Here is a 57,671-nt window from a genome sequence, read left to right as displayed (position 1 = left end):
TAAGTTTTAGTCTTTATGTTCATCCGAAAAGTTCCCTGAATGCTTCTTCCACTTTTCTTACAGGAACAAGTTCAATCTTTATTTTCTTTTTGTCCAGTCCTTGCAGATTATGTTTTGGCACCAGCATACGTGTGAAACCAAGTTTCTCGGCCTCGCTTATCCTTTGTTCAATTCTGTTCACAGGGCGTATCTCACCGCTCAGTCCCACTTCGCCTGCCATACATACTCCCGATTCTATTTCGGTGTCCATATTGCTTGACAGAATGGCACTTATCACAGCCAGGTCGATAGCAGGGTCGTTCACCTTCAGTCCACCGGCAATGTTCAAGAATACATCCTTTTGGGCCAGTTTGAACCCTACACGTTTCTCCAGTACGGCAAGCAGCATGTTCATTCTTCGGATGTCGAACCCTGTTGCCGAGCGTTGAGGTGTTCCGTATGCCGCTGTACTTACCAGAGCCTGTACTTCTATGAGGAATGGACGGATACCTTCAGTTGCACAGGCTATGGAAATTCCGCTCATTCCTTCATGATCCTGTGTGAGCAGCAGTTCAGAAGGATTGCTTACCTGACGCAGACCGTCCTGACGCATCTCGTATATACCCAGTTCGGCGGTACTTCCGAAACGGTTTTTTATGCTTCGCAGTATTCGGTACATATAGTGCTGGTCGCCTTCGAACTGAAGTACAGTATCAACGATATGTTCCAATACCTTAGGCCCGGCAATGCTTCCTTCCTTGTTGATATGACCAATCAGTATGACCGGACTTCCCGTTTCCTTTGCAAATCGCAGTATTGCTGCCGAGCATTCTCTCACCTGTACTATACTTCCGGGCGATGAGTCGAGATTCTCTGTAGAAATAGTCTGTATGGAGTCAATAATAACCAAGTCCGGAGAAGTACTCTTTATATTGGCAAAAATCTGTTCCAGCGAGGTCTCGCATGCTATGAGCAGTTCGCTCTCTCCGTTATGCTTTATTCTGTCCGCGCGCAGCTTGAGTTGTCGCGCACTTTCCTCGCCTGAGATATACAGTATTCTTTTGTTGGTCAGATGTAGTACTGTTTGCAGAACTAGTGTTGACTTGCCTATACCCGGTTCGCCGCCAAGCAGTGTGAGCGAACCTTGCACCAGTCCGCCACCGAGCACTCTGTTCAGCTCGTCGTCCATAAGGTCAATTCTCTGTTCATCCGATGAAACAATTTCCTTAAGATATTGTGGCTTTGAACGAATGGATTCAATACCGTGGGCGGCATGCTTTGCCACAGGTGTTTCCTTTCTCACCACTTCTTCCGAAAAAGTGTTCCACTGTCCGCATGAAGGACATTTGCCAATCCATTTTGGTGACTCCTGTCCGCAGTTTGTGCATACGAATACTGTTTTGTCTTTTGCCATTGTTGAGCTTGATAATGTATAATATGCAAAAGTAATGAAAGGTGAGCGTAGAGACAAATGAAAAACACAGTTTTTCAATTTATAATATTCATTGGTTTATGTATAGGCTATATATGTTTTTGTTAATGACAATTTGACAAAATGATAATTGGTTAAGCTGAGAGTCTGAATTTTGCAGACGATTTATTGTTTGATGGTAATAAATGATTTCTGGGAAGTTGTGATAATGGTAAAAAGTTATATAATCGTATATGTGGATTTTTATATGTCGCATATTATGGGTATATGCTTTAAATATGTTTTATATACGTTTTTGTTTTTGCATTATTGATATTTTAATTTACGCTGTTTTTATTTCCCAAATAGAGAAAAAACGTTGCTTTTTTCAATGTTTTTAGCCGGATCCAAGCGCTTTATAAAAATGACAGGTCATCTTGAAAGATATTCTTTGTCGTTTTAATTGGAATTCTTTGTTGTTTTATTGAAGTACTTCGTCTAGGTAATTGTTAATTCTAAACGAGTATTTAACATCTTGAACTGTTTAACTATTGTTTCTGTTGGTTATATAATGGGTTTGATTAACTGTTGCTTTCTAGATGGCAATAAATAATAAATATAGTTGTTATTGATTTCGTTATTTATTGTGATAAAAAGAATTTATATTGCTAAAATATTGCTCAATATGTTAGATTGGTTAGTGCTTGAATTTTATCTCCTTTCTGTTCAAATACTGCACATAAAACCGGTCCTTTGACTTTTATGAATTCTTTTTCCGCTATTTCCCATTATTATAATGTGGGATTATTTTCATTTGTTTCTACTGTATAATTATTTATTTTATATGAAGTTCTAAAATATCACCTTTGTTAATATCTTGAAAGTTAAATAGTTATCTCTGTATATGCCTCGTTTTTTTTATAAATGGAGTCTCTTTCCGAGTATTTTTATTTCATTTTATTTATTTATTTGAAAAAATATTTTTATATTTGTGATGTTAGCATTAAATCTTTATTGAACCGAAAAAACTAAACTGCTTTATTTTAGAATATATAGCAACATTGTTTTATTTTTAAATTTAATACTATGCAGAAGCGATTTTCTCTTTCTGTAGTGACATTCCTGGTAGGGATGTTTCTAACTTCGTTGTATGCACAGGCTCAAATCGTTCAGGGTACTGTGACAGACAAGGAAATGAATGAACCATTAATTGGTGTAAATGTACTTATAAAGGGTACAACGACTGGTACTGTTACCGATTTCTCCGGTAATTATTCTATTGAAGCTTCTCCTGATGACATTCTTGTTTTTTCATATGTAAGTATGAAAAGTGTTGAAGAAACAGTTGGTAATCGTAAGATAATTAATGTAGTGATGGAATCTGATGCCCAGAGTTTGGGTGAAGTGGTGGTGACTGCTATGGGTATTCAGCGTCAATCGGAAACACTGACCTATTCGGCTCAGACTGTAGGAGGTAAGGATGTAAATGATGTGAAGAGTGTCAATATGATTAACGCACTGCAAGGAAAGAGTGCAGGTTTACAGATTACTCCTAACTCTACAGGTGCCGGTGGTTCTTCTAAAATCCAGTTCAGAGGAAGTAAATCTATCAGCGGTAGTAACCAGCCGCTTATCGTTGTTGACGGTGTTCCGGTGATGACTACTGTTTCTTCTGATCAGGTTGACAGCAACTGGGGTGGACAGCGAGACGGTGGTGACGTGATGTCAACAATTAATCCTGATGATATTGCTTCAATCACCTTGCTGAAAGGTGCTTCTGCAGCTGCCTTGTACGGAGCTGTGGCTGCTAACGGTGCTATCATGATTACAACCAAGTCTGCTCAGTCTGGTAAGGTGTCTGTAAATGTTTCCAGCAATACTACTATGGAAACTCCGATGCTTTTGCCTGAATTCCAAAACAATTATGGTATGAGCGACAGCGGTACTTACAGCTGGGGTAACAAACTGGATTCTCCTGCTCCAAATTATCTGAAGAAATTTTACCGTACAGGTTTCACTACCAACAATTCTATATCTCTTGCCGGTGGTAATGAAAACATACAGTCTTATTTCTCATATGGAAATGTATATTCTCAGGGTATAACTCCTACGAATGATTATCGTAGCCACAACTTGAGCTCTAAGGTTGGCTTTAATGTACTGAAAAATATTCATGTAGATTTCAATGCTAAATTTGTAAATCAGTATATCAAGAACCAGGCTGCTGCAGGTTATCTGTTCAATCCTTTGACTGGAGCTTATTTGTTCCCAAGAGGTGAGGACTGGGACGGATATAAGGAAAACTTTGAAGTGTTTGATCCTGAAAGAGGTATTAATGTGCAAAACTGGACAAACGTTAAACAGGAACAGTTCAGTAATCCATATTGGGTATTGAACCGTCAGGCTTCTATCGTTGATCGTAACAGATATGAATTTGGTGGTAGCGTTAAATGGGATATTACACCAGATTTTAATATACAGGGACGTATGCGTTACGAACGTGGTGAAGAACATTGGACTAATAATCTTTACGCATCAAGTAGCGGTGATAAATATACAATGGGACGTTTTAAGGATAACAGATACTTTAGTGACCAGCTTTACGGTGATGTCCTTTTGAACTATAATCATACATTCAATGACTTTATGTTGTCTGTAACTGCAGGTTCAAGTTTCACAAAGAGCAAGACATCGCATGTGGATATGTTGGCTGAAGGTGAAAAATTTATTTCTCCTGAAGAAGGAGGAAATGTATATTATCCTAATATTTTTGCTCCAAACAACTATTATAAGAATCTTTTCGTTCTTGGTAATGAAGACTTCTGGAATACAGAGAAACGATTGAATGCTGTATTTGCTACAGCTCAGGTGGGATGGAGAGACGGATTGTTCCTGGATCTTTCTGCACGTAACGACTGGTCATCTGCACTTGCTTATACAGAAAGTTGCTCATTCTTCTATCCTTCTGTAGGTGCCAGCTTGCTTTTGGACAGATTTGTAGATATGGGTAAGAATGTTAATCTGTTAAAGTTACGCGGAAGCTACTCTATAGTAGGTAATGACGTTCCTGTTTATGTAACAAATCTTCTTTATCACTTCGTAAAAGACGGTAATGGTGCTATCGGTGCTCCTGAAAATGCTCCTTTCCGTACTTTGAAACCTGAAAAGACACATTCTATGGAATTTGGTTTTGAAGGTACATTCTTCCAGAACCGTTTGACAATGGCTATTACTTACTATAAGACTAATACCAAAAACCAGTTCTTCTCTGTATCTGCTCCTTATCAGTCAGGATTGAGAAACCGCTATGTAAATGCCGGTGACGTTCAGAACCAGGGATTTGAATTTACAGCAGGCTGGTATCAGCAGTTTAATGACAATTTCAGCTGGAGTACTGATTTCAATATCTCGTATAATGAGAATATCATAAAGGAACTTGTTGATGAACTTCCTAATGGTTTGACTCTTACAGACTTTGGTGGTGCCAAGATTATCCTGAAAGAGGGTGGACAGTATGGGGATTTGTATGTTCGTCATATCATGCGTGATGAAAACGGCAAGCCTATAATGAATGAAGGAAAACCTGTTATTAGCGGTGACGGCCCTAACGAACTTGAATATGCTGGAAATATGAATTCGAAGGTATTTGCAGGATGGACTAATACTTTCTATTACAAAGATTTCTCTCTTTCATTCTTGATTGATGCACGTTTTGGCGGTAAGGTATTGTCAATGACTGAGGCTACACTTGACGGATGGGGCGTTTCCAAACGTACAGGTGATGCACGTGATGCAGGAAAGGTGGTTGTTGACGGAGTGGAATTTGATCCAAAAGCATGGTACACTACAACAGGTTGCTCAAACTTCAATACTCCTTATGCCAATGAGAATTATGTATATGATGCAACTAATGTACGTCTGCGTGAATTGAGCTTCGGATATACTTTCCGCAATCTGTTTGGAGCAGGAAAGAATCTTACAGCAGCGGTTATCGGACGTAACTTGTTCTTCTTCTATAAGGATGCGCCTATGGATCCGGATATTTCTGCAGGTACTGGCAATGGTATCCAAGGAGTGGATATGTTTGGTTTGCCTACTTCACGCAGTTTCGGTTTGAACCTTAAACTTAACTTCTAATATATGTCAACTATGAAACGTAAACAAATATTGAAATGCGCTTTGATTATGGCGCTTCCTATATTGGGAGGGAATATGATTACCTCTTGTATAGATGATTTTGAAAGAATTAATACCAGTAATGTTCAGGTTGATCCAAATGATTTGCCGGCATCGGCTCAGTGGTTGGAACCTATGACTTATTGTTATCCTCCACAGCAGAATATGTTCCAGTTTTGGACAAACCTTACTATTGACCTATATAGTGGTTATTTCATGACTCCTAACGGTGGATTCACTAATGGTGACTTGGGTGAAAACCGTGGTCATAGCGGTGGTATGCATGAAAACTTCTATCTTCATATATTCAATAATACCAGACGTATTATTGCAGCATGTAAGGCTGACGGAGAAAATGGTCTTGCTGCTGTTATGAGTATAGTTCAGGCTTATGGAACACTGATGACTACAGATGCATATGGTCCTTTGGCTTATACTTCAATCCTTGAAGCTGATGAATATACCACATCGTATTATTTCGATAGTCAGCAGCAGCTTTATAAAATAATGTTGACCGATTTGGGAGAAGCTATCACTGCTATTGAATCGATGACAGAAAATGAAAAGGCGAAATTGAAGAGTGCCGATGTATGGTGTAATGGCGATACAGAAATGTGGTTAAAAATAGCTAACACCATGAGATTGCGTATGGCTCTGCGTCTGTCAAAACGTGTGGATGAAATGAATCAGGTAGGAATAGACGTAAAACAGATAGCTACAGATGCTGCAAAGAATACTCTGGCTAATGGTGGTAAGGATATTCTTATTAGTAAAGGTCTTGATAATAATATGTGGCTGATGTTTAACTGGGGTGACTGCGGATTTAACGCTAATCTCGTAACTTTAATGACTGGAATGAAGGATCCACGTCAGCCATTATATATGACAAAGAATATTGATGATGTCTTACGCGAAGGTTATTCAAAAAAGAAAGATGAAAATAACGTAGTTACATATTGGAAAGATGATAAACAGGTTGATAAGTCAGAAGCAGTTGCTGTTGAAGCAAATAAGGAGTATTTAGGAATACGATTTGCCAGCGGTTTGCCTAACAAACCTAATAACTGGGCTTCTTTCTCTTCATGGGTTGATTACAAGAATGAAGTTGGTATATTTAAAGCACCTCTTCCTATATTTAAACAGGCAGAATCTTACTTCCTGCTTGCTGAAGCGAAACTTCGTTGGAATATAGGTAATGAAAGCGTACAGCAGTTATATGAAGACGGTATCCGTAAATCAATGGAAAACGAGCTTAAGTATCGTGGTAATTATGCGGGAATCAAACAGTATGCTGATAATGCTGTAGAAGACTATATTGCAGGAACATCAACCCAGATAGATTATAATGATCCGATTAGGCCTGAATTGAGTGTGGAAGCATTGAATAAGTTGGGTGTAAAATGGGATGAAGGAGCAACTCAGGAAGAAAAACTTGAAAGAATCATAACTCAAAAGTATTTTGCACTGTTCCCATTATCAACAGAAGCTTGGGCTGAACAGCGTAGAACCGGATATCCTAGATTGTTCCCTGCTTTTGTAAACGAAAGTAATGGAGCTATTGACTCAACTGAAGGTATTCGTCGTGTTATATATGCAGAAAATGAATATAATACCAATGCAGCTGAACTTGAGAAATCAGGAATAAAACTCTTGAATGATGAAAATACAAGTAAATTAGGATTCTCCGGTGATAAAGGTGGTACTCATGTTTGGTGGGATAATGCGAACAAAGGTAATTTCTGATAATATTTGTATTTGATATTTAATTATGTGCCCGGCCTGTTGGAAAGAAGCAGGTCGGGCATTTATATTGTTCTTGAAATGTTTTTATTTGCATTACACTTTTATAATACCGATATTTATAATGTTATTGTAGAATTTTTTTACTATAATTGCATTTGATAGCTTTAATTCTTTGTATATAAAAATATGAAATGTAGAATAACAACATTAGTAGAAAACTGTGTTTATGGTCGTAAGCTGCAGGCTGAACATGGCTTGTCATTATATGTTGAGGCGGGAGGTAACGTAGTACTTTTTGATACAGGTGCGTCTGATTTATTTATACGTAATGCACGTTTGTTGCATTGCGATTTGCAGCGTGTTGATTACCTTGTATTGTCGCACGGACATAGTGACCATTCTGGAGGTCTTGAAGCGTTTCTTGAAATAAACAAGAAAGCGAAAGTACTCTGTAAACGTGAGGCTCTGAATCCTAAGTTTAAGGGAAATCGCGAAAATGGTATCAGAAATGCTGTACGTATGGATATGTCGCGTTTTATATTTGTGGATAAAACTACGGAGATACTTCCAGGAATATGGATATTTCCTGATTTGCCTGTAATCAATGAAGATGATACCCATTTTGAACAGTTTATTGTAAAGCGTGACGGAGAGTTGATACCTGACCGCTTCGAAGATGAGTTGGCTTTAGTGTTGAAAGGAGAAGAAAGTATGATATTGCTTAGTGCATGTTCACATCGTGGGATAACCAATATTTTACGCAGTGTGTCTTCGTTTTTTAATGAAAACCATTTAAAAATGATTATAGGTGGTTTCCATATACATAATGCTTCGTCAGATAAGGATGATGTAATAGTAAATGGATTGAAAAACTCATTGCCGGACGAACTGGGTGTATGTCATTGTTCGGGAGTTGATAAGTATGCTTTGTTTTATTCTTTGTGGGGAAATAAAGTGTTCTATAATCACACAGGTTGTATAAAAGAGGTGGAATTATAGTTCTTGGATTTAAGTGATTTATTTCTAATCAAAATCTTTTTACTATCTTCGCTGGCCAAAGGAATAAACAATTCATTATATAAATTATGAAAAAGAAACTTCTAAATTTATCGGCATCAATGTTAGGAATTGCAGTAGTAGCTTCTACATTGTCGTGCAGCAATCAGAAACAACAGGAGTCTCCTATGAAAGCAAAAGTGGAGGAGTATGCACCTGTAGAGTTGAAATCGGATCTGGTTAACGGACTTAGCGAAAATGAAAAAGAGCTGGTGAAGATATTCTTCAAGGTTGGAAAAATTACTGACGACCTTTTCTGGAAACAGACATTCGGTGACAAAGCACAGCTTGATACTATAGCTGACAGCTATACCAAAGAATTTGCCATGATTCATTATGGTGCATGGGATCGTTTGGATAATAACAAACCTTTCATTGCCGGATATGGCGAAAAGCTTGATGTATGCAATTACTATCCTCATGATATAACAGCTGAGGAATTTGATGCTTTCGAAGATGAAAACAAAGACTCATGGTACACAGTGATAAGAAGGAATGAAGACGGTTCGCTAAAGAGCGTATGGTATCATGATGAGTATGCCGAAGAGATAGGACAGATTTGTGCTCTGTTGGAAAAGGCTGTAACCCTAGCAGAAGATCCGGGACTGAAGGCTTATCTGGAAAAACGTATTGAAGCTTTCAAGACTGATGATTATCTTGAAAGTGACCTTGCATGGATGGATATGAAGGAAAGCAAGATTGATTTTGTTACAGGACCTATAGAAAGCTATGATGACAAGTTCCGTGAAACAAAAACTTCATACGAATCGTTTATACTTCTGAAAGACGAGGCAAGGAGCAAGGATCTTGCAAAATTCGTTTCTATGCTTCCGGCACTTCAGAAAGAGTTGCCTTGCGCTCCTGAATACAAGACTTTCGTGCCAGGAACTTCGTCTGACCTTAATGTATATGATGCGGTTTATTATGCCGGCGACTGTAATGCCGGAAGCAAGACAATCGCAATCAATCTTCCTAACGATGACAGGGTGCACGCTCTGAAAGGAACCCGTCGTCTTCAGCTGAGAAATGCTATGAAAGCGAAGTTTGAAAAGATTCTTATGCCAATCGGTGAACTTATACTTACTCCGGAACAACAGAAATATCTTAATTTCGATGCTTTCTTCTGGAATGTGACTTTCCATGAAGTGGCACACGGATTGGGAGTAAAGCAAACAATTAACGGAAAGGGTAGTGTGGATGCCGTGATGGGTACAGAAAAAACATCGTGGGAAGAAGCCAAGGCTGATATTCTAGGTCTGTTCATGGTGGCCAAACTTGTTGAAATGGGAGAAATTACCAATATTACAACAGAAGATGCTATTGCTACATATATTGCCGGTATCTTACGTTCTGTAAGATTTGGCGCTGCTTCATCACATGGTAAGGCAAATATGATGTGTTTCAACTATATGGAAAAAGCCGGTGCCTTTTCGCGTGATGAAAAAGGACAATATGTGATAGATTTTGCAAAGGCCAAGGATGCCATGAACTCTTGGGCTGCCCTTATCCTGAAGACTCAGGGAGACGGTGATATTGAGTTTGCAACTAAGTTTAGAACAGAAAACGGCGGTATAACTCCGGCTCTTCAGGCTGATCTTGATAAAATTAACGGCGCAGGAATTCCTCGTGATATTAGATTTATACAGGGAGAGGATATCCTTTTTGGTTCTGCTGAATAATAAAAATACTAAGTAATATGATAAAGGAAGGTGTACAAATAGATTGATACATCTTCCTTTATTTGTTTATAAACGATTGTAATGTGTCTGTTTTGTCACAAAAAAAACAAGTTTGACTGCAAAAAAATCCTTTTTTGTGTTTGATTGTAGAAAAATGTTCTTATATTTGCCAACGATAAAACTTTTAACAAACATTTCAATCTAAATGACTGCACATTATAACAATATCACAACTTATGGAATGGGGCGTACGTTCGTCACATTATGTGGTACTGGGATGACCCCTCGGGGTTGAGTATATATATAATGTGTTTCTACGTGATACACGCTTACGGACGTAAGCATTTTCTTCTTTTTTATTCAAGTTTTAATCATTTTATTTTTTGTACTGCTTTGGCGTACAATGAAACGTATTCAATAATCTCAAAGGTATGAAAGTGTTGAAATTCGGCGGAACATCTGTAGGTTCTGTCAATAGCATGGTAAGTGTAAAAAAGATTGTCGAAGCTATAGATGATAAAGTAATAGTTGTGGTATCAGCATTGGGAGGTATAACCGACAAGCTGATAAAGACTTCAAAAATGGCATCGGAGGGCGATTCGGCATATGAAAAGGAAATGAAGGAAATAGTGAACCGTCATATTGAAATGGTTTATACTGTTATTCCTGCAGGAAAAGACAGAGAAGTTCTCCTTGACAGAGTAAATGAACTGTTGAGCGAACTTAAAGATATATTCCAGGGTATTTTCCTTATTCGCGACTTGTCGCCAAAAACTTCGGCCACAATAGTCAGCTATGGTGAGCGTTTGTCATCCATAATAGTTGCTACTCTGATAGAGGGTGCCGTATGGTTTGATTCACGTACATTTATCAAGACAGAGAAAAAGCATAACAAACATATTCTTGATTCAGAGCTTACAAATACTTTGGTAAGGGAAGCTTTTGTTGAACTTCCTAAAGTCTCACTTGTTCCGGGATTTATTTCTACAGATAAGAATACAGGTGAAGTTACTAACCTGGGACGCGGTGGCTCGGATTATACAGCTGCCATTATCGCTGCTGCGCTTGATGCCGATATTCTGGAAATATGGACAGATGTTGACGGATTCATGACTGCCGACCCACGTGTAATCAGTACGGCATATCCTATAAATGAGCTGAGTTATGTTGAGGCAATGGAGCTTTGTAACTTCGGTGCTAAGGTGGTTTATCCTCCTACAATATATCCTGTATGCCATAAAAACATTCCGGTTCTTATCAAGAATACTTTCAATCCTGAAGCCCCGGGAACTATCATCAAACAGGACTCTGACCATTCATCCAAACCTATCAAGGGTATTTCGTCAATCAATGATACTTGTCTTATCACAATGACAGGTCTTGGTATGGTGGGCGTGATTGGTGTTAACCACCGTATATTCAAGACTTTGGCCGAAAACGGTATCAGTGTGTTCCTTGTGTCACAGGCATCGTCTGAAAACTCTACTTCAATTGGTGTACGAAATGAGGATGCTGCATTGGCTTGCGAAGTACTTAATGCCGAGTTTGCAAAGGAAATAGAAATGGGTGAGATTTCGCCTATGATGGCAGAAGGCAATCTGGCGACAGTTGCTATTGTCGGTGAGAACATGAAACATACTCCGGGTATTGCCGGTAAGCTGTTCGGTACTCTTGGACGTAACGGTATCAACGTGATAGCTTGTGCTCAGGGTGCTTCGGAAACCAATATATCTTTTGTTGTAGAGGCTGAGTCATTGCGTAAGACGCTTAACGTAATCCATGATTCTTTTTTCTTGTCTGAGTACCAGGTACTGAATCTTTTCATATGCGGTATTGGTACGGTAGGAAACAGTCTGATTGAGCAGATTCACAGTCAGCAGGAAAAACTGATGAAGGAACGTGGTTTGCGTCTGAGAGTAGTAGGTATAGCAAACGGACATCAGGCATATTTCACACGTCGAGGAATTGATCTGGAGAATTACCGTAAGGAACTTGAAGAAAAAGGTATCCCTTCGTCTCCACAGGTACTTCACGATGAGATTATCGGCATGAATATATTTAACTCCGTGTTTGTCGATTGTACTGCAAGTCCAGTGATAGCCGGTCTTTATAAGGATTTCCTGAGTCATAATATTTCGGTTGTAGCTGCTAATAAGATTGCGGCATCTTCGGAATATGAAATATATGAAGAACTGAAACAGATAGCACGTCAGCGTGGAGTTAAATTCCTGTTTGAAACGAATGTAGGTGCCGGTCTTCCGGTAATCAATACCATCAATGACCTTATCAACAGCGGTGACAAGATTTTGAGAATTGAGGCAGTTGTGAGTGGTACATTGAATTTTATTTTCAATAAGCTGAGCAGTGATGTTCCTTTGAGCGAGACTATACGTCTGGCCAAGGAAGGCGGATACTCTGAACCGGACCCAAGAATAGACCTTAGCGGAAAGGATGTTATCAGAAAACTTGTCATTCTTGCCCGCGAAGCGGGATACAGACTCAATCAGGAAGATGTGGAGAAGAACCTTTTCATACCTGATGAATTCTTTGAAGGTACTATTGATGATTTCTGGAAGAACATCAGCAAGCTTGATGCCGATTTTGAGGCTAAACGAAAAGAACTTGAGGCTAACAACAAGAGATGGAGATTTGTTGCCAAACTTGAAAACGGAAAGGGTAGTGTTTCTCTTCAGGAGGTTGGTGCTAATCATCCTTTCTATAACCTTGAGGGAACGAACAATATAATACTTATTACTACTGAACGATATAATGAATATCCTATGCTCATTCAGGGATATGGTGCCGGAGCAAGTGTTACGGCAGCGGGTGTATTTGCCGACATCATGAGTATAGCGAATATATAAATACAACTAACAGATATGAAACACATTATAATTCTGGGCGACGGTATGGCGGACTGGCCAGTACCTGCCCTTGGGGATAAGACTTTATTGCAATACGCAAAGACTCCATATATGGATAAGCTTGCAGCTATGGGACGTACAGGTATGCTGAAGACAGTAGCCGACGGTTTTCATCCAGGCAGCGAGGTTGCAAACATGTCGGTAATGGGATATGACTTGCCTACGGTGTATGAGGGACGCGGAGTGCTTGAAGCTGCAAGCATCGGTGTTGACCTTGAGCCGGGAGATATGGCTATGCGTTGCAATATTATATGTGTTGAAGGAGAAACTCTTAAAAATCATTCGGCAGGACATATCACGACGGAAGAGGCTGACGAACTTATTAAATTCCTTGAAGAACGACTTGGTACTGACAGGATACATTTCTATACAGGGGTTCAGTACCGTCATCTGTTGGTAATAAAAGGCGGTAACAAGCATCTTCATTGCGTTCCGCCTCATGACATTCCTCTGCAGCCGTTCCGCCCTAATATGATTAAGGCTGAATGTCCGGAGGCTCAGGAAACAGCAGATTTGCTGAATGCACTTATTCTTAAATCTCAGGAACTGCTGGCATCGCATCCGGTAAATCTGAAACGAATGGCTGAAGGCAAGGATCCTGCCAACAGTATATGGCCATGGAGTCCTGGCTACAGACCTAAGATGGAACCATTGTCGCAGAAGTACCCTCAGATAAAGAAGGGCTCTGTGATAACTGCTGTAGATCTAATCCGTGGTATCGGACGTTATGCCGGATTGAGATGTATAGACGTGGAAGGTGCTACAGGACTTTATAATACAAATTATGAAGGAAAGGCAGAAGCTGCTATTGAAGCCCTGAAAACGGATGACTTCGTTTATCTGCATATTGAGGCAAGCGACGAAGCCGGACATGAAGGTGATGTGAATTTAAAACTTCAGACCATAGAAAACCTGGATAAACGTGCGGTAGGTCCGATATATGAGGCTGTAAAAGACTGGGATGAGCCTGTCGCTATTGCCGTACTTCCTGACCATCCTACACCATGCGAACATCGCACTCATACAAATGAGCCTGTTCCTTTCCTGATTTATTATCCGGGAATTGAGCTTGACAGCGTACAGACATACGATGAGATTTCATGCAAATCCGGAGTGTATGGCACAATGGAAAGGGATGAGTTTATGAATGAATTTATGAAATAATATTTTAGGTAACGAGTTGACTTGTTGACAAGTTAATAGATAGGTTTTTCCCATATTATTATAACCTTGTCAACTTGTAACTGTTGCCTTGTCAACTATAACAAGAAACTTATGAAATATTACAGTACAAACAAACAAGCTTCGGACGCATCGCTTGAAGAAGCTGTGGTAAAAGGTCTGGCATCGGACAAAGGTCTGTATATGCCTTACGAGATAAAGCCTTTGCCAAAATCATTCTTTGACGAGATAGAAAACCTTTCATTTCAGGAAATAGCCTACCGTGTGGCTGACGCTTTCTTCGGTGAGGATGTTCCTGCAGAGACTTTGAAACACATTGTCTATGATACACTGAACTTTGATGTCCCTGCCGTAAAGGTTAAAGACAATATTTATTCACTGGAGCTTTTCCATGGCCCTACTTTGGCATTCAAGGATGTTGGCGGACGTTTCATGGCACGACTTTTGGGATATTTCATCCGTAAGGAAGGCAAGAAGGAGGTGAACGTGCTTGTTGCTACATCTGGTGATACAGGTAGTGCTGTTGCAAACGGTTTCCTTGGAGTAGAAGGTATTCATGTTTATGTACTTTACCCAAAAGGTAAAGTGAGTGAAATTCAGGAAAAACAGTTCACTACCCTCGGAAAGAACATTACGGCAATAGAGGTGGACGGCACATTCGATGACTGTCAGGCTTTGGTGAAGAACGCATTCATGGATAAGGAACTGAATGCTCACATGCAGCTCACTTCTGCCAACTCCATCAATGTGGCACGTTTCCTTCCACAGTCATTCTATTATTTCTATGCATACGCACAGATGAAGAAACAGGGATTGGCTGACAATCTGGTTGTTTGTGTACCAAGCGGTAACTTCGGTAACATTACAGCCGGACTGTTCGGAAAGAAGATGGGATTGCCTATCAAACGCTTCATAGCAGCTAACAACCGTAATGACATCTTCTATCAATATCTGAAGACTGGTGAGTATAATCCACGTCCATCTATAGCTACTATAGCAAATGCAATGGATGTTGGCGACCCAAGTAACTTTGCCCGTATAATTGATTTGTATGGAGGAAGTCACGATGCAATTGCAGCGGAAATATCTGGTGAAACTTATACCGATGAACAAATTAGCGAGACTGTTCAGAAGGTATATGAAGAAACCGGTTATCTGCTCGACCCTCACGGAGCATGTGGATATCGTGCATTGGCAGAAGAATTGCAGCCGGGTGAAACAGGTGTATTCCTTGAAACTGCTCATCCAGCTAAATTCCTTCAGACTGTTCAGAACATTATAGGTGCTGATGTAAAGATTCCTGAGAAGCTTCAGGAGTTCATGCGCGGAAAGAAACTCAGTGTGCCTATGAGCAAGGATTTTGTTTCTTTCAAGGAGTATTTGATGAAGCAGTAATAATTGAATTGTAAATAATTTTGTAAGGTTGTTTAAGATTTTTTTCTTAGGCAACCTTTTTTAATGTGTCTGTTTGTTTGTAACTTGCATTCCGTTTTGAAATATATCTATCATGAATAGAGTAAGTTTAATAGTATTTGGTTTATTTTTATCAGGAACATTTATGACATCTTGTACACAAAAAGCAGAAAAAGAAGTAGTAAAAACAACTCCGGAAGTAATGGCTTCTACGGATGATGTATTTGCCGGAGTTAATCTGACAGTGAGTGAAGGCAAGCGTCTTATAGCCAAAGGAATAATGGCAATACCTTCGGTGAAAGAAAAACTTGAAAAAGGGATGATTATTGTCACTAAAGGAACTACAAATACTTATATAGCCGAGGAATTGTTGAATAAGAGTATTGAACATGGTAGTTTCGTTATAGGTCATTTTGCTCCCGAAGGTCAGTCTCCGGTGAATGCAGATAAGAGTCAGATGCAGGAAGTGGTTATAAAGGATGGAAAGGTGTTGGATGTAACATATGACGAGGCTTTGAAAATGCTTGAACCCGGTGACATTGTGATGAAAGGAGGCAACCTTCTGAACTATTCCATGAAGCAGGCAGCTGTTTGTATAGGTGCTCCCAATGGTGGTACTACATATAAAATTCTTCCTTACGTAGGCGAAGGTAAGGCAGAACTTATAATTCCGATAGGTCTGGAGAAAGAGACCACGGCAAATCTTCAGATACTCGAGAATACATTGAATGCCGGTAACGAAAGACTAAATTCCGTTCCAAGGCTTTATATGTTCAGGACAGGTACGGTGTTTACTGAGATAGAAGCAATACGCCAGTTTGCCGATGTGAAGGTATTTCCATACGGTGTAGGAGGAATATCAGGAAGAGAAGGTGGGGTGTCATTGGTAATATCGGGTAGCGAAACGGAAGTCAATAAAGTATTGGAACTTGTAAAAACTATTCAAGGTGAACGTTCTTTTTAAAGTCTTTATTGTAAAAATATATAATATTGAAAGTTTTTATCCTGTAGTATAAGTTATTTGCTGTATTATTTTATAATTTTGTCTTGTATAACTTAATAACTTAATTAAATCTATTATGAAAAAATTCTTGATAGTAGGAGGGATGGTTCTTCCTGCTTTTGTTCAGTCGGCAGAAAAGCCTAATATTATTTATATTATGACCGACCAGCAGACGGCAACAGCCATGAGTTGTATGGGAAACAAAGACTTGCATACCCCCAACATGGACCGTTTGGCAGAGGCAGGAGTAATGTTTCGCAATGCTTATTGTTCTACACCTCTAAGCGGACCTTCAAGGGCATCTATGTTTACAGGACATTTTGCCCATGAGATAGGTATGCCTAGTAATGGTAATCCTATGCCGGAAAATCTGAAGAGCCGAAGTCTTGGTGTACTTATGAGCAATGCCGGATATGATTGTGTTTATGCCGGAAAATGGCATGTACATACGGCTTCTATTCCTGATATGGAATTTGGGTTCAGAAACATACACGACCATAATGATTTCGGTCTGGCAGAATCGTGCATAAATTATCTTGACTCAAAGCATAAATCACCTTTTTTCCTTGTAGCTTCGTTTGATAATCCTCATAATATATGCGAATTTGCACGTCAGCAAAATCTTCCTTATGCGGATACTCCTCAGGCTGACATTGCCGAGTGTCCGGGTTTGCCGTTGAATTATGAACCTAACCCGTATGATGCCGATGTGATAAGGTATGAGAAGAGCTTGAATTATAGTGCTTATCCCACTTCAAACTATACTCCTGATGATTGGCGCAGATACAGAAATGCGTATTTCAGACTTGTGGAGCATGTGGATGCGGAGATAGGCAAGCTGGTTGATGCCATAGACCGTAACGGATTATGGCAAAATACGGTTATCATTTTTACCAGCGATCATGGCGACGGAATGGGAGCACATCAGTGGAATCAGAAGTCGGCTCTTTATGAAGAGGTGATCAATGTTCCTATGATAGTAGTTCTTCCGGGAAAAAAGAATGCCGGAAAGGAATTGCCTCAATTGGTAAACAATGGTGTGGATTTCTTTGCGTCAGTATGCGACTGGGCTGAAGTGAAAATGCCTGAAGGATTGCCTGGACGTTCTTATAGGAAACTGGTTGAAAATTGTGATATAAATGCCGGACATCAGGATTTCGTAGTTACCGAAACTATGTTTGATAAAGGTGGGAACACCCGTGGTTGGGCTTTGAGAACAAAAGATTTCAAATATGTGATTTATGATAAAGGACATTATCGCGAACAGTTGTTTGATATGAACACAGACCGTGGTGAAATGAGAAATCTTGCTATAGAGAAAAGATATGAAACGGAGCTTAAGCGGCACAGGGCTTTGCTTGATGAATGGATGAAACTGCATAAAACGAAGCAGATACGTGCTGGCTTGAATATTATTCCTGGATTTTAATTAATAACTAAATGTAATTTATATGAGAGTATTTTTTTATTGATAGGATTGCTTATTCAGATAGGAGCTTTTGCCCAGTCTGAAAAATATTATGGTGAATTTCAGAAACTGGCTTCTAAGGATATGAAGTTGGTATTTGAAGACTCTTTCAAAAAGGATTGGCAGAAGCAATGGTTTAAGGACGGTGATATAGCCAAAGCGGTACACCGCAACGGTGGACTTGAAGTCTATGCCGGTGATGAGGCTTATAATGATGCGCATCACACTGTTTTGTGGACAAAGAAAGAGTTTGAAGGTTATATTATGATAGAATACGATTTTACAAGATTGGATTCATCAAAGTATTATTTTGTTAATATCCTTTATATTCAGGCAACAGGTTCCGGTGAAGGTGAGTATGCCGAGGATATTTCGAAATGGAACAATTTGAGAAAAGTTCCGGCCATGAGCACATATTTCAGGAATATGAATACCTATCACATCAGTTATGCCGTGACCGGTGTACCATCGGAGAATAAAGACGAGTATATCAGAGGACGTAGATATATGCCTGGAAATAATCTTAACGGTACGGATCTGAAACCGGAATATTACAATACTGGTTTGTTCAAGATAGGAGTGACTTATCATATCAAGGTGATAAAATATGGCGATCAGCTGTATATGAATGTCACTGGTGACGGAAAGAATGAGACTTTCTATTTTGACGGTTCCTCAGCTCCGGCTATAACGAAAGGTAGGATAGGGCTCAGACAGATGTTTACCCGTAATTCGAGATATGCCAATTTCAAAGTGTACAGTATAAAATAAAGAGAGAAAAGATTTTTTTACTTGTATCTCAAAACGCCTTGCCATTTCAATCGGAATAGCAGGGCGTTTTTGGTAATACTTGATTTGCTTGTCAGATACGTGATATAGTGTCCTTAAATTTTATTTCTTTGATTTGTCTGTAATAAACTTTTCAGTGCGGAAAGTTATATAATATGCAGTGCATACTAATATTCCGGTAAGTATCCATGATGCCGGATATACCATCATTAAAACATCATATCCTCTCCATATTGGGGATGTTCCATATACCCAGACAATACGTAACAGACATGTACCGAAAACAGTCAGTACGGCAGGAGTCATGGATTTTCCCATACCACGCAATGAAGAACCGGCTATTTCGTAACTGCTTGCAATAAACTGTGTTGCAAGAACAATATGCATGCGAATGCCACCGTAATGGTGTACCATAGGCATATTGGAAAAGAAACTTAGGAAAAACTCATCCTGCCATGCAAAAAGCCAATTGAATGCAGCGGAAAAGGCCAGGCTGGAGCACATGCAAATCCAGAAAATCCTGCGTACCCTGTCTATTTTTCCGGCTCCGTAGTTCTGGGCTATAAAACTGATGGCAGCTCCGTTAAAGCCCTGGATTATGAAATAGCAGTAATATTCAAAATTGAGTGCTGCGGAAGAACCGGCTATGGCATCAGCTCCATAACTGTTTATGGATGATTGTACCACTACATTTGATATGGAAAATATCATACCTTGTATTCCTGCCGGTATTCCTATTCTTAGCATACGGCTTAATTCTACATTATGGATTTTCATTTTATCGAAATGTAGTCTGTATGGCTCTTTTTCTTTACGTAACAGTCTTATAATCAAGGTTGCGCTTACAGCATTGGCTATTCCTGTAGCAACTGCTACACCTGCTACTCCCATTTGGAAGTATATTACAAACAATAGGTTTAATATGGTATTTACTATGCCGGCTGCAATTAGAATATACAGAGGACGGCGGGTGTCTCCCATACTACGCAGTATGGCGGCTCCAAAGTTATATGCCATTATAAAAGGCATACCTAAAAAGTATATACGCAGGTAGTTTACGGCTTGGTCTAACACTTCCGGTGGAGTCCCCATCCATGTCAGTATGGGCCTTGCTGCTACTTGTCCTAGCAGCAACAAGAAAAAACCGCTGATGACAGCTACACATTCTACTGTACTTATAGCCTTGCGTATGCTGTTCTCGTCATTCTGTCCTATGTGGTTTGAGATTATAGCACAAGCACCCATAGAAACACCCATAAACAGGTTTATAAGCAATCCTATGACAGGTGCATTACTTCCTACGGCGGCAAGTGCGTCGCTTCCAACGAAGTGTCCTACTACAGCAACGTCAACCGAATTGAAAAGTTCCTGTAACAAACTGCTGGCTGCCAATGGCAGGGCAAACAGCAGTATTTTCTTGAACAACGGACCGTTAAGCATATCTATTTCGTTGCTTCCGGTACGTTTATTGCTGATACTGTTATCCATTTTTTATTTACCTCAATCAAAAAACTCGGCAAAGTTAGTGTAAAATTGGATACGTAATGTCTTTTGTTACAGAATTTATAAGTTAATGGTCTTTATATCCTTTTCCGCATTCTGGTCTTTACCTTTCTGTGGAAATTCATGGCCTTATGTACAGGATGGCGGAATGTTTCCTCACGGTCGCGCCAGAGTCTGTAACTCATTATTATAATCAGGAATATGGTTCCCTGTATGCACACCCATCCGAACAGTTCTTTCAGACTGGTCAGTGTGGTTTGGGTTTTTATCAGGTTATAGAGGGTATTCATTGGAATCCCTTCAGTCCATGCGCGTACCTGATCCATATTTCGGCTTATTGTGGCTATATTGTCCTGTTCAAGATACCTCATTGCTCTGTTCAGAAGGGCGGTTCCCAGCGGTGTAGCAATACTTGTTCGTATGAAACTCAGTACACACAATGCCTGGAAGAAGTGTTTGAACGGAACACTTACCGCTATATATATAGTGAGCGATATATACAGCATACCATAACCTATACCGCGTATGAAATTAGGAAAGTAGAGACTTTCAATGTTCAGGTTGGGATGAATGAGGAAATACATGTAGTACTGGTATGCCGTAAGCAGACAGAAGCCTATGAAAATAAGCATCTTGAATCCTTTGTGCTGTATCACACGACGGTAAAACACTATACCTGAACCGCACAGAATACCGGCAAAAGCATACCAGTTCAGAGATATGGAGTTAAGAGTATCGTATTTCAGAATTGAACTCATGAAGAGAGTCTGCAATACTGTAGATGTTGTGAGGTATATACACAGTACGAGGAAAAGCAACAGTATGATAGGAAACTTGGGGTATGTAAATACATCAGGTTCCACGTATGGTCGTTTCAGTGTCTGCATACGATTGAAGTTCAGCAATACGCATATCACTGCAATTACGGTACAGGCACGAATTTCAGGACTGTCGAACCAGTCGTAGTACTCGCCATATATGCAGATGAATACTACAGAGAACAGAAATACAACCCACAGGGCTGCCCCGATCCAGTCGATGTTATACAGAGGTACAACCTTGCCCGGACGGAAATGTCTTGTGAAAAGGAATACACATAGCCATACCACACTGACCATAGCTATCACAAACCAGTGCATGTAGCGCCAGTTTGCCCAGTCGGTGATATGAGTAGCCACAAGTCCGGACAGCTGTATGCTTTCGAGCACTATTATGTATATCACCGGATAGAAAGTCGAGAAATCCCCGGCAGGGGTAATGGTGAGTCGCATGTTCGAGAAACACTCGAATGTTCCCCACATACGGAAGAAACCCGAAATGAAACATACCACAATCATCAGAGCAATGTTGCTTGTATGCATGGTGATAAGGTTGCACGCTATCAATACAGGGCATACGGTTAGAAGTATGCTGCGGGTGGTGAACCTGAATTTCAGTCGGAAAAGGATAGGGAAGATTATGGTCATTCCTATGAATGAGGCATAACCTGCCATGGATACATCTTCCTTGATATATCCCAGTTCGCTGGACATCTGCATAGCAGTGGGTAGGAACACACCACCATTGAACTGAAAAGCCAGTGCGAAAAAGAATGAGAAGAAGACGCATAGCGGGGTTGGCAGATTTTCTTTATAGTATGCTATGCGTGGTCGTTTAACAGCAGCCATAACATCTTGCTAAATTAGTTTTCTACTGTACATTCTACGTTCATTCCCGCACGGAGGCGTTCCAGATTTTCTTTTTTGTTTTCCGATGTGAATTCTATTCTTATCGGTATTCTTTGTTCTACTTTTACGAAGTTTCCTGCAGAGTTGTCTTGAGGGATTATAGAATATGCCGAACCTGTGGCATCTGAAATAGAAGAAATCCTTCCTTCGAATCTTACTCCCGGAATGGCATCGACGCTGATTTTTACTTTCTGTCCGATGTGCATGTTTGTGGTCTGTGTTTCTTTATAGTTTGCTATAACCCATTTTTCAGTACCGTCAACCAGTGTCACGAGAGTTTGTCCCTGCTGCACAAGCTCACCTTCGTGGATTTCCTTACGTCCTGTCACGCCGTCTGTAGTGGCAAGTATCACTGTATATGACAGGTTCAGTTTTGCAAGTTCGAGTGCAGCTTCGGCTAGTTTTATTGCAGCTTCGTTCTGTTCCAGACGTTGTGTCTGTTCCTGTTTTACGAGCGATGTTGACTGTTTCTGTCTGATGAGCTGCTCATATCTTGCTTTTGTAGCGGCATAATCTGTTCTTACTCGGTCGAACTGCTGTGGTGTTACAGCTTCTTCCTTCACAAGTTCCTGATAACGCTTGTAGTCTGTTTCTGCGTTTTCCAGACGTATGCGTTGTTCGTCAATAGCAGCATCTGTAACAAGTATATTGTTCTGAGTGGTGTTGATGGTGGTGTACATGGCATTCTTTCCTACCAGTGCATTGTGATAGTCGGCTTCGGCCTGAGCTACTTTCAGTCTGTATTCTATATCTTCTATCACTACCAGAGTATCACCTTTTTTAACTTTCTGATATTCTTCGAAATATATCTTCTTGATAAATCCCTGCACACGTGTATTTACCGGAGTAAGGTGCTGTTTCACCTGGGCGTTGTCTGTATATTCATCGTTGCTTATTCTCAGAAATCTGCCGCATACCCATGCTATGCCGGCTACAAGTATTATTAGAATGAAGAAATTAGGTATTGCTTTTTTTCTGTTGCTCATGTTTGTCTATATTTATGTTGTTTCTAATTGTGGAAAATGATTATAGTGTACCGGTAATTTTCTTTAGCAGTAAATACTGGTAGATGATGTTAATGCGGTCGTTGGCAAGCTGAAGCTCAGTGTCAAGCTGAGTGTTGCCTGCATCCAGCATATCGGTAATCAGTGACAGCCCGTTAAGGTATCTCTGGCGGACAATATTGTAGTTTTCGTGGGCGAGCTGTACACTTTTCAGACGTGTCTGCATTCTTGTGTATGCCTCGTCAAGTCCTATACATGCCTCATGTACTGAGTTCTGTAACTCTTCTTCGGCATATTCCTTTTCAATTATCATCTTTTGCCTGTTTATGCGTGCATGTCGCATTTTTTTCTTTCCTTTGAACAGTACATCAAGATTGTAGCTTATTTCGATACCGGCAAACCAATATGCGAAGTTTATGTCCAATGGTGGAACTTCTACCATGATAGGACCTGTCATTTCGCCTGTAATGGCAAATTTGATGTCTGGAAGATATTCACCCTTGATGCTTTTTATCTTGTTTTCGCTCATTTTTATGTTCAGGTCGGCTTTCTTCATAATTGGAATTTCCTCCTTGTTGTTGAGCCATAGTTCCTGACTTTGGTTTTCTATTGGCAGTTTAAGAAGGCTTGCAGTGTCTGTAGTAATCTTGATATCAGGATCAAGACCGATAGTGGAAGCCAACTTATAGGTTATTACGTTTATTCTGTTTTTTACCGAAGTTAGTCCAAGTTCAAGATTCTGGAGTTGCAGTTCGTAACGTGTGATGTCGCTTTTCAGTGCTGTTCCTTGCTTATATGCTGCCTGCATATCTTTTACCAGAAGTTTGGTCTGGCTGATATTGTTTTCATAAACGTATTTCTGATTGCTCAGTTTTGATATTTCCAGATAATATCCGGCCAGAAGGAAACGAAGGTCTTGTCTGTTAAGAATTTCATCCTGTACGGATGATTCTTTTTCCAGCCTTTTCAGGTTTATGTTGTTTTTTATTCTTCCTCCGGCGTATATAACCTGTGTAGCTTTAAGGATGAGTGAATTGCCGAAATGTGGCATTTCTCCACTTTCCCAGTTTCCGAAATCACGGTCGAACGTAACGCAATCGCTGATATACTGTGCTGTAGCTTTTGCTCCTACAGATGGCAGAAGGTCGTTCTTAGCTATCTCTATGGCTTTTTCCGCCTCGTCTGTCATCAATGAATGGATGTTGATACTTTTGCTGTTTTCATCTGCCAGCCTGAAGACTTCGTCCAGTGTCAGCATCCGTGTCTGAGCCCGTAAGCATGAAATACTTCCCGCAAGCATAGCTGATAAAATAAATACCTTTTTTGTCATTTTTCTCCTTTTACCTGTTATAATACCTATTAATGTAATGCTTCTCCAAGCATTATGGATTGAATAAAAATGTCCTCACAGACCTTTTTTATTTGAATGTGCAAAATTAATTGATTAAATTTGTTCTGAATTTTCAAATTATGCAATAAGATTATCATTTTAAGCCAAAACTGTAGGTTATGAATCAGGAACAGAAAGATTATATCAGTTTACTGAATTCTTCATCGGAAAATGATATTCTGATAAAGAAGACCGGTTGGGAGGAGATTTCCCTTCATGCACACAGTCATGAAAAATATCAGATAATATATACATTGTCCGGCACACTGCATATCCAGATAGACAGCGATTCGTATTTTGTTCCGGAGAAACATATTGCATGGATACCTGGCGATGTGATACATGAGATAAACAGTAATAACCGTCAGGTTTCTCTGGTGATATTTTATTTTTCTCCGCTTTGCCAACCTGAGAATATTCGTACTTCGTCTTTCTGTATATATAATACCAATTCTGTAATAGGGGAGAATATAAAATATCTGGCATCGTGTGGCGATTGTATAAAAAGTGAAGATAGGGGCGTGCTGTTTGATTTTGCTATCAGTTTTTTCAATCTTCTGCCTACATTGAGCTATAAGGTTGATTTCCTGTTGAAGACAATGTCAATACCTAATGACCATAGGTTATATCCAGTATTATGCTATATGAGGGAGCATGCTTTCAGAAACCTGAAGATTGAGCAGGTCGCGGCTGAATTCAATATTTCAGTTAGGAATTTAAGTCGTTTGCTCCATGATTCTGGCATCAGATTTAATTCGTTTATCAACAGGCATAGAGTAAACAGGGCGATAGAATTATTTTCAGATGGCGGAAAAACAATGCAGCAGATTGCCTATGAGACAGGGTTCAGTACGCCTAATAATTTCAACCGTGTATTTAAGCAAATTACCGGAACTTCGCCAAGTCTGTATGAGAAAGGAGTGACTGACAATAAAAAATCAGCCATAGAGCAATAAATACGCTTTATGGCTGATAGTGAATGTATATTTAAAAATTATCCGTGTACTGTTCTTTAGTTTATATTAAAGGCCTAGCTTCTTTGTGACGAATTCTTTTACGAACTCTACAGTTCCGTCTATACCAAGTACTGAAGAGTCAACGCAAAGGTGATATGTAGCTGCTGCTCCCCAGGTCTTGTAACTATAGTAGTTATAATATGAAGAACGTTTCTTGTCGGCTTTTTCCATAAGTTCCTCAGCTTCTTCAGCAGATATTTCCAAGGTGGCCATAAGGCGTTCTATTCGTGCTTCGGGAGATGATGATATAAATACATTGGCGCATCTTGGATGGTCGCGAAGTATATAGTCCGCACATCTTCCTACGAAAAGACATGATTGCTTTTCAGCCAGTTCCCTGATAACATCGCTCTGTATCTTGAATAGAGAATCATTGCTGAGATATGAATTATATGGATAAGCTCCTTCGGTAAGGAAAGGAAATCTTGAACCGAATAACCCTCCAAGGATGGTTTTTGATGCTTTCTCGTCTGCCTGCTCAAAGAATTCGCGGCAGAGTCCGCTTTCTTTTGATGCCAGGTTTATAAGTTCCTTATCGTAGAAAGCTATATTTAGTTCTTTTGCAAGTTTTTCGCCTATCTCTCTTCCGCCACTACCGAGCTGACGTCCGAGGTTTATTACAAAATTATCTTTCATGGTTGTAAGTTTTTAATATGTCTTTCTACAAATATAATTCTTATGAATTAAAAATCAAAATGTATATGTGAGAACTTAAGCACTATGCTTCCTGAACTTGTCGAACTGTCTGTATAGCATAATTGCTGCCAGTACGCTTGCTGCAAGGTCGGATATAGGCATGCTTATCCATACTCCGTGCGATCCGAAGAACAGTGGCAGTATGAAAAGACATGGTATCAGTATAAGTACCTGACGGCTTAGGGACAGTATGATTGCCTTACGTGCCATACCGATACTCTGGAAGAAGTTAGACGTAACCATCTGGAAGCCTATTATAGGGAAGAACATTACTACAATTCTAAGACCATTGGCAGATAGATTTACAAGTGTCTCGTCTGTGGTAAATGCAGATACTGCAAGTCTTGGAATGAATTCGCCTACTATAAATCCTGAAGTGGTTATTATCGTGGCTGCTATAACTGTTAGTTTCATAACATGGTTCACACGATGGTATTGCTTTGCCCCGAAATTATATCCTGCTATAGGCTGCATACCTTGGTTCAGGCCCATTACTATCATGACAAACAGGAAGACAATCCTGTTTACTATTCCGAATGCACCTATAGCAAGGTCACCGTCATATAATTTTAATCCTTTGTTTATGAGAATGACTATAAAGCATGATGCCAGATTCATGAGGAATGGCGCCATACCTATGCCTATAATGTTTGATACCAGATTGCCGTGAAGTCTGTATATGCCTCTTCTGAAATGCAGCAGTTCATTTTTATTGCAGAATATTTTTATTAACCATATGAGTGATATAATCTGTGCCAGTATTGTTGCAACGGCAGCTCCTTTTATTCCCATATGGAAACCGTATATAAAAAGAGGGTCAAGTATGGTATTTATTACCACTGTCAGTATTGTTGCTACCATAGCTTTCTGTGGATGTCCGGCAGAGCGTAGAACTGAGTTCAGACCAAGATATAAATGTGTTATGGCATTTCCCAACAATATGATAACCATATAATCTCGCGCATAAGGAATGGTAGCTTCACTTGCTCCGAAGAAATATAGTATCGGGTCGAGGAATATGAGTGTGATTATTGTAAACAATATACCCATAATTACATTTAGCGAGACTACATTACCTAGAATGTGTTGTGCCGAAGAATAATCTTTTTGTCCCAGCTTTACGGAAACAAGTGTTGAGGCTCCGACACCTACAAGCGAGCCAAACGCAGCTGCCAGATTCATCAGTGGGAATGTTATGGCAAGTCCGGATATAGCCATCGGACCGACTCCATGACCGATGAATATACTGTCCACCATGTTGTAAAGTGACGATGCTGTCATGGCAATGATTGCCGGAACAGCATATTGCATAAGAAGTTTTCCTATAGGTTCGGTTCCAAGTTCAGTTGCAGTTACTTTTTGTGACATATATTTACGATATTTCTTTCAGCTTGCAAAGTTAGGATTTTTTATCCTATAATGTATCTGAATGTAGTCTATTTGATTACCAGTAATATGGTCCGTAACCTTTTATTCCTTCTACACCGAAGCTGATAGAAGAACTTTCGCCTATTTTGAAGTTTATCATTCCACCTAGCTTATCGGGTGAAAAATTAGGAAGAGGGTAATATAAAGGAGAACGTTGAGGCATCAGTGATTTGTTTCCATACCCATATAGGGTAATCTTGTCGTTAAGCTTGAAAGCTGCCACACCTGCTATTCCTACGTTTTTGTAATTGATAAATCCCCAATCCATGTTTGTGGCATATAGTCCACCGGCAACACTTAATCTGTTATTGATGGGAACAGCATACATGAAAGCCGCGTCCTGTCCGAATCCTACTCCTGAAGGTGCGTATTTGGATGGACTGAATGTGACATGCATACCTAAGGAAGCGTTAAATCCTTTATGGAGTTCCCAATTTGCGTAATTATAAGAGAATGGAGTAATTCCGTACATACCGAACGGAGTGGACATGCCAACAGGGGTAATAGGAGCAAAGAGCTTTGTGTCAAGTGAATCTTTTGGAAACTCAGAATTTATTATGTTGTCTGCATTGACTACGGAGTCTTTAACTGATATATTCTCTGTATTTTGCGACAGAACATATATGGGAAACAAAGCGAATAATATTATGTAATATACACGATTCATTTTGATGGAATTTATTGTTATTTCCAAAGATAGAAAATATATGTTCACTATGTTGTAACCCAGTAAGTTTTTTATGAAAAATAAAGTGCTTTTTTAGACTTTAAAATGATTTTAAATATATATCTGTTGCTAAAAAAAGAAGAGCCTGTTTTTGCAGACTCTTCTTTTAGACAGTTATTTAATATTTATGGTTTAGCAAATTTTACGTGAACCATCTCCAATAACTACGTCGTAAACTTTAGGGCTACGGCCGAATTTTTCTTTGAAGCGTTCTTTGGCTGTAGTTATGAATGTTTCGTACAATTCATTCTTAACAAGGTTGATTGTACAACCGCCGAAGCCTCCACCCATAACTCGTGAACCTGTAACACCGCAGTCGAATGCAATATCGTTCAGGAAATCAAGTTCTTCGCAGCTTACTTCGTACAGTTTGCTCATACCATGATGAGTTTCATACATTTTTTGTCCTACAGTTTCATAATCGCCTTTCTCAAGAGCATCGCAAACGTCAAGAACTCTCTGTATTTCTTCAATAACATATTCTGCACGTTTGTAATCTTCTTCTGTTACTTCGTTCTTTACAGCATTCAGCATATCCATTGTACAGTCGCGAAGGAATTCTACATTAGGATGTGTTTTCTTTATCGCTGCAACAACGTTTTCACAGCTTTGACGACGTTTATTGTATGCTGATGAAGCCAATTCGTGTTTAACTACTGAATCAACAAGCACCAGTCTGTAGCCTTCCGGTTTGAATGGGAAGTATTGATATTCCAGAGAACGGCAATCCAAACGGATAAGGCTTCCTTCTTTACCGAATACAGAAGCGAACTGGTCCATGATACCACATTTCACACCACAGTAGTTGTGTTCTGTAGCCTGACCAACTTTTGCCAATTCGAATTTGTCTATTTTATTTTCGCCGAACAAGTCGTTCAAAGCAAAGGCATATGTTGATTCCAATGCTGCTGATGAAGACATACCTGCACCCAGAGGAACATCACCTGCAAAAGCTGTATTGAATCCTTTTACATCAACACCGCGTTTGATCATTTCACGGCATACACCGAAGATATATTTGGCCCAGCTTGCTGATGGAGCATCTTCTTCCTTCAATCCGAATTCTACATAATCTTTAAGGTCGATTGAGTAGGCGCAAACTTTGTCTGTTCCGTTAGGTTTGATTTCTGCCATCATACCTTTGTCAACTGCACCAGGGAAAACGAATCCACCATTATAGTCTGTATGTTCACCGATAAGGTTGATACGTCCTGGTGAGACATATATTGAGCCAGTAGTACCGTCAAAATGCTTGATAAAGCGGCTTCTTACAAATTCTATGTCCATGATTATAAATATTAAAAGGTTAATATAATAAAATCATGATAGTACTATTTATTATAATACTACCATGATTTTCGTTAATTATTCAACAGGAATATCTTTGTTTACATTCTTGCATCCTACGAGACCGTAGAAGAGAAGGTAAGCAAGAGCAAGTACGATTACCCAATAGCTGTTCATAAATCCAGCAACATCTGCTACCCAACCTTGGATAAGAGGGAGAATACCCCCACCGCAAACAAGTACCATAAATAAGCCGGAAGCAGCAGCTATATATTTTCCTAAACCTTCTACTGCAAGGTTAAAGATACTACCCCACATGATAGAAGTACATATACCAACTAGAACTAGATACATAGCATTTACAGGAACTTTAGCCAGTCCGAAAGACAAGCTGCCTGTAGCGCTTTGTTGAAGAACAGGAAGGTCAACCATTGTCTGTGTAGAAGAGAAGATTGCAAGCAATACCAGGATTAATCCAAGACCTGATGTGAATATCATCATTGCACGGCTTGAAACTTTTGCTCCTAATGATGCACCAGCCAAACGTCCTGCAAGCATCAGTAACCAATATGTACCTACAACGAAACCAGCTATTGTAGTGTTTATTCCCGCTCCACCTTTAGCAGTTTCTTCTGTAAGGAATAGATTTAAAGTTCCAGGAACACCTACTTCAATACCAACATATACGAATATTGCAATTGCTCCCAATACGAAATGGCGGAAACGAAGTACGCCTTTCATCAAGCTACCAATCGGTTCGCTTGTTTTAGCAGCAGCAGGTTCAGGTATATTAACAAATAGCAATACTATGAATGCCAGTGCAAATACTGCCATTGCAGTGTACATAACAGGGAAGATCTGTGAAATAGTAGCTTTCTCTACAGAACCAGCTATAAGGATACCAACAAACATCGGTGTAATGGTAGCCATAACAGAGTTGAATGATCCTCCAATCTGGATAAGCTGATTTCCTTTGTTGCCTTCACCTCCAAGTTTATTAAGCATAGGGTTTACAACAGTGTTGAGCAGACACATAGAGAAACCCGAAATGAAAGCTCCTACCAAGTAAACGGCAAATGCAGACGATGGCGATGCATGTCCTGAAAGATATTGAACTCCAACACCTATAAAACCAACAGCAACAGCTATAAGTGCAGTCTTTTTATATCCTACTTTTGTTAATAATATTCCGCTTGGGATACCCATTACGGCATAAGCGATAAAGTTACCAAGGTTGCCTAACATTCCGAGGGCATTTGATACCGAGAACTGGTTTTTCAATACGATACCCATAGGGGCGGCAAGGTTGGTTACGAAAGCAATCATACCGAAAAGGAAAATCATGGTAATGATTGCAATGAAATTGCCATTTTGTTTTTGTTGGTTCATAATTTGTTTAAAAGATAAAATGATTAATTATTAGGTTTATTTATTTTTCTATTCCGAACTTGTATATAGTTACTTGATGATAAGTTTCTCCCGGTGTTAGTACTGCTGATGGGAAGTGGCCTTTGTTTGGTGTGTCAGGAAAACGTTGTGCTTCGAAGCATATTGCACTTCTGGCAGGGAATGTTGCACCATGATAACCGCTGAAACCACTATGCCAGTTGGCTGTATATAGTTGTACTCCAGGCTCAGTAGTATAAACCTCCATACTTCTTCCGCTTATCGGTTCAACACATTTTGCTGCAAATGTCAAGGCTCCTTGTTCTTCTTTATTCAGAACATAGCAGTGGTCGTATCCTGCACCGTATATCAGCTGTTGGAATTTGTCATTAATTCTGCTACCAACAGTTTGTGGAGTTCTGAAGTCCATTGGTGTTCCTTCTACTTTGCTGATTTCTCCGGTAGGTATTGAAACCTCGTCTATCGGAGTATAGAAGTCGGCGTTAATAGTAAGAACATTGTTTTCTACAGATGGAGTAGGATTTTTAACTCCTGAAAGACTAAAGAAAGCATGATGTGTTAGGTTTATCAAAGTCTTTTTATCTGTAATGGCTGTATATGTTATGATTAGTTCGTTATTGTCAGACAGGGTATATATAACAGTTATATCCAGATTACCAGGGAATCCTTCTTCTCCGTCTTTAGATAAATAATGTAATGTTACGCTCTGTTTGCTTGTTTGTTCAGCATCCCATACGCGGGCATGATATCCAGTTGGACCTCCATGTAATGAATTAGGACCGTTATTTATAGTAAGATTATATTCTTTTCCGTCTAATTTGAATTTACCTTTTGCTATTCTGTTTCCATATCTTCCGATAAGGGTACTTAAAAAAGGTTCCGGACTGTTTATTACGCCATCAATACTGTCGTGTCCTTGTATAACATTTTCTATTTTACCGTTTTTGTCTGGTACCATAATTGTCAGTATGGCACCTCCATAGTTTGTTACTGCAATTTCTGCACCTTTTTCATTTGATAAAATAAACAGGTCTGTATGTTTTCCATCAATTGTTTTTTGGAAGTCTTCTCTTTTAAGACCGCTTAAATTGTTTTCATGGTAAAATGTGTTGTCCATATATTAAAAAATCTTTCTATTTACACATAATTTATTTTGTTGTGCAAATAAAAAGATTTTATTTAAAATACCCAAACATTTTTGCTAAAAGAAGTCGTATTTATCTTTATAAATGTTGTTATTTTGTTTAATTATGGTTTTTGTATAATACAATAAGGTCAGATACAATAAAAGTGCTTCCACCAACAAATATCATGTCATTTTCACTTGCGTTCTTTTTGGCAGCTTCGAGTGCTTCTTTTACGCTATTGTATGCATTTCCCTGCAATCCATGGCTGTTTCCTATGGCTTTTATTTCGTTTGCAGGTAAAGCTCTTTTTACAGATGCCTGTGTGAAATAATATATAGCGTTTTTAGGCAACATTGAAATGACTCCGTTTATATCTTTATCATTTACCATCCCTATTATGAAATGTAAGTTATCATACTTCATGTATGATAACTGCTCCACTATATACTGCATTCCACCTGTGTTATGTCCGGTGTCACATATTAAGGTCGGTTTTTCTTCAAGCTTTTGCCATCTTCCCATGAGACCGGTAAGTTTGCATACATTCTTAAATCCGTTCTCGATGTCCTTTACGTTGATGTTATATCCTATTTCTTTTAGTTTATTTATTGCGTTAAGGATAGTATTGGTGTTTTTTAATTGGCAATAGCCGTTCAGTTCTCCATAAAGGTTTTCTATCTCATTTGTATGATAGATAAAATGTCCATTATCGTCTGTAGATGTGCTTTTAATAAGTTTGTTATCTTGTGCAAACGTGATTTCCGTACCTACAGTTTTTGCTTTGTTAGAAAAAACTTCTTTAGTTTCAGGGGTATATTCTCCTATAATTACCGGAATGTTGTGCTTTATTATTCCGGCTTTTTCTGCGGCTATTTTCTCCAGTGTGTTGCCTAGAAACTGTGTGTGATCCAAGCTGATATTTGTAATTATGCTCAAATCTGGAGTAATGATGTTTGTACAGTCAAGTCGTCCCCCTAAACCGACTTCTATAACAGCTACATCTACTTTCTTATGCGAAAAATATAGAAAGGCCATTGCTGTTGTCAATTCAAAAAACGAAGGATGTAACGGTTCAAAGAAATTCTTGTGGTCTTTCACAAAATTTATTACGAATTCTTCCTCAATAGGTTCTCCGTTTACTCTTATTCTCTCGCTGAAATCAACCAAATGAGGCGATGTATATAATCCTGTCTTATATCCGGCTGATTGCAGTATAGCTGCTATTGTATGCGAACATGAACCTTTGCCGTTAGTGCCGGCAATGTGTATTGTCTTGAAATTATTGTGCGGATGGTTAAAATAATTGTCAAGTTTGACAGTATTGTCCAAACCTTCCTTGTATGCATCTTTACCTATATTTTGGAATAAAGGCGTAACGTTATATAAATATTCGATTGTTTCTTTATAGTCCATGTCTTTGTTACTTTTTTTCACTGCAAATATCATCAATTTTTTTGTTTGAATGTAATGGAAGCTTTTATTTTTTTATTTGTGAAGCGAATACTTTTTTATGATTATATGAAAATGGAAGAATTTGTTTACTTGTAAATATAAATAATCAATTATAACTTTTGTTTTCTAATATGTTTTTTTATATCTTTGTAAGTGAAATAAATATTAATTATGAGTAGGTTTTTTGCAATCATATTTTGTGTGGCAACTTCATTTTTATTGCATACAGCTTGTACTTCGGAAAAAGAAAGGGGAACAGATGTATATAATGACGATTTCATGTTTGAATGTGATACATTGTTAGGGGCTTATCCAGATATTGTAGTCAAGAAATTGGACAGTGCAATTGCTGTTTCCGGTTTTAATGAAAAGTATTATTCTCTGTTGCTGTTAAAATCGAAAGCTAAATTGTTCATGTCCGAATATGATTCTGTTAAAATATTATTGGATAGCATATCAGAGTATTTTGCAAAATATAGTGATGAGAAAAAAATGTATAAGATTCTGGCCAGCGTAAATAATATGCGCGGTAATTTATACGCCAGAAGATCTGTTATGGATTCTGCTGTAATTTATTTCGATAAAGCATACAAAAGTTCATCAAGACTGGGATTGTCGCATGATTTGGTTGATATTTCAATAAACTTGGCAGACTCTTACGTGCGTTGTGGTAAATTTGATTTAGGAGCATATTGGTATCGTAAGTCGCTATTGATTTCAGATTCCCTCCAGATTCCTGAAAATAATAGGTTTCCTTCATATTATGGACTTGCTCAGGTATATATGGATTTACGTGATTACAATCAGTGTGATTATTATTATGATAAGGCAGGAAAGTATTACGATATGATGTTGCCTTTCGAGAAGCACATATATTTGAATAATAGAGGAAATTCTTATTATTATCGTGGAGACTATGAAAAATCAATGGAATATTTCCGAAAGTCTTTGGCATTGGCAAACTCTTATCCTAGTATGGAGTTTGAGCGTAATTTCACCAAAGTCAATATGGGTGAAGTGTTTATGCTTATGAATCAGACAGATTCCGCTACACTATATCTAGAAGACTGTTATTCTTTTTTCAAGTCAATAAATCATGTGTCGGCTTTATACTATATAGAGACTCAGTTGATAGAATTGGCATTGAAAAAAGGGAAAGTGGATCAGGCAACCAAAATCATATCAGGCGCTGTACAACCTGATTTTATAGAACCTAATATGCTGCTTATACGTAATAAGTATCTCCAGCATTATTTTGAGAAGAAAGGAGATTATAAGAATGCTTATATATATCAGAGAAGCAATGCGCATATGGATGATTCTATCAGGAATGAAAGAATTAAAATGCGTTCTGCTGAAATTAGTTTGAAATACAAGCAGGATAGTACATTGATGAAGAAAGAGTTTTTCATTAGGGAAAAAGAAAGTCAGGTTACGATGTTGCATCAGTGGATTTACGTTCTTGTATTGGGCATACTTCTCATTGTTTCATTGTCTGGAATGTTCATAATATATAGAAAACGAAGAACAGACAAAAGAATCTGGAACATGCAAAAAGATATCAGTTCATTACGACTTGAAAATATAAGAAATAGAATTTCTCCTCATTTTATTTTTAATGTATTAAATAGGGAAGTAGTGAAATTTAACAATGAAGAGGATAAGAACAGTTTGGTAAATCTCTCAAAATTGATACGAAAAAATCTTGAATTGACTGGTAATCTATGTATAAGCCTGAATGATGAGCTCGATTTTGTGAAAACCTATATTTCATTACAGGAACAGGTTATGGGAAATGATTTTCATTATTATATAAATGTGGGAGATGACGTTGCTGTAAAAGATATTGAGATTCCTTCAATGTTAATTCAGATTCCGGTTGAGAACGCCTTGAAACATGCCTTGAAAACAAAGGAAGGCACTAAGAATTTATGGATAAAAGTAGAGAAGGATAATGATAAGATTAATATAAGCATAACCGATAACGGTGGTGGCTTTAGGCGTGACAGTAATAACCGTGGAACCGGTACAGGGCTTAAAGTTGTAACACAGAGTATTCAGTTGCTTAATATGTATAATAGGGAACCGATTACCATGAGAATTTTAAATGTACAATTAGAGAACTCAGAAACAGGTTGTGAAATCAGATATTCTCTGCCTATGGGTTACTCGTATAAAATCAGAAAATAATTATGTCTGCATTTTTTAAAGTAGCAATAATAGACGACGAACAAGAATCGGCAAGAGCTTTGGTGGAGCAATTGAAGGTTTACCCCAGATTCCATGTAGATGGTGTGGCTCACGATGCAACGTCTGGAATCAGTATGATAAAACGTGTTCAGCCGGACTTGCTTTTTCTGGATGTTGAGTTACCGGAAATGTATGGAATGGAACTTTTGGGAGAAGTCAGGAACGACATAAAATGGAACATGCGTGTCGTTTTCTATACAGCTCACGACAAATATATGATCAACGCATTGAGGAACAGTGCTTTTGATTTTCTATTAAAGCCGATTGACAGAAAAGAATTTGAGATAGTTATATCAAGATTTCTTGTAGATTATGAAACCAAACCAGCTCTTTTTGAAAGAGAAGATATTGTGAATGTACATAAAGACTCATCATTCATGGTATTGTTGCCAACAGGTGAAATGAGAATGATAAAGACGGCTGATGTAGGTTTCTTCAGATATGCTTCTGATAGAAAGATATGGGAGGCCGTACTTACCACAGGCGAGAATGTTGCTTTGAGAAGAAATGTTTCTGCAGAGTTCTTGTGTGCGTTTGACAATAAGTTTGTGCAAGTACATCAGTCATATATTGTGAACATGGATTTTCTGGTCATGATTCATGACAATAATTGTGTGTTATGTCCACCTTTTGAGGATTGCACCGAAGTGGTTGTTTCCAGAAAGTATAAAAAAGGTTTGATGGAACAATTCTGTATCTTTTGATTTATTATATATAAAAAAATAAGACGGCTGAAAACTTTTTTGGTATTCAGCCGTCCTTTTTATATTAATCTGTGACTAGATTATTTTTCTTCGCTCCAGTCCATTGCAGCCATACGCTTGTAAGAAGCATAGCGTTTCTTAGCCATGTCTTCGCAAGCAGCGAACAAGTCAGCGGCTTCAGTAGGATACTGTTTCATTACAGAAGCGAAACGAACTTCGCCCTTCAAGTAATCCTGGAATCCTTCCCAGTTTGGTTCTTTAGAGTCAAGTGAGAATGGGTTCTTACCTTCTTCTTCCAATGCTGGGTTGAAGCGCCACAAGTGCCAGTAACCACATTCTACAGCCTTAGCCTCTTCAGCCTGAGATTTACCCATACCAGCTTTCAAACCGTGGTTGATACATGGAGCATAAGCGATAACTAATGATGGACCTGGATAAGCTTCAGCTTCGCGGATAGCCTTCAATGTCTGAGCCTGGTCAGCACCCATTGCAATCTGTGCAACGTAAACATATCCGTAAGTTGTAGCTATCATACCAAGGTCTTTCTTGCGTACTCTCTTACCAGATGCAGCGAATTTAGCGATAGCACCAAGAGGAGTAGCCTTAGATGACTGACCACCAGTGTTAGAGTAAACTTCTGTATCAAGTACAAGGATGTTTACATCTTCACCAGAAGCGATAACGTGGTCAAGACCACCGTAACCTATATCGTAAGAAGCACCGTCACCACCGATAATCCACTGTGAGCGTTTTACCAGGTAGTCTTTGAATTCAGCGATAGTAGCGCAGTAAGAGCACTTGTCTTTTGCAGCTTCTACCATAGGGATGATCTTTTCAGCAGCAGCTTTGCTCTTGTCAGCATCGTTGCGGCCGTCAATCCATTCCTGGAATGCTTCTTTATATTCAGCTGGAGTACCTTCAGCAGCGATAGCAGCCTTCATTGCTTCTTCCAGACGGTTGCGGAGTTTCTTGTTAGCCAATTCCATACCAAGACCGAATTCGCAGAAGTCTTCGAACAATGAGTTAGCCCATGCTGGACCCTGACCCTTTTCGTTTGTTGTATATGGAGTTGAAGGAACTGAACCAGAGTAGATAGAAGAACATCCTGTTGCGTTAGCTACCATTTCACGGTCACCGAACAACTGAGAAATCAATTTAACGTATGGAGTTTCACCACAACCTGAGCAAGCTCCAGAGAACTCGAACAATGGAGTAGCGAACTGAGAGTTCTTAACGTTAGCCTTGATGTCAACCAAGTGCTGTTTGCTCTTAACGTTTTCAGCGCAGTAAGTCCAGTTAGCAGCTTCAGCAAGCTGAGTTTCAAGAGGTTTCATAGTAAGAGCCTTACCACCCTTCTTAGGATTACCCGGACATACGTCAGCACAGTTACCGCAACCCAAGCAGTCCATTACGTCAACCTGCATACGGAATGTCATACCGTCGAACTGCTTACCTACAGCCTTCAATGTAGTGAAGTTAGCACCAGCCTGTTCGTTAGCGTCAAGAACGAATGGACGGATAGCAGCGTGAGGACAAACGTAAGCACACTTGTTACACTGGATACAGTTTTCAGCATTCCATTCTGGAACGAAAGCAGCTACACCACGTTTTTCGTATTTAGCTGTTCCCTGATGCCAAGTACCGTCTTCGATACCCTTGAATGCAGAAACTGGAAGCAAGTCACCATCCTGAGCGTTGATAGGACGAACAACTTCGTTGATGAATGCTGGATCGTTGTTAGCGGCAGCACCTTCAACTTCGAGGCTAGCCCATGCTGGATCTACAGTAAGCTGTTTGTATTCACCACCACGGTCAACAGCAGCATAGTTCTTGTTTACAACGTCTTCACCCTTCTTACCGTATGACTTAACGATGAATTTCTTCATCTGTTCTACAGCAAGTTCTACAGGGATAACGCCTGTGATACGGAAGAATGCAGACTGAAGGATTGTGTTAGTACGGTTACCAAGACCGATTTCCTGAGCAATCTTAGTTGCATTGATGTAGTAAACAGTGATATTATTTTCTGCGAAATATTTCTTAACCTTGTTAGGCAAGTTCTTAGCAAGTTCTTCACCTTCCCAGATAGTGTTAAGAAGGAAAGTACCGTTCTTACGCAAACCGCGAGTTACATCGTACATGTGCAAGTAAGCCTGTACGTGGCAAGCTACGAAGTTAGGAGTAGTTACCAAGTATGTAGAGCGGATTGGGTGGTCACCGAAACGCAAGTGAGAGCAAGTGAAACCACCAGACTTCTTAGAGTCGTAAGAGAAGTATGCCTGGCAATATTTGTTAGTGTTGTCACCGATAATCTTAACTGAGTTCTTGTTAGCACCTACAGTACCGTCAGCACCAAGTCCGTAGAATTTAGCTTCGAACATACCTTCACCGCCAAGAGCGATTTCTTCTTTCTTAGGAAGAGAAGTGAATGTAACGTCGTCAACTATACCGATTGTGAAATGGTCTTTTGGAGTAGGCAAAGCCAAGTTTTCGTAAACAGAAAGAATCTGAGCAGGAGTTGTATCCTTAGAACCAAGACCGTAGCGTCCGCCAACGATAACAGGAGCATTTTCCTGTCCGTAGAAGCAGTCTTTAACGTCAAGGTAAAGAGGTTCACCGTTAGCTCCAGGTTCTTTTGTACGGTCAAGAACTGCGATACGTTTAGCAGTCTTAGGTACAGCAGCCAAGAAGTGTTTAGCTGAGAACGGACGATACAAGTGTACAGAAACCAAACCAACTTTTTCGCCGTTAGCCATCAAGTGGTCGATAGCTTCGCGAGCAGCTTCTGTTACAGAACCCATAGCGATGATTACGCGTTCAGCGTCTTCAGCACCATAGTAGTTGAACAAGCCGTAGTTACGTCCTGTAATCTTGCTGATTTCGTTCATATATTCTTCTACGATAGCAGGAACTGCGTCATAGAATGGGTTGCATGATTCTCTGTGCTGGAAGAAGTGGTCTGGGTTTTCAGCCATACCGCGTGCAACTGGCTTATTAGGGCTTAGTGCACGTTCACGGAATTCAGCCAAAGCTTTCTGGTCGATAAGTGGAGCGAGGTCTTCGTTTTCCAACATTTCGATTTTCTGTATTTCGTGTGAAGTACGGAAACCATCGAAGAAGTTCAAGAATGGAACGCGTGATTTGATAGTTGACAAGTGAGCAACACCGGCCAAATCCATAACTTCCTGTACAGAACCTTCGCAAAGCATAGCGAAACCAGTCTGACGGCAAGACATAACGTCCTGATGGTCACCGAAGATACACAATGCGTGAGAAGCAAGTGTACGAGCTGATACGTGGAATACACATGGAAGGAATTCACCTGCAATCTTATACATGTTAGGGATCATAAGAAGAAGACCCTGAGATGCAGTGTAAGTAGTAGTCAAGGCACCAGCCTGAAGAGATCCGTGTACAGCACCTGCTGCACCGCCTTCTGACTGCATTTCCTGAACAAGAACTGTTTCGCCGAAGATGTTTTTACGTCCTGCGGCAGCCCATTCATCTACATATTCAGCCATTGTAGAAGATGGAGTGATAGGGTAGATAGCTGCTACTTCTGAGAACATATACGAGATATGTGCTGCAGCCTGGTTACCATCACAAGTGATGAATTTTTTTTGTTTAGTCATACAATTACTAAATTATAATAATTAGTTAATAAGAACTTGTATTCTCGTTTAATATAAGAATCCGAACATCCATAACGGAATCTGGTTACCATGTCCCAGTTCCAATTTGTGCATTGCGTAATATACGTTCGGGTTAGTTTTGAACTTACTTCCTTCGGCGCATATTCTGAAATGCAGGTCGTTGTCAACAAGGAAAGATGTTCCCTTGTCTCCCTTGTTTATCTTGTGATCTTTCCACAGAGAGTTAACAAAGAATGTTTCCAATACATCTTGCTCTTCCACTTTCACCGGATAAATGCTATACATCAGACTGGTGTTGTGCATCATGATTTTTGCAGGTTTCTTCGGGAATGATTCTCCTTTAGGGTAAACCATGTTTATCAGTCTTGCATCAGCCAGATATTTGATATAGTTCATTACCGTTGCGCGTGAAGTCTGTATCTCTTCTGCCAGTTGGCTTACGTTGGGTGCTCCCGGTCCGTCAACCGCCAGTAAATATAGTAATTTTTTTATTTTCGAGAGATATTTCAGCTCAATTTGTTTTATTAATAATATATCCACTTCCACCATCATGTTCATTGTTTTCAGCAGATTTTCTGAGAAATTCCTTTTTTCAAGGAAGAACGGATAGAATCCATGATGTATATAATCCTGCAGATATTGTGTAGGATTGACATGCGGAAGTATGGTTTTTGCTATATGCTCGTGGTTGTTCAGTATTTCCTCCAAAGTATATTTGGAGAAATTGTTGCCAGTCTGTAGATTTAGGAATTCACGGAATGAAAATCCTCTGAGGTTATACGATTTCACTATACCGTTAAGTTCTGGATTTTCTTCCTTAAGTCTCATTACCGACGAACCCGTAAATACGATTTTCAAGTTCGGAAACTTTTCATAACATGTACGCAAGGCGACACTCCAATCGGGCAATTTGAATACCTGGTCTATGAGAAGTACTTTTCCACCACGCTTTATGAAATCGGCTGCAAAGTCAACCAGACTGGTCTGCGAGAAGTAAAAGTTATTCATGTTTACATAAAGGCAAGAACGGTCCAAACCAAACTTTTCTTTTGCATATTGCAGAAGGAAAGTAGTTTTTCCTACTCCTCTAGTACCTTTGATACCAATCAAGCGTGCGCACCAGTCTATTTCGTCCATAAGATCTCTGCGTACGGGAGCATTGGTATGCTCAACCAAATAAGAATGTGTTCTATAAAAAGCCTCCATGAATATATTCTTTACTTTGGTGCAAATATACGAATAGTTCATAATATTGCAAACTAGACATAGCAAAAATTATTTTTTAGTATATCTTTGTAGATAAATTTCTGTGAAGATACGATGGAAAAGCAGTTGTACATATTCAATCCTTGGCACGACATGGCCTTGGCTAATTTCACTCCATATTTTAAAGTATCATCGGAAATACTTCGCATGAGTTGCGATTTGTGTTTCCTTCCCGTTTGGTATGCTCCTGATGATGCATATATTAGAATTTACGATACCGATACGGCTGAAACATTTATTTCCCAAGTATCTGAGTTCGGAAGATTTGAGAAGTCAAGATTTGTTGAAAATGGTTTTGCATGCGATATTGTGCCTTGGGGATGGAGTCCTTCTTTAGTGCATACGCTTGTTAAAGACGGGGTTGACAGCTGTTTTTTGCCAACTCATGAGACGCTGGATAAAATACGTTTCCTGTCAGGCAGGCAGAGGTGTGTAGATGTATTGTCAGAACTTTCCGTTGTTGAATCTACATGTGGAAAGGCCTTTTGCTGTTACAGCATGGAAGATGTGAAAAACTATCTTCAGATATACGGCAAACTTATACTTAAATCTCCATGGTCGGGTAGTGGTAGAGGTCTTTGTCGTGTATCTCCAGATGTATGGAGTAAAAATATTGAAGGGTGGATTTCACGTATTCTTCGCACCCAAGGATGTGTGATGGCAGAACCTATATATAATAAGGTGTGCGATTTTGCAATGGAATTCTATTCTTCTCCCGAGGGTAGTGTGTCTTTTGCCGGCTATTCATTGTTTGAGACTGATGTGTTTGGCAATTATAAGCAGAATTTATTATTGTCTGATGATGAGATAGAAACACGTTTGTTTTCTTACAATATTCCGTTTGACACACTGCGTGAAGTGCGCAGGCGACTGATTGATATCTTCAATAATATGATAGCAGGGGCTTATACCGGTTATTTTGGAGTGGATATGATGTTGTGTTTTCAAGATGAAGAGATGTTGTTGCATCCATGTATAGAAATAAATATGAGGATGAATATGGGTGTCGTGTCACGCATCATTTATGACAGATACCTATCTTCATCCTCACATGGCTATTTTGTTACAGAACATTATAATTCAGATGGTGAAGCTCTGCAGTCTCATCGGAAAATGTTGTCCGAGCAACCTTTGGTTCTCGATTCCGATGGTCGTATCAAAAGCGGATATCTCACTCTTACTCCTGTTCTGTCTTCTACTCGATATCAGGCATACGTGATTGTGAAGGAATGATGATTCTTCTTCCGAAGTTTGCCTTTTTAGGAGTTTCTATTGCCTTCAGATCAGCAGTATGTGTTTCTTGCGTTCTTGATGCCGGATATACTTTTCCGGCTTTTTCAAGTGCTACTCTTAGCATAGCTTCGTTTTCGTCACCAAGTTGATATGTTTCCAAAGGGTTGTCTTCTGCTTTTACATTAGGTGTAAGTCCGTTTGGCATACAAGGTGTTTCGTCTTTTACATTTTTATATATGCTAACCATAACATAAATACCCCAGTCTTTTATAACCTGTGGAACTTTATCGTATGCGTCTTCTGCGGCAAGCATCCATCCAGTGCAATATTTACCGTGCGATTGTTCACCTATAAGTTCAATATCCATATATGGCATTAATCCTGACAGAAGAGCTTCCGAAGCTGACGCACTGTTGCCTGTTATGATACCATAGATTTTTTCCAGACCGATGTTTGCATCTTTTGTGCTTACATTCAAGTCCATATCTTCATAATTATATTCTGTTTGGAATCTTGTGATGGTAGAAATACCTTCCTGTTCATAGTACTTTGTAAAGAATTCATTATAATCTTCTTTTTCGAAAACATCTTTATTTGTTACATTAACCTGTGGGGCGAACATTGATGCCAAAACATTTTCGGTAATTACATATCCTCCTCCATTATATCTGAGGTCCAGAATTAGTTCTTTTATACCCTCGTTCTTGAATTCCTTGCATATGTTTATAAGTTTAGGGATGGATTTCAAGTCAAAGCTGCTGTATGCCAGATATCCCACTTTCTTACCATCTAAATTATATACTGAGTCGCACAAAATGGGGTTTTCGTACGTCTTTACCGCTTCCAATGACAATTCGGTAGTTGGTGTTATAGTATTGCCAACCAGTTTTGCCATTGAAAGTTTTATTTGAGAAGAGTAAAACAGATCAAGGTAATTTTCTGTAGTAAGTGTTTTACCATCTATTTTATATATCAAATCTCCTCTTTTAATTCCTGCTTTTTCAGCAGGACTGTTTTCCGATACAAATGCTACAGCAGCTATAACTTTGTTGGAATTTTCACTCAACAAATAAACTTTGGGAGTATATCCGTATGTAGTAGTAACCCCTTCTACACTGCTTGTAAACTCGTCCATGTTGTCAGTCAGCATAGTCCATTTGTCAATCTCATTAGTTCCGTCGTGATATCGTATTTTTTCTACAGTTGCTATTGGGTCACTATTCTTTTCCGGATCAAGCTGGTTAAGATCTTTTGAAATCTCCTCGTTCCAGTAATAATATATTTCCAATGCTTCTCTTGCGAATCTGTTTGCATACCTGGTTTCTTCTGTGATTTTTGATTTATCACCCGAATTGTCACTGTTTCCTTCTTCTTTTGTACATCCTGTGATAACATATCCTGAAATTATTAAGCAGGACAATGTGAGTTTAAGTCTGTTTAAGTCCATAGTTTCTCTTTTTTAAGATTATTAGTTTACTTAGATTACAAATCTAAATAAAAAACTGTTTTTTGTGCAATTTATACAGTAAAAAAACTGTTTTTTTTCTAGTATTCCAAATCTATTTTTAAACGTGCGCACATTTAACTTAAAACGTACGTTCATTCGATTTAAAACGTGCGCACGTTTAAGGTAAAACATGCGCACGTTTTTTAGGGGATATAAAATCGAATAGAAATCCAATTTTTATTCAAAATCACTTTGTTGTTTCTCAACCTCTTTAAGTCTTAATCGGCTAAGTTCTTGCTGAAGTTTTTTTATCTCTTCTTCGCAATTGCTCTTTCCTTCGGAAATAGATTTATTTATCATTTTATTACCTTCCTGTAATAAAGAAAGTTCATTCTTGTCTGCAATAATCCTATGTTTTGAATCAATTGTTTTGATTATAAGTTCGGCAGATAATGGAGTGTGAATACCTTCGAACACTACAGAAGCCTTTATCTTTATCTTACCGGCATTAGTATTGGCACGAACCAATACAGGAGCAGTTCCCCATTGTACCTGACGCGGGTTAGTGAAAGTGGCATTGTCTGCAACAAGTTCACCGTTGCCTTCAATATCGAACTTAATGTGGTAATTGTTCAGGCGCTTGATGTTGCCTTTGTCATCAGCTACAGCTGCAACAACTGTAACCAAATCAGAACCGTTTGCTTCTAAATTCATATTTTCATTGTCTGCCCATAAGATGAGTTTAGAAGGACGACGTGTAGGCATCACTTTATGAGTGGCTACAACCTTACCATCTATCAGACCTTCTGCAAGCAGATAAGAGTTATTATGTTTATCCAACATATAAGATGGACTGAAAAGGAAGTATTAAAACATTAATTCCATTTTCAGTCCATTTTACAATTACAGTTTCCAGCCGGAAATGCTTTCTTGAATATTCCATAAATGAGCGTACAGCCCTTCATTTCGGACAAGGTCATCATGTGTGCCTTCTTCCTTTATCCGTCCGTTGTCCAAGACAATAATCTGGTCGGCATCCTTGATAGTTTTAAGCCTGTGGGCAATGGCGATAACGGTACGTCCCTTGATTAAAGAATCGATTGCTTTCTGTACTTCCACTTCATTTTCGGGGTCAAGTGAGGCGGTCGCTTCATCAAGCAGGATGATTTGTGCGTCTTTCAGCATGGCACGGGCTATGGATATGCGTTGCTTTTCTCCGCCCGAAAGGGTACACCCTCCTTCGCCTACCAAGGTGTCATATCCTTTGGGCAACCGCATGATGAAATCATGGCAACAGGCTTTTTTAGCTGCGGCTATAATTTCTTCTTCCGTCGCGTCAGTTTTACCAAAGCGGATATTATTGCGTATGGTGTCCTGAAACAGATAGACATCCTGAAATACCATAGAGATGTGGCTCATCAGACTTTCTGGATTTATCTCATTCATCGGAACACCATTGAAAAAGATACATCCTTTCTGTGGGTCGTAGAAACGGGCGCAAAGCTTCATCACCGTACTTTTCCCGCTTCCCGAAGGTCCGACAAGAGCCGTCAAGGAGTTTTTCGGGAGCGTAATGTTTATATCATGCAACACTTCCTTGTCTTGATAGGCAAACGATACGTGTTCAAACCGGATGTCGCCTGCTGCCGGGGATTGCCGTTCTCCTTTCATCTCCGGCTCGTTCATCAAGGAAAGGATGCGTCCACCGGCAATGGAAAAATAGCGGAACTCGGTAAAGTTTGTCAGTGCGGAAGTCAGCGGGTCGAACACACGAGAACCGACTACAAGGAATAGCACGAATACAAGGATTGAAAGTTGCCCTCCCAACAGAAGGTAAGTTCCACATAGCACCATCATTGTCAGCCCGGCACGTACTAAAGTGATGCTCAACAAGACGAATGGGCCTAACAAGGCCTCCTGACGGATGCAAGCACGGCGAAGTTCCGCAAAAGCATCGCGCAACCTAACAAAGCGGTCACCTATCAGATTGTACGCTTTCATTACACGAATACCCTGTAAGTATTCTTCCAACCGATTTCCAGCATTTATTTTTGCTTGAATTTGCCTGCCGCTTAACTTCCGCTGTGCCTTTGTGCTTGCCCACAGGACGAGCAAGGCAAGCGGCAAGGCGGCAAACATACTGACCGCCATCCTCCAATCTATCCATACAAGCGAAGCAAAAGCCAGTACGGGCATGACTATGGCACCCATAAGTTGGGGCAGGTGGTGCGAAATTCCGGTTTCTGCCATCATGAAGTCCGTAACAAGCATAGACGACAAATCACCCGGATCACGTTTCGACAAAAAGCCCAACGATAGTTTCCGCAAGTGCTCCGCCAGCGACAAACGCCCGGAAGCACTCATTTCGTATGCTCCTCTAAAATTGGCTCGGTAGGATGCCCGTTCTGCCAAAGCCATGACCAGCATATAAACAGCCATAATGCCGAATATCCACCACAGGCGGGTCGTGTCAAGCGGCTGTCCGCTCCCGTCAAATGCACTGAAAATGATACGTATCGCTTCTATAGAAAGACAAAACGGTACTATATTCACTAAGTTGGCAAGCATGGTGTAACCCACCGGCTTGTAAAGTCTTTCCGTGTGACCTATTGTAATATTCTTTATTGCATTCATATCTTATTTTATTTATATGCTATAATATGTATTTCTTCCTTTTTACGGATTGTTCTGATGGATGAAAATCCGGCTTCATGCAACCGCTCTTCCAATTCTGCCGGAGTATAGACAACCATACCGTCTATCCGTTCCGTCCACATTTCTCCAAGTTCGGGGTCGCTCGCTTCCAGACTAATAAGGAAACAACCTCCTTCTCGGAGAACACGCGCCACTTCAGACAACGCAATGTTTACAGGCGACCAAAAATAGACCGTTTCAAAAGCCGTGATAGCATTAAAGAATCCATCCTCATAAGGTAATGAACAAACATTCCCTTGTTGTATGAAACATCTTTTATTCAAGTCTTTTTCGTTATACTTTTGGGCGAATGAAACACTTTCTTCTGACAGGTCTATGCCATAGATATTTCCTTTTGGACATAAATTCAATAAACGTTTCAAATTCGCACCACCGCCACAGCCTATATCAAGAACATTCCAATTCGGCTGCCATTCCACTTGCTTCATGCCACGATTAGCTAAAGATGCATGAAAACAATTCATTCCTCGCAAAATCATCCGTCCCCAAAATCCTTGCGGACAACTTGTGTTTTGCAAGACCTTGTTTAAGAAATTCTTCTTTCTCATATTGCTTTTAGTTTTTGTTCAACGTCCAATGGTATGCGCTCGTATAGGCATCCCACATGTTTTTATATACACCCTCCGTCACAGACAATTGTTCATGCCTTCCGCATTGCACAATGCTTCCTTCTTTCATGACGACAATCTGATGCGCAGAAATAATGGAAGAAAGGCGATGGGCAATCACAATGACCGTTTTATCCTTTATCAGTGACTGCAAAGCCATCTGCATTTTATGCTCGTTTTCAGGGTCAGCGAAAGCAGTCGCTTCGTCCAACACCAGTATCGGAGCATTCTTCAATATGGCACGAGCCACACATATCCGTTGGGCTTCACCGCCGGACAGGAATACACCTTTATCGCCTATCCTTGTTTCGTAGCCTTGCGGCAAACGCTCTATGAAATCGTGGCATTGGGCAGCTTTCGCAGCGGCTATCACCTTTTCTTTTGTAGCATCTGGAGAACCTACGGCAATGTTCTCATATAATGTGTCGTAAAAAAGGAAAGTGTCTTGAAATACAAATGAAACCATGTCCATCAGTTTTGCCGTATCTATCTGACGAATGTCAATACCTCCTATACAAATTTCCCCTTGCTCCACATCCCAGAACCGGGGTATTAGGTTGGCAACCGTTGATTTTCCGCTTCCTGAAGGACCGACAAGGGCGGTTATCTTTCCTTGTGGAGCTTTGAAGCTGACATCACGCAAGGCTTCCGTTCGTGTTCCCTGTTCCGTGTTTTCGTAGAAGAATGACACATGGCGAAATTCCACATCGTAAGCGGCAGGCACTTGCGGATGTACCGGCTCCGGCACAGGTTTCTTTTCAAGTATGCGGTCGATACGGTTTACACCTTCATCGATGTCGCGCGTATTACCTCCCAAGAATGTCAGTTTATAAACGGGGGAAGCCATACCCGGTCCCATGATAATGAAGAACAGCCACACCACAGCCAATGAGAGTGATTGCGGACTGGCTTGCAACAGCAGAATACCCATAGGAAGAATAAACGTAACCATCGAATTAAGCAAGACGGTAAATGCTATCATACCGTTCTGATATGTGTCACAACATTTCAAGGCGAATGTCTTGTATGCCTGAATTTCGGTATTGAACTGGCGGAACGAACGGACGCTCTGCCCGAAAATCTTGACTACGGGCATTCCCCGTACATACTGCACGGCGGACGCGCTCATCTTTTCCTGCGCATCGTAATAGATGGCCATGAACTCCCTTGCCCTTTTTCCCATGAAATTGGAAAATTGCAGGAATAAGCTAAGCACCACAACGGCCAGGCACACGACTGTCAGCCACACATCCAGCGAGAAAAAGATGACCAGCATTACCACTACCGTTGCCATTACATTGACCAAATCCGGAATGGTATGGGCGATGAAGCCCTCTATTTTCTCGATATTCTGGTCCATTGTTTTCTTGATGGCTCCCGTAGAGGTATTGTTCAAATATCCCAAAGGCAGTTTGCCGATATGTTCAGACAGACGGACACGCAACCCATACAAGATACGGAATGCAGCCACATGTGAGGACATCAGGGCGGCATAGAGCAATATCAATCCGCCAACAAGCCCTCCAAATGCAATCCATCCCCAACGCATCATGTCCGTTCCGTCCAAAGCGGAAAGATTGGAGCCATTCGACAGCAACTCTTTCAAAATTTCATAAACTGCCCAATAAGGCACAAGCATACACACCGCGCTGCCAGCCGACAGCAGACCTGCTAATATAAGCAGACCTTTCCTTTGTCCCGCTATCTCGAACAGACGGGACAAACCTTTTTTCTTTTTTGACTTTTCCATTGTTATTACGCTATTTTGATGTGATTTTATATCCGAGCAATGAACTGAATTTGTAGCAGAGCCAAGGGATGCGCCCCAATATCTGCCCGAAGAAGAATCCCCAGCGTGAACGGAAGAACTTCATATAGTTAGCCTGTTCAATGAGCTTTAAAGACGGTTCCCATTGTTCCACCACATACCCGTTGCTTATGCCGGAACGGATTTGAGCCTCGTGTTTGCGGAGCGAATCGGGCTTCACACCATGTCGGCTCATTATCGTGCCGCACACGTCAAACCACAATTCACCTCCCCCGAAACGGTTTGCCACGTGATGCAGGAAGGATTTTACTTGCTTCTCGTAGAAGTACATCAGTACCCCCTCCACGATGAAGATAAATTCTGCTTCGGGGTGCTTCCGGCGCAGGTCATCCATCCAGTCGGTCTCCAACAAAGACGCTTCAATATAGACATTGTCCGGCTGTTCGGGTATCAATTCCCGGCGTAGAGCAATGACCTCAGGCAAATCCAAATCATAAAAGACTGCTTTCTGACTTCCGATACGCTGGAAACGGGTATCCAGTCCACATCCCACATTGACCACGACCGGATGCGAATGTGCTTTAATAAATCGGCGCACAGCGCAGTCAAAATACCATCCACGCACCACGCATCCCACTTCGCTCAACTTTGCCCCGTCGAACTGGGAATAATCGTATTCCAAACTGTCCGCCAGCCATTCCGCAGCCTTGTCATATAGAATGGGATTATTCCGGCGACTTTCTTTGGCTCTCATGTATAGCGGAATAAGCAATGTTTCCGCTACAATACTCTTAAACTCGTATTTCTGTCTCATATTTTTGGAGTGTTTAATAGTGAACGATATTCAGAATTGTTCATAAAAAAAGGAGGAAACCTCCGTGAAGATTTCCTCCTTACCAACCGTTCTGATGCGGTTGAATGTTCGTATGTACGTTGTCTGTATCTCATATCTTGATAATAGCCCTCCAACCTTGGATTTCAAACAGAATATAATCGTGCAAAATAGCCTCCATCTCTTGCCGGGGTACGGAATGCATCAATAGCTCCTCGAACATCGTGAACATCCATACCGTATGCAAATGAATGATAAAATCGGACACAGCCGTATTGATTTCGGGATGTTTCCGCTGCATGGACGCGAACCACGCCTTAACCAATTCCGTGGAACGGTCGGTATAATTCTCACGGAAGCGTTCCAATGAAGAACCTTGCGCACGGAACAACAGTATTTCCATTAGCGAACGGTGTTTGTCTATAAGCGAAACATATTCATCAATGCAGGATTTCAGGTATTTTTCCGACCGCATCATCATAATATCTTCGCCCCGTATGCCGTGGTGTTCTTGCAGCATGGCTTCCAAAGCGCACAAAACAGGACGGACCACTTCACGGAATAATTCATCTTTGCTTGTGAAGTAGTTATAGATATTCCCGACACCAACCCCAGCTAACTCCGCTATTTCGCGCATGGAAGTTTTGGAATAGCCTTTCTTCTCGAATTGCTGCCTGGCAATCGTCAATATCCGACCCCGTATGTCCTCTTTCAGCACTTGCATTTATAATGAACAATGTTTCTGATTTTGTTTCTGCAAATGTACGGGGCTTAAATTTATCCGGCAATACCTATTTTTAGGGATTTTACAATATCCAATATATACTTTGGACTTTATTTTATGTAAGCGTAAATAAGAAGTAGAATAGTGTAAAATATAAAAAAGGACATCATAATTTTCGTCCAAAAACTTGATAGCCAAATACCTTCATTCTTTTGAAGGTGTTTGGCTAACTTTTTACTATGTTCCTCCAAAAGTTTTTTCTCTGCCTTGATGTTGAATGGTAAGTTTAAAACCATACTTACAGCTTCTAATGGTGTTGAGGCTTTAAATGTTATATCACGAAATATGCCTAGTATAATAGTCAGCGATGTCATGATGCCTGAAATGGATGGATATGAATTATGTAGTAGGATAAAGAAAAACAAAGATATGTGCCATATACCGGTAATTTTACTTACTGCAAGGGATGATGAACATAGTAAGAAAAGAGGATATGAAGTTGGTGCTGATACATATATTTCCAAACCTTTCGATATCGAGACTCTGTTAGAAGTGATTAAGGGGTTGCTTAGAAACAGAAAACAGACAAAACAGTTTTATATGAATTTTTCTGCAGTTCCTGAAATGGAAAACAAGAACTTGGGCAATGCCGATGAAATATTTATAAAGAAACTTAATGAGGTTATAAAAGAGAATATCAGTAATCCGGATCTTGATATAAACCTAATAAGCGCATCTATAGGAATGAGCAGAACCTCTTTCTATAATAAATTGAAATCAGTGACAGATGTAAGTGGTAGTGAGTATATAAATAGAATTAGGCTGGAATATGCAATGAATCTTATAAAATCAACAGACCTTAGTTTTACCGAAATATCTGAGATGTCCGGATTTACTTCTTCTAAGTATTTCAGTACAATATTCAAACAGTATATTGGTATGACGCCTACTCAATTCAGGAGTAAAGAGAGAGAGGCATAGTGGTAATGTGTTTCAGAATATAATGATTTGAGCAAAATGTAATCATTAGATGATAATGAGTATGCTGTTTAATTTAATAAACGGCAGGGCATTGTAATGTTAAGTTTTGGAGAGTTCATATATTGAAAATTTCTTAAAATAATTTTTGATTAAAATCGTATTTTATAAAATACGTTCTAAAATATGGACTTTCAGGAAGTTTTTACTACTTTTATTTCGATTACGCAATTTATCTATATTCTGAAAGACATTTTTTACCAACTTAAATATAATCAACATGAAATCAATCATTAAAACCAGTTTACTGGGATTGACGTTTGCTGGTGTGATATTCTCATCTTGCACGTCCGGAGAAACAGCAAAAGCTGACTATCAAGTAGTACCAATGCCTCTGGAAATTTCTGCTGTTCAGCAGTCTCCTTTTTTACTTAAGAATGGTGTCAGTATTTATTATACCGCCGGAAATGAGAAGATGAAGCGGAATGCGGAGTTCTTGGCTTCATATATCAGGGAACAGACAGGTATAGAACTTAAAACTCAGGAAGGTGAGGGAAAGAGTGGAGGAATATCTCTTCAACTTGGCTTGGATAATGCAAATCCTGAAGCTTATCAGTTGAAAGTTACAGGAGATAATGTCGTGATAAGTGCACCGACAGAGGCCGGTGTATTCTATGGAATACAGACTTTGCGTAAATCAGTTTCTGTAAATAAAGCATCTGCAATAGAACTTCCTGCCGTTGACATTGTAGATAAACCAAGATTCAGTTATCGTGGAATGATGCTGGATGTTGGTCGCCATTTCTTTACGATGGATGAAATAAAGACTTATATTGATATTCTGGCACTTCATAATATCAACCGTTTCCACTGGCATTTGTCCGAAGATCAGGGATGGCGTATAGAAATAAAGAAATATCCAAAACTTACTGAGGTTGGTGCCTACCGTAAAGAAACTGTTATTGGACGTAATTCAGGTAAATATGATGGAAAACCATACGGAGGTTTCTATACTCAGGAACAGGCAAAGGAGATTGTGGACTATGCAGCAAAGAGATATATCACTGTAATTCCTGAAATAGATCTTCCAGGTCATATGCTTGGAGCGTTGGCTGCATATCCTGAACTGGGATGTACTGGAGGACCGTACGAAGTGTGGACACAATGGGGAGTTTCGGACAATGTTCTTTGTGCCGGAAATGACAAGACTATAGAGTTTATAAAGGATGTATTGGCTGAAATCATTGAGATATTCCCTTCTGAATATATACATGTAGGTGGTGATGAATGTCCTAAGATACAGTGGGCGAAATGTCCTAAATGTCAGGCAAGAATTAAGGCTTTAGGACTGAAGACAGATAAAAAGCATACAAAAGAAGAGCGCTTGCAGAGTTATGTCATACATGAAGCTGAAGAATTCTTGAATTCAAAAGGCCGTCAGATGATTGGTTGGGACGAAACTCTTGAAGGTGGTCTAGCTCCTAACGCTACAGTAATGTCATGGCGCGGCGAAGGTGGTGGTATTGAAGCTGCCAAACAGAAACATAATGTTATCATGACTCCTAATACATATTTGTATTTTGACTATTATCAGTCTAAAGATACAGACACTGAGCCTTTGGCTATAGGTGGATACCTTCCGATGGAGCGTGTTTACAGCTATGAACCTATGCCTTCTTCACTTACTCCTGAGGAACAGAAATATATCATTGGAGTACAGGCTAATCTTTGGACAGAATATATTCCTGTTTTCAGTCAGGCCGAATATATGGTACTTCCTCGTATGGCTGCACTTTGCGAGTCTCAATGGTGTGCTCCTGAAAAGAAGAATTATGATGAGTTCCTTAAGAGACTTGTGAGACTTGTTGATATTTATGAACTTAATGGATGGAATTATGCAAAGCATATATTCGATGTGATGCTGACTCTTACTCCTGATATGGAAAGTGGTACGCTTGATGCATCAGTACGTACATTGGATAATGCTCCTGTTTATTATACTTTGGATGGAACTGAGCCTACAGAGCAGTCTCAGCTTTACACGGATGTGGTGAAAATAAACAAGCCTTGTGTATTGAGAACAGTTGCTATACGTCCTAACGGAAAATCTCATGTCACTACAGATACTATTACTTTCAGCAAATCATCAATGAAGCCTATAACAATGCTTCAGCCTATTAACAAGCAGTATAAGTTCACAGGTGAAACTTTATTGGTTGATGGTATGACCGGCAATATGAATTATAAGACAGGCCGTTGGCTGGGATTTTATAAGAACGATTTGGAAGCTGTAATTGATTTGAAGGATGTTACGGAAATATCCTCATTAAGGATACGTACACTCGTTGAAAAAGGTGACTGGATTTTTGATACAAGAGGTATTACTGTCTCTGTTTCGGATGACAACAAGACTTTCAAGGAGGTGTATTCAGAATCTTATCCTGCAATGAAGGAAACTGATGCGAATAAGATTTATGTTCATCATCTCAAATTCTCTCCTGTCAAGACCCGTTACGTCAAGGTTAAGGCATTGGCAGAACACAGCATACCTTCATGGCATGGTGGAAAGGGAAATCCTGGTTTTTTGTTTGTAGATGAACTTACAATAGAATAACATTATTCATTTTATTATGGGGTAAAGAGTGGTAGGTTGTTATGTAGCATTCTTTACCTCATTTTTTTGATTAGAAAAATACCTAAACTAACTTATATGAATCTAAAGAAAAAAATCTCATTTATTTGTTTCTCAGCTTTGGCAGTGCTTATGTTGATGAATCAGATGTCATGTGCGGAGAAAGTCGTTGAAGGGAAGTTGTCGGTAACTCCGGTTCCTTCTGAAGTAAAATGGCATAATGGAGTATTCAAGCTTAATTCTTCTACTATATTTACAGTTGATGCTCCGGAGATTGACAAGAGTAATCTTACTTCTTATCTTCTTGCTTCACCTTTGAATATAAAATCATCTGATATAGAAGATGGTGATAATCGTATTGTATTGAAAGTAGTTCCATCGCTGGATGGCATGACTTCTTCCGAAGGTTATAGACTTTCAGTCGATAGAAAAGGAGTGAAAATTGAAGCTTTGTCCGGAGCCGGATTGTTCTATGGTGTTCAGACACTATTGCAAATGGCAGCTGAGTCTTCGGATATCCCTTTTATAGAAATAAAGGATGAGCCACGTTTTCAGTATAGAGGCATGATGCTTGATGTCTCACGTCACTTCTATGGTAAAGAGTTTGTAAAGAAGCAGATTGATCTTCTTGCATACTACAAAATAAACCGTCTTCATCTGCATCTCACGGATGCTGCAGGCTGGAGACTTGAAATAAAGAAATACCCACGTCTTACAGAGTTTGCTGCATGGCGTCCACAGGCTGTATGGAAAGAGTGGTGGAACGGTGACAGAAAATATTGTGAACAATCAGACCCTAGAGCACATGGAGGATTTTATACTCAGGATGAAATGCGTGAACTTGTGGAATATGCGGCTCAGAAGTATATTATTATTATTCCGGAGATAGAGATGCCAGCACATTCGGAAGAAGTTCTTACTGCATATCCTGAACTGTCGTGCACACATGTTCCATACAAGCAGGCTGATTTCTGTGTAGGTAATGAGAAAGTTTTCGAGTTTCTGGAAAATGTACTTCTCGAAGTGATGGAAATATTCCCTTCCGAGTATATCCATATTGGTGGTGATGAGGCAGGAAAAGCGTCCTGGAAAACATGTAAGCTATGTCAGGCCCGTATGAAAAAGGAAGGGCTGAAGGATGTGAATGAACTTCAGAGTTATATGATACATCGTATGGAGAAATTTTTGAACAGTCATGGACGTAACCTTTTGGGATGGGATGAAATTCTTGAAGGAGGACTTGCTCCGAATGCAACGGTAATGTCATGGAGAGGAACAGAGGGTGGACTAAAAGCTGTTAAGGCTGGTCAGAAAACAATTATGTCCCCCGGGCAATATTGCTATCTTGACGGTTATCAGGATGCACCGTATTCACAGCCTGAAGCTATTGGTGGATATCTTCCGTTGAGTAAGGTTTATAGCTATAACCCTGTGCCTGATTCTCTTTCAGCTTCTGAAAAAGAACTTATATATGGTGTTCAGGCCAATCTATGGACAGAGTATGTGCCTACTGAAGAACATGTGGAATATATGCTTTATCCGCGAATGATAGCTTTGGCGGAAGTTGCATGGTCCAAACGGGAAAATCGTTCTTGGGATGATTTCCATACACGTGCCTTGAAGATAGTTGATGAACTCAAACAGAAAGGTTATAATCCATTCGACCTGAAAAATGAGATAGGTAACCGTAAAGAGGCTCAGGCTCCTGTAGAACATCTTGCTTTAGGTAAGAAAGTAAAATATAATGCTCCATATTGGAATAACTATCCTGCGAATGGGGAGGCGACTCTTACTGACGGTCTTCGTGGAGGCTGGAATTATAATGACCGGTTATGGCAAGGATTTGTAACAAAGAATAGGGTAGATGTTGTGATTGATTTGGAAAAAGAGACAGAGATACATTCGGTAGCGGCAGACTTTATGCAGATTTGCGGTCCGGAAGTGTTTATGCCTGCCAAGGTTATAATTTCTGTGTCCTCAGACGGTGAGAACTTTACCGTATTGTCTGAAATTGATCATGAAGTTGTGAGAGACGATGAGGTTTCTTTCAAGAACTTCGGCTGGACAGGAACAGCTAATGGCAGATATGTACGTTATCAGGCATTGGCTAGCGATAAGTTTGGTGGGGTACTGTTTACCGATGAAATAGTAGTTAGATAAAGTTTTTTGTTATGTGGCTTTCTGTCTGCAGGTGAGTAGTTCTGCTTTTTTATACTCTACTTACTTGCAAACAGAAAGTCATTTCTTTATATTAATGAAAGATACTTTATGCCTTCATTGTATTCATTTATCATACTCTGTATAACTTCTTCAGCAGAAGGAATGTCGTTTATCAGACACGACACCTGGCCAATTTCAAGTTCACCTGCTGATAAATCACCCTCGAATATACCTTTCATGGCTCTTCCTTTGCCTAAAATTTCTGACAGTTCTTCGGCCGAGGCTCCACGGTTCTCTGCAGCTTCTATTTTACGGTAGAAATCGTTTTTTATCAATCGTGTAGGTACAAGTTTTTTCAAGGCCAGCATAGTATCTCCCTCATTCAGTTCTGTGCACAATTTTTTGAAACTCTCATTAGCCGAACTTTCTTTTGTTATGGCAAACCGTGTTCCTACTTGTACGCCTTCTGCACCTAAAGCGAATGCGGCGAGCATGGCTTCTCCAGTTGCGATACCTCCAGCCGCTATCAAAGGAATGTCCAAGTGTTTTCTGATTTGAGGTATCAGAACCATTGTTGTGGTTTCTTCCTTTCCGTTATGTCCTCCTGCCTCGAAACCTTCTGCCACTACGGCATCTACTCCAGCTTCCTGACATTTAAGTGCAAACCGGGTGCTTGCCACTACGTGAGCGACTTTAATTTTGTTTTCGTGCAGTATGCCAGTCCAAGTTTTCGGGTTTCCGGCAGAAGTGAAAACTATCGGGACTTTTTCTTCTATCACAACCTTTATCAGCTCTTCCGAATATTTTGAAATCAATGGAATGTTTACTCCGAAAGGCTTATCGGTTGCAGCCTTGCATTTCTGGATATGCTCTCTCAAAACTTTAGGATACATTGAGCCTGCACCTATAAGTCCAAGTCCTCCTGCATTGCTTACTGCCGATGCAAGTTCCCATCCACTGCACCAAACCATACCTCCTGAAATGATAGGATATTTTATGCCGAAAAGTTCTGTGATTCTGTTGTTCATTTTAGTTAGAATTTCTTATATATGTTAGTTCTTTATGATGTTCTTTTTCGGTAATTTTACAGAATGTAAATATATGAATTTATATA

39 protein-coding genes are annotated in these 57,671 nt (G+C 39.8%); 17 read left to right on the top strand and 22 right to left on the bottom strand.

From position 1 onward, the window contains the following. Positions 1 to 19: 19 nt before the first annotated feature. Positions 20 to 1,393 (bottom strand): DNA repair protein RadA, encoded by a 1,374-nt coding sequence (radA, locus tag NW213_RS07830; protein WP_258322406.1) that lies wholly within the window; start codon positions 1,391 to 1,393, stop codon positions 20 to 22. A 1,083-nt stretch (positions 1,394 to 2,476) separates the two neighbouring features. Between radA and NW213_RS07825 the strand changes: the two genes are divergently transcribed. From NW213_RS07825 to NW213_RS07780, 10 genes are all read left to right on the top strand, one after another. Then, positions 2,477 to 5,527 (top strand): SusC/RagA family TonB-linked outer membrane protein, encoded by a 3,051-nt coding sequence (locus NW213_RS07825; RefSeq protein ID WP_258322405.1) that lies wholly within the window; start codon positions 2,477 to 2,479, stop codon positions 5,525 to 5,527. Between the two features lie 12 nt (positions 5,528 to 5,539). Next, on the top strand, positions 5,540 to 7,309 hold the full coding sequence (locus NW213_RS07820; protein ID WP_204391250.1) for a SusD/RagB family nutrient-binding outer membrane lipoprotein: 1,770 nt from the start codon (positions 5,540 to 5,542) through the stop codon (positions 7,307 to 7,309). A 186-nt stretch (positions 7,310 to 7,495) separates the two neighbouring features. Continuing rightward, complete coding sequence (locus tag NW213_RS07815; protein WP_258322404.1) at positions 7,496 to 8,308, top strand: MBL fold metallo-hydrolase; 813 nt, start codon at positions 7,496 to 7,498, stop codon at positions 8,306 to 8,308. A gap of 86 nt (positions 8,309 to 8,394) precedes the next feature. After that, the gene (locus tag NW213_RS07810; protein WP_258322403.1) at positions 8,395 to 10,044 is read left to right on the top strand and encodes a Zn-dependent hydrolase; all 1,650 of its coding nucleotides are present in this window, start codon (positions 8,395 to 8,397) and stop codon (positions 10,042 to 10,044) included. A 431-nt stretch (positions 10,045 to 10,475) separates the two neighbouring features. Further along, positions 10,476 to 12,908 (top strand): bifunctional aspartate kinase/homoserine dehydrogenase I, encoded by a 2,433-nt coding sequence (gene thrA, locus NW213_RS07805; protein ID WP_204391239.1) that lies wholly within the window; start codon positions 10,476 to 10,478, stop codon positions 12,906 to 12,908. Positions 12,909 to 12,923: 15 nt separating this feature from the next. Then, positions 12,924 to 14,132: a cofactor-independent phosphoglycerate mutase gene (locus NW213_RS07800; protein ID WP_258322402.1), complete on the top strand. Its 1,209-nt coding sequence runs from the start codon at positions 12,924 to 12,926 to the stop codon at positions 14,130 to 14,132. 111 nt (positions 14,133 to 14,243) lie between these two features. Then, positions 14,244 to 15,545, top strand: coding sequence for a threonine synthase (gene thrC / locus NW213_RS07795; RefSeq protein ID WP_235339958.1), 1,302 nt, complete (start codon positions 14,244 to 14,246; stop codon positions 15,543 to 15,545). A 163-nt stretch (positions 15,546 to 15,708) separates the two neighbouring features. Then, positions 15,709 to 16,527, top strand: coding sequence for a hypothetical protein (locus NW213_RS07790; RefSeq protein WP_258322401.1), 819 nt, complete (start codon positions 15,709 to 15,711; stop codon positions 16,525 to 16,527). Between the two features lie 115 nt (positions 16,528 to 16,642). Beyond that, a complete protein-coding gene (locus NW213_RS07785) occupies positions 16,643 to 17,995 on the top strand; it encodes a sulfatase (RefSeq protein ID WP_375338124.1) in 1,353 nt (450 codons plus the stop codon). A gap of 39 nt (positions 17,996 to 18,034) precedes the next feature. Next, positions 18,035 to 18,805: a YesU family protein gene (locus NW213_RS07780; protein WP_258322400.1), complete on the top strand. Its 771-nt coding sequence runs from the start codon at positions 18,035 to 18,037 to the stop codon at positions 18,803 to 18,805. 120 nt (positions 18,806 to 18,925) lie between these two features. Here NW213_RS07780 and NW213_RS07775 read toward each other — a convergent pair whose 3' ends face one another. The 4 genes from NW213_RS07775 to NW213_RS07760 form a co-directional block, all read right to left on the bottom strand. Beyond that, the gene (locus NW213_RS07775) at positions 18,926 to 20,311 is read right to left on the bottom strand and encodes an MATE family efflux transporter (protein WP_204391214.1); all 1,386 of its coding nucleotides are present in this window, start codon (positions 20,309 to 20,311) and stop codon (positions 18,926 to 18,928) included. Between the two features lie 92 nt (positions 20,312 to 20,403). After that, complete coding sequence (locus NW213_RS07770; RefSeq protein WP_258322399.1) at positions 20,404 to 21,993, bottom strand: hypothetical protein; 1,590 nt, start codon at positions 21,991 to 21,993, stop codon at positions 20,404 to 20,406. Between the two features lie 14 nt (positions 21,994 to 22,007). Further along, positions 22,008 to 23,039, bottom strand: coding sequence for an HlyD family secretion protein (locus NW213_RS07765; protein WP_204391210.1), 1,032 nt, complete (start codon positions 23,037 to 23,039; stop codon positions 22,008 to 22,010). Between the two features lie 40 nt (positions 23,040 to 23,079). Next, the gene (locus tag NW213_RS07760; protein WP_258322398.1) at positions 23,080 to 24,387 is read right to left on the bottom strand and encodes a TolC family protein; all 1,308 of its coding nucleotides are present in this window, start codon (positions 24,385 to 24,387) and stop codon (positions 23,080 to 23,082) included. Positions 24,388 to 24,566: 179 nt separating this feature from the next. Between NW213_RS07760 and NW213_RS07755 the strand changes: the two genes are divergently transcribed. Next, on the top strand, positions 24,567 to 25,403 hold the full coding sequence (locus NW213_RS07755) for an AraC family transcriptional regulator (protein ID WP_258322397.1): 837 nt from the start codon (positions 24,567 to 24,569) through the stop codon (positions 25,401 to 25,403). A 66-nt stretch (positions 25,404 to 25,469) separates the two neighbouring features. Here NW213_RS07755 and NW213_RS07750 read toward each other — a convergent pair whose 3' ends face one another. From NW213_RS07750 to NW213_RS07720, 7 genes are all read right to left on the bottom strand, one after another. Then, on the bottom strand, positions 25,470 to 26,099 hold the full coding sequence (locus tag NW213_RS07750; protein ID WP_204391204.1) for an AAA family ATPase: 630 nt from the start codon (positions 26,097 to 26,099) through the stop codon (positions 25,470 to 25,472). Between the two features lie 75 nt (positions 26,100 to 26,174). After that, a complete protein-coding gene (locus tag NW213_RS07745) occupies positions 26,175 to 27,527 on the bottom strand; it encodes an MATE family efflux transporter (RefSeq protein ID WP_154044853.1) in 1,353 nt (450 codons plus the stop codon). Positions 27,528 to 27,603: 76 nt separating this feature from the next. Beyond that, positions 27,604 to 28,254: a hypothetical protein gene (locus tag NW213_RS07740; protein ID WP_154044852.1), complete on the bottom strand. Its 651-nt coding sequence runs from the start codon at positions 28,252 to 28,254 to the stop codon at positions 27,604 to 27,606. Between the two features lie 192 nt (positions 28,255 to 28,446). Further along, positions 28,447 to 29,601 carry a galactokinase gene (galK, locus tag NW213_RS07735; RefSeq protein ID WP_258322396.1) on the bottom strand — a complete coding sequence of 385 codons (1,155 nt, stop codon included), beginning with the start codon at positions 29,599 to 29,601 and terminating at the stop codon, positions 28,447 to 28,449. 78 nt (positions 29,602 to 29,679) lie between these two features. Next, the gene (locus NW213_RS07730; protein WP_258322395.1) at positions 29,680 to 30,990 is read right to left on the bottom strand and encodes an MFS transporter; all 1,311 of its coding nucleotides are present in this window, start codon (positions 30,988 to 30,990) and stop codon (positions 29,680 to 29,682) included. A 40-nt stretch (positions 30,991 to 31,030) separates the two neighbouring features. Next, positions 31,031 to 32,125: an aldose epimerase family protein gene (locus NW213_RS07725; RefSeq protein ID WP_258322394.1), complete on the bottom strand. Its 1,095-nt coding sequence runs from the start codon at positions 32,123 to 32,125 to the stop codon at positions 31,031 to 31,033. A gap of 127 nt (positions 32,126 to 32,252) precedes the next feature. After that, positions 32,253 to 33,548 (bottom strand): folylpolyglutamate synthase/dihydrofolate synthase family protein, encoded by a 1,296-nt coding sequence (locus NW213_RS07720; RefSeq protein WP_258322393.1) that lies wholly within the window; start codon positions 33,546 to 33,548, stop codon positions 32,253 to 32,255. A 210-nt stretch (positions 33,549 to 33,758) separates the two neighbouring features. On the opposite strand from NW213_RS07720, the gene NW213_RS07715 reads away from it, so the two are divergent. Together NW213_RS07715 and NW213_RS07710 are read left to right on the top strand one after the other, a co-directional pair. Next, positions 33,759 to 35,777, top strand: a complete 2,019-nt coding sequence (locus NW213_RS07715) for a histidine kinase (RefSeq protein WP_235339969.1) — start codon at positions 33,759 to 33,761, stop codon at positions 35,775 to 35,777. A gap of 2 nt (positions 35,778 to 35,779) precedes the next feature. Further along, complete coding sequence (locus NW213_RS07710; RefSeq protein ID WP_258322392.1) at positions 35,780 to 36,541, top strand: LytTR family DNA-binding domain-containing protein; 762 nt, start codon at positions 35,780 to 35,782, stop codon at positions 36,539 to 36,541. Between the two features lie 80 nt (positions 36,542 to 36,621). On the opposite strand, the gene nifJ is transcribed toward NW213_RS07710, so the two are convergent. Next, entirely contained in the window at positions 36,622 to 40,173 is a 3,552-nt protein-coding gene (nifJ, locus tag NW213_RS07705; RefSeq protein WP_154044846.1) for a pyruvate:ferredoxin (flavodoxin) oxidoreductase, read from the bottom strand. Between the two features lie 48 nt (positions 40,174 to 40,221). Then, the gene (locus NW213_RS07700) at positions 40,222 to 41,400 is read right to left on the bottom strand and encodes an ATP-binding protein (RefSeq protein ID WP_258322391.1); all 1,179 of its coding nucleotides are present in this window, start codon (positions 41,398 to 41,400) and stop codon (positions 40,222 to 40,224) included. Between the two features lie 114 nt (positions 41,401 to 41,514). Between NW213_RS07700 and NW213_RS07695 the strand changes: the two genes are divergently transcribed. After that, complete coding sequence (locus tag NW213_RS07695; RefSeq protein ID WP_258322390.1) at positions 41,515 to 42,693, top strand: hypothetical protein; 1,179 nt, start codon at positions 41,515 to 41,517, stop codon at positions 42,691 to 42,693. Here NW213_RS07695 and NW213_RS07690 read toward each other — a convergent pair. The 7 genes from NW213_RS07690 to NW213_RS07660 all read right to left on the bottom strand — a co-directional run bounded on the left by NW213_RS07690 (position 42,656) and on the right by NW213_RS07660 (position 50,787). Next, entirely contained in the window at positions 42,656 to 44,140 is a 1,485-nt protein-coding gene (locus NW213_RS07690) for a S41 family peptidase (protein ID WP_258322389.1), read from the bottom strand. The genes NW213_RS07695 and NW213_RS07690 overlap by 38 nt on opposite strands. A 237-nt stretch (positions 44,141 to 44,377) precedes the next feature. Continuing rightward, positions 44,378 to 44,983 carry a hypothetical protein gene (locus NW213_RS07685; protein ID WP_258322388.1) on the bottom strand — a complete coding sequence of 202 codons (606 nt, stop codon included), beginning with the start codon at positions 44,981 to 44,983 and terminating at the stop codon, positions 44,378 to 44,380. A 60-nt stretch (positions 44,984 to 45,043) separates the two neighbouring features. Further along, the gene (locus tag NW213_RS07680; protein ID WP_204391183.1) at positions 45,044 to 46,774 is read right to left on the bottom strand and encodes an ABC transporter ATP-binding protein; all 1,731 of its coding nucleotides are present in this window, start codon (positions 46,772 to 46,774) and stop codon (positions 45,044 to 45,046) included. Positions 46,775 to 46,782: 8 nt separating this feature from the next. Then, complete coding sequence (locus tag NW213_RS07675) at positions 46,783 to 47,403, bottom strand: class I SAM-dependent methyltransferase (RefSeq protein ID WP_204391181.1); 621 nt, start codon at positions 47,401 to 47,403, stop codon at positions 46,783 to 46,785. Positions 47,404 to 47,410: 7 nt separating this feature from the next. Then, positions 47,411 to 49,213, bottom strand: a complete 1,803-nt coding sequence (locus NW213_RS07670; RefSeq protein WP_258322387.1) for an ABC transporter ATP-binding protein — start codon at positions 49,211 to 49,213, stop codon at positions 47,411 to 47,413. Positions 49,214 to 49,223: 10 nt separating this feature from the next. Continuing rightward, entirely contained in the window at positions 49,224 to 50,045 is an 822-nt protein-coding gene (locus NW213_RS07665; RefSeq protein WP_122120998.1) for a class I SAM-dependent methyltransferase, read from the bottom strand. Positions 50,046 to 50,175: 130 nt separating this feature from the next. Next, positions 50,176 to 50,787: a TetR/AcrR family transcriptional regulator gene (locus NW213_RS07660; RefSeq protein ID WP_258322386.1), complete on the bottom strand. Its 612-nt coding sequence runs from the start codon at positions 50,785 to 50,787 to the stop codon at positions 50,176 to 50,178. Between the two features lie 222 nt (positions 50,788 to 51,009). On the opposite strand from NW213_RS07660, the gene NW213_RS07655 reads away from it, so the two are divergent. From NW213_RS07655 to NW213_RS07645, 3 genes are all read left to right on the top strand, one after another. Next, positions 51,010 to 51,768: a response regulator gene (locus NW213_RS07655; protein ID WP_258322385.1), complete on the top strand. Its 759-nt coding sequence runs from the start codon at positions 51,010 to 51,012 to the stop codon at positions 51,766 to 51,768. 277 nt (positions 51,769 to 52,045) lie between these two features. After that, positions 52,046 to 54,379 carry a glycoside hydrolase family 20 protein gene (locus tag NW213_RS07650; RefSeq protein WP_258322384.1) on the top strand — a complete coding sequence of 778 codons (2,334 nt, stop codon included), beginning with the start codon at positions 52,046 to 52,048 and terminating at the stop codon, positions 54,377 to 54,379. A gap of 96 nt (positions 54,380 to 54,475) precedes the next feature. Continuing rightward, the gene (locus NW213_RS07645) at positions 54,476 to 56,557 is read left to right on the top strand and encodes a family 20 glycosylhydrolase (protein WP_375338123.1); all 2,082 of its coding nucleotides are present in this window, start codon (positions 54,476 to 54,478) and stop codon (positions 56,555 to 56,557) included. Between the two features lie 86 nt (positions 56,558 to 56,643). On the opposite strand, the gene NW213_RS07640 is transcribed toward NW213_RS07645, so the two are convergent. After that, positions 56,644 to 57,585, bottom strand: a complete 942-nt coding sequence (locus NW213_RS07640) for a nitronate monooxygenase family protein (RefSeq protein ID WP_258322383.1) — start codon at positions 57,583 to 57,585, stop codon at positions 56,644 to 56,646. Positions 57,586 to 57,671 lie beyond the last annotated feature (86 nt).

The sequence above is a fragment of the Bacteroides sp. ET336 genome (assembly GCF_024733815.1).
Lineage (GTDB): Bacteria > Bacteroidota > Bacteroidia > Bacteroidales > Bacteroidaceae > Phocaeicola > Phocaeicola cellulolyticus.
This window is presented reverse-complemented; position numbering and strand designations above follow the sequence as displayed.

Bases quoted from the DNA above. Each gene is read 5' to 3' on its own strand.
- radA (WP_258322406.1), bottom strand. From the start codon at position 1,393: ATGGCAAAAGACAAAACAGTATTCGTATGCACAAACTGCGGACAGGAG.
- NW213_RS07825 (WP_258322405.1), top strand. From the start codon at position 2,477: ATGCAGAAGCGATTTTCTCTTTCTGTAGTGACATTCCTGGTAGGGATG.
- NW213_RS07820 (WP_204391250.1), top strand. From the start codon at position 5,540: ATGAAACGTAAACAAATATTGAAATGCGCTTTGATTATGGCGCTTCCT.
- NW213_RS07815 (WP_258322404.1), top strand. From the start codon at position 7,496: ATGAAATGTAGAATAACAACATTAGTAGAAAACTGTGTTTATGGTCGT.
- NW213_RS07810 (WP_258322403.1), top strand. From the start codon at position 8,395: ATGAAAAAGAAACTTCTAAATTTATCGGCATCAATGTTAGGAATTGCA.
- thrA (WP_204391239.1), top strand. From the start codon at position 10,476: ATGAAAGTGTTGAAATTCGGCGGAACATCTGTAGGTTCTGTCAATAGC.
- NW213_RS07800 (WP_258322402.1), top strand. From the start codon at position 12,924: ATGAAACACATTATAATTCTGGGCGACGGTATGGCGGACTGGCCAGTA.
- thrC (WP_235339958.1), top strand. From the start codon at position 14,244: ATGAAATATTACAGTACAAACAAACAAGCTTCGGACGCATCGCTTGAA.
- NW213_RS07790 (WP_258322401.1), top strand. From the start codon at position 15,709: ATGACATCTTGTACACAAAAAGCAGAAAAAGAAGTAGTAAAAACAACT.
- NW213_RS07785 (WP_375338124.1), top strand. From the start codon at position 16,643: ATGAAAAAATTCTTGATAGTAGGAGGGATGGTTCTTCCTGCTTTTGTT.
- NW213_RS07775 (WP_204391214.1), bottom strand. From the start codon at position 20,311: ATGGATAACAGTATCAGCAATAAACGTACCGGAAGCAACGAAATAGAT.
- NW213_RS07770 (WP_258322399.1), bottom strand. From the start codon at position 21,993: ATGGCTGCTGTTAAACGACCACGCATAGCATACTATAAAGAAAATCTG.
- NW213_RS07765 (WP_204391210.1), bottom strand. From the start codon at position 23,039: ATGAGCAACAGAAAAAAAGCAATACCTAATTTCTTCATTCTAATAATA.
- NW213_RS07760 (WP_258322398.1), bottom strand. From the start codon at position 24,387: ATGACAAAAAAGGTATTTATTTTATCAGCTATGCTTGCGGGAAGTATT.
- NW213_RS07755 (WP_258322397.1), top strand. From the start codon at position 24,567: ATGAATCAGGAACAGAAAGATTATATCAGTTTACTGAATTCTTCATCG.
- NW213_RS07750 (WP_204391204.1), bottom strand. From the start codon at position 26,099: ATGAAAGATAATTTTGTAATAAACCTCGGACGTCAGCTCGGTAGTGGC.
- NW213_RS07745 (WP_154044853.1), bottom strand. From the start codon at position 27,527: ATGTCACAAAAAGTAACTGCAACTGAACTTGGAACCGAACCTATAGGA.
- NW213_RS07740 (WP_154044852.1), bottom strand. From the start codon at position 28,254: ATGAATCGTGTATATTACATAATATTATTCGCTTTGTTTCCCATATAT.
- galK (WP_258322396.1), bottom strand. From the start codon at position 29,601: ATGGACATAGAATTTGTAAGAAGCCGCTTTATCAAGCATTTTGACGGT.
- NW213_RS07730 (WP_258322395.1), bottom strand. From the start codon at position 30,990: ATGAACCAACAAAAACAAAATGGCAATTTCATTGCAATCATTACCATG.
- NW213_RS07725 (WP_258322394.1), bottom strand. From the start codon at position 32,125: ATGGACAACACATTTTACCATGAAAACAATTTAAGCGGTCTTAAAAGA.
- NW213_RS07720 (WP_258322393.1), bottom strand. From the start codon at position 33,548: ATGGACTATAAAGAAACAATCGAATATTTATATAACGTTACGCCTTTA.
- NW213_RS07715 (WP_235339969.1), top strand. From the start codon at position 33,759: ATGAGTAGGTTTTTTGCAATCATATTTTGTGTGGCAACTTCATTTTTA.
- NW213_RS07710 (WP_258322392.1), top strand. From the start codon at position 35,780: ATGTCTGCATTTTTTAAAGTAGCAATAATAGACGACGAACAAGAATCG.
- nifJ (WP_154044846.1), bottom strand. From the start codon at position 40,173: ATGACTAAACAAAAAAAATTCATCACTTGTGATGGTAACCAGGCTGCA.
- NW213_RS07700 (WP_258322391.1), bottom strand. From the start codon at position 41,400: ATGGAGGCTTTTTATAGAACACATTCTTATTTGGTTGAGCATACCAAT.
- NW213_RS07695 (WP_258322390.1), top strand. From the start codon at position 41,515: ATGGAAAAGCAGTTGTACATATTCAATCCTTGGCACGACATGGCCTTG.
- NW213_RS07690 (WP_258322389.1), bottom strand. From the start codon at position 44,140: ATGGACTTAAACAGACTTAAACTCACATTGTCCTGCTTAATAATTTCA.
- NW213_RS07685 (WP_258322388.1), bottom strand. From the start codon at position 44,983: ATGTTGGATAAACATAATAACTCTTATCTGCTTGCAGAAGGTCTGATA.
- NW213_RS07680 (WP_204391183.1), bottom strand. From the start codon at position 46,774: ATGAATGCAATAAAGAATATTACAATAGGTCACACGGAAAGACTTTAC.
- NW213_RS07675 (WP_204391181.1), bottom strand. From the start codon at position 47,403: ATGAGAAAGAAGAATTTCTTAAACAAGGTCTTGCAAAACACAAGTTGT.
- NW213_RS07670 (WP_258322387.1), bottom strand. From the start codon at position 49,213: ATGGAAAAGTCAAAAAAGAAAAAAGGTTTGTCCCGTCTGTTCGAGATA.
- NW213_RS07665 (WP_122120998.1), bottom strand. From the start codon at position 50,045: ATGAGACAGAAATACGAGTTTAAGAGTATTGTAGCGGAAACATTGCTT.
- NW213_RS07660 (WP_258322386.1), bottom strand. From the start codon at position 50,787: ATGCAAGTGCTGAAAGAGGACATACGGGGTCGGATATTGACGATTGCC.
- NW213_RS07650 (WP_258322384.1), top strand. From the start codon at position 52,046: ATGAAATCAATCATTAAAACCAGTTTACTGGGATTGACGTTTGCTGGT.
- NW213_RS07645 (WP_375338123.1), top strand. From the start codon at position 54,476: ATGAATCTAAAGAAAAAAATCTCATTTATTTGTTTCTCAGCTTTGGCA.
- NW213_RS07640 (WP_258322383.1), bottom strand. From the start codon at position 57,585: ATGAACAACAGAATCACAGAACTTTTCGGCATAAAATATCCTATCATT.